This window comes from Caballeronia sp. INML2 (genome assembly GCF_023631365.1).
GTDB lineage: Bacteria > Pseudomonadota > Gammaproteobacteria > Burkholderiales > Burkholderiaceae > Caballeronia > Caballeronia turbans.
Map to the genome: position 1 here is coordinate 1 of NZ_JALQDH010000060.1, position 56,877 is coordinate 56,877.

At 62.3% G+C, this 56,877-nt stretch carries 53 protein-coding genes and 2 pseudogenes (1 of these 55 only partly in view); 34 read left to right on the plus strand and 21 right to left on the minus strand.

Annotated elements, in window-relative coordinates; translation table 11 throughout:
- Nucleotides 1–75: 75 nt before the first annotated feature.
- From NCT32_RS21360 to NCT32_RS21370, 3 genes and pseudogenes are all read left to right on the plus strand, one after another.
- Nucleotides 76–585: pseudogene (locus NCT32_RS21360) on the plus strand (LysR family substrate-binding domain-containing protein); the annotation flags it as partial.
- A gap of 10 nt (nt 586–595) precedes the next feature.
- On the plus strand, nt 596–1,774 hold the full coding sequence (locus tag NCT32_RS21365; protein ID WP_061117105.1) for an alpha/beta fold hydrolase: 1,179 nt from the start codon (nt 596–598) through the stop codon (nt 1,772–1,774).
- A 155-nt stretch (nt 1,775–1,929) separates the two neighbouring features.
- On the plus strand, nt 1,930–3,126 hold the full coding sequence (locus NCT32_RS21370) for an acyltransferase (RefSeq protein ID WP_250490513.1): 1,197 nt from the start codon (nt 1,930–1,932) through the stop codon (nt 3,124–3,126).
- Here NCT32_RS21370 and NCT32_RS21375 read toward each other — a convergent pair.
- Together NCT32_RS21375 and NCT32_RS21380 are read right to left on the minus strand one after the other, a co-directional pair.
- Entirely contained in the window at nt 3,123–4,505 is a 1,383-nt protein-coding gene (locus NCT32_RS21375) for an MATE family efflux transporter (RefSeq protein ID WP_250490514.1), read from the minus strand. The two genes, NCT32_RS21370 and NCT32_RS21375, sit on opposite strands and share 4 nt — an antisense overlap.
- A gap of 353 nt (nt 4,506–4,858) precedes the next feature.
- Nucleotides 4,859–6,232, minus strand: coding sequence for a sigma-54 dependent transcriptional regulator (locus NCT32_RS21380; protein ID WP_061117102.1), 1,374 nt, complete (start codon nt 6,230–6,232; stop codon nt 4,859–4,861).
- A gap of 449 nt (nt 6,233–6,681) precedes the next feature.
- On the opposite strand from NCT32_RS21380, the gene NCT32_RS21385 reads away from it, so the two are divergent.
- Nucleotides 6,682–7,536, plus strand: a complete 855-nt coding sequence (locus NCT32_RS21385) for a response regulator (RefSeq protein WP_250490515.1) — start codon at nt 6,682–6,684, stop codon at nt 7,534–7,536.
- A 20-nt stretch (nt 7,537–7,556) separates the two neighbouring features.
- On the opposite strand, the gene NCT32_RS21390 is transcribed toward NCT32_RS21385, so the two are convergent.
- Entirely contained in the window at nt 7,557–11,501 is a 3,945-nt protein-coding gene (locus NCT32_RS21390; protein ID WP_250490516.1) for a response regulator, read from the minus strand.
- A gap of 472 nt (nt 11,502–11,973) precedes the next feature.
- On the opposite strand from NCT32_RS21390, the gene NCT32_RS21395 reads away from it, so the two are divergent.
- Both NCT32_RS21395 and NCT32_RS21400 read left to right on the plus strand, forming a co-directional pair.
- The gene (locus tag NCT32_RS21395) at nt 11,974–12,147 is read left to right on the plus strand and encodes a hypothetical protein (RefSeq protein WP_250477678.1); all 174 of its coding nucleotides are present in this window, start codon (nt 11,974–11,976) and stop codon (nt 12,145–12,147) included.
- Nucleotides 12,148–12,173: 26 nt separating this feature from the next.
- A pseudogene (locus NCT32_RS21400) lies at nt 12,174–12,995 on the plus strand (alpha/beta fold hydrolase).
- Here NCT32_RS21400 and NCT32_RS21405 read toward each other — a convergent pair.
- Together NCT32_RS21405 and NCT32_RS21410 are read right to left on the minus strand one after the other, a co-directional pair.
- The gene (locus tag NCT32_RS21405) at nt 12,992–13,639 is read right to left on the minus strand and encodes a VC0807 family protein (RefSeq protein ID WP_061117099.1); all 648 of its coding nucleotides are present in this window, start codon (nt 13,637–13,639) and stop codon (nt 12,992–12,994) included. The pseudogene NCT32_RS21400 and the gene NCT32_RS21405 sit on opposite strands and share 4 nt — an antisense overlap.
- Before the next feature lie 165 nt (nt 13,640–13,804).
- Nucleotides 13,805–14,125 carry a hypothetical protein gene (locus tag NCT32_RS21410; protein ID WP_061117098.1) on the minus strand — a complete coding sequence of 107 codons (321 nt, stop codon included), beginning with the start codon at nt 14,123–14,125 and terminating at the stop codon, nt 13,805–13,807.
- Nucleotides 14,126–14,348: 223 nt separating this feature from the next.
- Here NCT32_RS21410 and NCT32_RS21415 point away from each other — a divergent pair, with 223 nt between their 5' ends.
- Nucleotides 14,349–14,570 (plus strand): YdcH family protein, encoded by a 222-nt coding sequence (locus tag NCT32_RS21415; protein WP_061117270.1) that lies wholly within the window; start codon nt 14,349–14,351, stop codon nt 14,568–14,570.
- 50 nt (nt 14,571–14,620) lie between these two features.
- Nucleotides 14,621–15,697: a polyphosphate kinase 2 gene (ppk2, locus tag NCT32_RS21420; protein ID WP_061117097.1), complete on the plus strand. Its 1,077-nt coding sequence runs from the start codon at nt 14,621–14,623 to the stop codon at nt 15,695–15,697.
- On the opposite strand, the gene NCT32_RS21425 is transcribed toward ppk2, so the two are convergent.
- On the minus strand, nt 15,694–16,584 hold the full coding sequence (locus NCT32_RS21425; protein WP_061117096.1) for a LysR family transcriptional regulator: 891 nt from the start codon (nt 16,582–16,584) through the stop codon (nt 15,694–15,696). The genes ppk2 and NCT32_RS21425 overlap by 4 nt on opposite strands.
- Nucleotides 16,585–16,666: 82 nt before the next feature.
- Between NCT32_RS21425 and NCT32_RS21430 the strand changes: the two genes are divergently transcribed.
- A complete protein-coding gene (locus NCT32_RS21430) occupies nt 16,667–17,434 on the plus strand; it encodes a sulfite exporter TauE/SafE family protein (protein ID WP_061117095.1) in 768 nt (255 codons plus the stop codon).
- 230 nt (nt 17,435–17,664) lie between these two features.
- Here the strand turns inward: NCT32_RS21430 and NCT32_RS21435 are convergent, their stop codons facing one another.
- On the minus strand, nt 17,665–18,108 hold the full coding sequence (locus tag NCT32_RS21435) for a hypothetical protein (protein WP_061117093.1): 444 nt from the start codon (nt 18,106–18,108) through the stop codon (nt 17,665–17,667).
- A gap of 276 nt (nt 18,109–18,384) precedes the next feature.
- A complete protein-coding gene (locus NCT32_RS21440; RefSeq protein WP_008347993.1) occupies nt 18,385–18,588 on the minus strand; it encodes a cold-shock protein in 204 nt (67 codons plus the stop codon).
- Between the two features lie 250 nt (nt 18,589–18,838).
- Here NCT32_RS21440 and NCT32_RS21445 point away from each other — a divergent pair, with 250 nt between their 5' ends.
- Nucleotides 18,839–19,627: an aldolase gene (locus NCT32_RS21445; RefSeq protein WP_061117092.1), complete on the plus strand. Its 789-nt coding sequence runs from the start codon at nt 18,839–18,841 to the stop codon at nt 19,625–19,627.
- Here the strand turns inward: NCT32_RS21445 and NCT32_RS21450 are convergent, their stop codons facing one another.
- The 6 genes from NCT32_RS21450 to NCT32_RS21475 form a co-directional block, all read right to left on the minus strand.
- Nucleotides 19,628–19,789 carry a hypothetical protein gene (locus tag NCT32_RS21450; protein ID WP_250477676.1) on the minus strand — a complete coding sequence of 54 codons (162 nt, stop codon included), beginning with the start codon at nt 19,787–19,789 and terminating at the stop codon, nt 19,628–19,630.
- Nucleotides 19,783–20,280, minus strand: a complete 498-nt coding sequence (locus NCT32_RS21455; protein ID WP_061117091.1) for an ABC transporter permease subunit — start codon at nt 20,278–20,280, stop codon at nt 19,783–19,785. The genes NCT32_RS21450 and NCT32_RS21455 overlap by 7 nt, the downstream gene beginning before the upstream one ends.
- Nucleotides 20,264–20,785, minus strand: coding sequence for a DUF1349 domain-containing protein (locus tag NCT32_RS21460; protein ID WP_250490517.1), 522 nt, complete (start codon nt 20,783–20,785; stop codon nt 20,264–20,266). The genes NCT32_RS21455 and NCT32_RS21460 overlap by 17 nt, the downstream gene beginning before the upstream one ends.
- A 293-nt stretch (nt 20,786–21,078) precedes the next feature.
- Nucleotides 21,079–21,336, minus strand: a complete 258-nt coding sequence (locus tag NCT32_RS21465; protein WP_061117089.1) for a hypothetical protein — start codon at nt 21,334–21,336, stop codon at nt 21,079–21,081.
- Nucleotides 21,337–21,425: 89 nt separating this feature from the next.
- Nucleotides 21,426–22,508, minus strand: coding sequence for a glycosyltransferase family 2 protein (locus NCT32_RS21470; protein WP_061117088.1), 1,083 nt, complete (start codon nt 22,506–22,508; stop codon nt 21,426–21,428).
- A gap of 719 nt (nt 22,509–23,227) precedes the next feature.
- The gene (locus NCT32_RS21475) at nt 23,228–24,280 is read right to left on the minus strand and encodes a LacI family DNA-binding transcriptional regulator (RefSeq protein ID WP_061117087.1); all 1,053 of its coding nucleotides are present in this window, start codon (nt 24,278–24,280) and stop codon (nt 23,228–23,230) included.
- Nucleotides 24,281–24,426: 146 nt separating this feature from the next.
- Here NCT32_RS21475 and NCT32_RS21480 point away from each other — a divergent pair, with 146 nt between their 5' ends.
- Both NCT32_RS21480 and NCT32_RS21485 read left to right on the plus strand, forming a co-directional pair.
- Nucleotides 24,427–25,506, plus strand: coding sequence for a fatty acid desaturase family protein (locus NCT32_RS21480; protein WP_061117086.1), 1,080 nt, complete (start codon nt 24,427–24,429; stop codon nt 25,504–25,506).
- Between the two features lie 30 nt (nt 25,507–25,536).
- A complete protein-coding gene (locus NCT32_RS21485) occupies nt 25,537–25,845 on the plus strand; it encodes a non-heme iron oxygenase ferredoxin subunit (protein ID WP_061117085.1) in 309 nt (102 codons plus the stop codon).
- Between the two features lie 76 nt (nt 25,846–25,921).
- Here the strand turns inward: NCT32_RS21485 and NCT32_RS21490 are convergent, their stop codons facing one another.
- Both NCT32_RS21490 and NCT32_RS21495 read right to left on the minus strand, forming a co-directional pair.
- On the minus strand, nt 25,922–27,877 hold the full coding sequence (locus NCT32_RS21490) for a methyl-accepting chemotaxis protein (RefSeq protein ID WP_061117084.1): 1,956 nt from the start codon (nt 27,875–27,877) through the stop codon (nt 25,922–25,924).
- An 83-nt stretch (nt 27,878–27,960) separates the two neighbouring features.
- A complete protein-coding gene (locus tag NCT32_RS21495) occupies nt 27,961–28,104 on the minus strand; it encodes a hypothetical protein (protein WP_250477675.1) in 144 nt (47 codons plus the stop codon).
- A gap of 403 nt (nt 28,105–28,507) precedes the next feature.
- Here NCT32_RS21495 and NCT32_RS21500 point away from each other — a divergent pair, with 403 nt between their 5' ends.
- Nucleotides 28,508–29,797 carry an MFS transporter gene (locus tag NCT32_RS21500; protein ID WP_061117269.1) on the plus strand — a complete coding sequence of 430 codons (1,290 nt, stop codon included), beginning with the start codon at nt 28,508–28,510 and terminating at the stop codon, nt 29,795–29,797.
- Between the two features lie 74 nt (nt 29,798–29,871).
- On the opposite strand, the gene NCT32_RS21505 is transcribed toward NCT32_RS21500, so the two are convergent.
- On the minus strand, nt 29,872–30,870 hold the full coding sequence (locus tag NCT32_RS21505; protein WP_061117083.1) for a LacI family DNA-binding transcriptional regulator: 999 nt from the start codon (nt 30,868–30,870) through the stop codon (nt 29,872–29,874).
- Between the two features lie 197 nt (nt 30,871–31,067).
- On the opposite strand from NCT32_RS21505, the gene NCT32_RS21510 reads away from it, so the two are divergent.
- The 3 genes from NCT32_RS21510 (at nt 31,068) to NCT32_RS21520 (ending at nt 34,393) form a co-directional block, all read left to right on the plus strand.
- Entirely contained in the window at nt 31,068–31,898 is an 831-nt protein-coding gene (locus NCT32_RS21510) for an NAD(P)-dependent oxidoreductase (RefSeq protein ID WP_061117082.1), read from the plus strand.
- Nucleotides 31,895–32,812 (plus strand): SMP-30/gluconolactonase/LRE family protein, encoded by a 918-nt coding sequence (locus NCT32_RS21515; protein WP_061117081.1) that lies wholly within the window; start codon nt 31,895–31,897, stop codon nt 32,810–32,812. The genes NCT32_RS21510 and NCT32_RS21515 overlap by 4 nt, the downstream gene beginning before the upstream one ends.
- Nucleotides 32,813–33,043: 231 nt before the next feature.
- Nucleotides 33,044–34,393 (plus strand): MFS transporter, encoded by a 1,350-nt coding sequence (locus tag NCT32_RS21520; RefSeq protein WP_061117080.1) that lies wholly within the window; start codon nt 33,044–33,046, stop codon nt 34,391–34,393.
- A gap of 56 nt (nt 34,394–34,449) precedes the next feature.
- Here NCT32_RS21520 and NCT32_RS21525 read toward each other — a convergent pair whose 3' ends face one another.
- Nucleotides 34,450–35,226, minus strand: a complete 777-nt coding sequence (locus tag NCT32_RS21525; RefSeq protein ID WP_061117079.1) for a FadR/GntR family transcriptional regulator — start codon at nt 35,224–35,226, stop codon at nt 34,450–34,452.
- A 143-nt stretch (nt 35,227–35,369) separates the two neighbouring features.
- On the opposite strand from NCT32_RS21525, the gene NCT32_RS21530 reads away from it, so the two are divergent.
- The 7 genes from NCT32_RS21530 (at nt 35,370) to NCT32_RS21560 (ending at nt 42,205) form a co-directional block, all read left to right on the plus strand.
- A complete protein-coding gene (locus tag NCT32_RS21530; RefSeq protein WP_061117078.1) occupies nt 35,370–36,200 on the plus strand; it encodes an NAD(P)-dependent oxidoreductase in 831 nt (276 codons plus the stop codon).
- A 102-nt stretch (nt 36,201–36,302) separates the two neighbouring features.
- Entirely contained in the window at nt 36,303–37,049 is a 747-nt protein-coding gene (locus NCT32_RS21535; RefSeq protein WP_061117077.1) for an amino acid ABC transporter permease, read from the plus strand.
- Nucleotides 37,046–37,699, plus strand: coding sequence for an amino acid ABC transporter permease (locus NCT32_RS21540; protein ID WP_061117076.1), 654 nt, complete (start codon nt 37,046–37,048; stop codon nt 37,697–37,699). The genes NCT32_RS21535 and NCT32_RS21540 overlap by 4 nt, the downstream gene beginning before the upstream one ends.
- Nucleotides 37,683–38,411 carry an amino acid ABC transporter ATP-binding protein gene (locus NCT32_RS21545; RefSeq protein ID WP_061117075.1) on the plus strand — a complete coding sequence of 243 codons (729 nt, stop codon included), beginning with the start codon at nt 37,683–37,685 and terminating at the stop codon, nt 38,409–38,411. The genes NCT32_RS21540 and NCT32_RS21545 overlap by 17 nt, the downstream gene beginning before the upstream one ends.
- A 48-nt stretch (nt 38,412–38,459) precedes the next feature.
- On the plus strand, nt 38,460–39,254 hold the full coding sequence (locus NCT32_RS21550; protein ID WP_061117074.1) for a transporter substrate-binding domain-containing protein: 795 nt from the start codon (nt 38,460–38,462) through the stop codon (nt 39,252–39,254).
- A gap of 361 nt (nt 39,255–39,615) precedes the next feature.
- Entirely contained in the window at nt 39,616–41,337 is a 1,722-nt protein-coding gene (gene poxB / locus NCT32_RS21555) for a ubiquinone-dependent pyruvate dehydrogenase (protein ID WP_061117073.1), read from the plus strand.
- A gap of 13 nt (nt 41,338–41,350) precedes the next feature.
- Complete coding sequence (locus tag NCT32_RS21560; RefSeq protein WP_061117072.1) at nt 41,351–42,205, plus strand: alpha/beta fold hydrolase; 855 nt, start codon at nt 41,351–41,353, stop codon at nt 42,203–42,205.
- Nucleotides 42,206–42,211: 6 nt separating this feature from the next.
- Here the strand turns inward: NCT32_RS21560 and NCT32_RS21565 are convergent, their stop codons facing one another.
- Nucleotides 42,212–43,006, minus strand: a complete 795-nt coding sequence (locus tag NCT32_RS21565) for a DUF899 domain-containing protein (protein WP_061117071.1) — start codon at nt 43,004–43,006, stop codon at nt 42,212–42,214.
- A 156-nt stretch (nt 43,007–43,162) separates the two neighbouring features.
- Nucleotides 43,163–43,672 carry a DUF6622 family protein gene (locus NCT32_RS21570; RefSeq protein WP_061117268.1) on the minus strand — a complete coding sequence of 170 codons (510 nt, stop codon included), beginning with the start codon at nt 43,670–43,672 and terminating at the stop codon, nt 43,163–43,165.
- Between the two features lie 314 nt (nt 43,673–43,986).
- Between NCT32_RS21570 and NCT32_RS21575 the strand changes: the two genes are divergently transcribed.
- Nucleotides 43,987–44,946, plus strand: a complete 960-nt coding sequence (locus tag NCT32_RS21575; RefSeq protein WP_061117070.1) for a bile acid:sodium symporter family protein — start codon at nt 43,987–43,989, stop codon at nt 44,944–44,946.
- 51 nt (nt 44,947–44,997) lie between these two features.
- Here NCT32_RS21575 and NCT32_RS21580 read toward each other — a convergent pair whose 3' ends face one another.
- A complete protein-coding gene (locus NCT32_RS21580) occupies nt 44,998–45,561 on the minus strand; it encodes a thioredoxin family protein (protein ID WP_061117069.1) in 564 nt (187 codons plus the stop codon).
- A gap of 241 nt (nt 45,562–45,802) precedes the next feature.
- Here NCT32_RS21580 and NCT32_RS21585 point away from each other — a divergent pair, with 241 nt between their 5' ends.
- From NCT32_RS21585 to NCT32_RS21630, 10 genes are all read left to right on the plus strand, one after another.
- The gene (locus NCT32_RS21585) at nt 45,803–47,557 is read left to right on the plus strand and encodes a cytochrome c biogenesis protein DipZ (RefSeq protein ID WP_061117068.1); all 1,755 of its coding nucleotides are present in this window, start codon (nt 45,803–45,805) and stop codon (nt 47,555–47,557) included.
- 385 nt (nt 47,558–47,942) lie between these two features.
- Nucleotides 47,943–49,229: a glycine betaine/L-proline ABC transporter ATP-binding protein gene (locus NCT32_RS21590; protein ID WP_061117267.1), complete on the plus strand. Its 1,287-nt coding sequence runs from the start codon at nt 47,943–47,945 to the stop codon at nt 49,227–49,229.
- Nucleotides 49,226–50,116 carry a proline/glycine betaine ABC transporter permease gene (locus NCT32_RS21595; protein ID WP_061117067.1) on the plus strand — a complete coding sequence of 297 codons (891 nt, stop codon included), beginning with the start codon at nt 49,226–49,228 and terminating at the stop codon, nt 50,114–50,116. The genes NCT32_RS21590 and NCT32_RS21595 overlap by 4 nt, the downstream gene beginning before the upstream one ends.
- A 54-nt stretch (nt 50,117–50,170) precedes the next feature.
- Nucleotides 50,171–51,052: a glycine betaine ABC transporter substrate-binding protein gene (locus NCT32_RS21600; protein WP_061117066.1), complete on the plus strand. Its 882-nt coding sequence runs from the start codon at nt 50,171–50,173 to the stop codon at nt 51,050–51,052.
- A 54-nt stretch (nt 51,053–51,106) separates the two neighbouring features.
- Nucleotides 51,107–51,994, plus strand: coding sequence for a dihydrodipicolinate synthase family protein (locus tag NCT32_RS21605; protein WP_061117065.1), 888 nt, complete (start codon nt 51,107–51,109; stop codon nt 51,992–51,994).
- Nucleotides 51,995–51,999: 5 nt separating this feature from the next.
- Complete coding sequence (locus tag NCT32_RS21610) at nt 52,000–53,331, plus strand: FAD-binding oxidoreductase (protein ID WP_061117064.1); 1,332 nt, start codon at nt 52,000–52,002, stop codon at nt 53,329–53,331.
- 17 nt (nt 53,332–53,348) lie between these two features.
- Entirely contained in the window at nt 53,349–54,842 is a 1,494-nt protein-coding gene (locus tag NCT32_RS21615) for an aldehyde dehydrogenase (protein WP_061117063.1), read from the plus strand.
- A gap of 17 nt (nt 54,843–54,859) precedes the next feature.
- Nucleotides 54,860–55,630 carry a pyrroline-5-carboxylate reductase gene (locus tag NCT32_RS21620; RefSeq protein ID WP_061117062.1) on the plus strand — a complete coding sequence of 257 codons (771 nt, stop codon included), beginning with the start codon at nt 54,860–54,862 and terminating at the stop codon, nt 55,628–55,630.
- Between the two features lie 40 nt (nt 55,631–55,670).
- Nucleotides 55,671–56,672: a LysR family transcriptional regulator gene (locus tag NCT32_RS21625; RefSeq protein ID WP_061117061.1), complete on the plus strand. Its 1,002-nt coding sequence runs from the start codon at nt 55,671–55,673 to the stop codon at nt 56,670–56,672.
- A gap of 7 nt (nt 56,673–56,679) precedes the next feature.
- Nucleotides 56,680–56,877 carry the 5' end (the start) of a LysR substrate-binding domain-containing protein gene (locus tag NCT32_RS21630; protein ID WP_061117060.1) on the plus strand. 729 nt of this gene lie beyond the right edge of the window, so only the first 198 of its 927 coding nucleotides appear in the window; it begins with the start codon at nt 56,680–56,682; the stop codon falls past the right edge of the window.

Below are 56,877 nucleotides of genomic sequence, written 5' to 3' on the forward strand. Positions count from 1 at the left end.
TGTTCAGGCATCCAAGGTTAACCGTTTCGAAGGAAAGTAAACAGCCCTCCCGGGCTCTTTTTGAACTGGCCTTTTAGGGAAATGAGCAATGCGGAGCAGGCGAGGGCGCTGGAGAAAGGCACCATCGATATCGGTTTGCTGCATACGCCCGTCGCGGTGGGCGGACGCATGCGCGAGAAGCTGATCGTAAGAGAACGCTTGCTGGCCGTGCTGCCGCGCGCTTTTGCAGTCGGCGAAGATGGAAAAGTAGGCCTGAAGGACCTATCCGATGCGGGGCTGGTGTGGTTCCCCGGCGATCAGTTGCCGGTCGTGCGCGCGGGCATCCTGAGTGCTTTTCGTAAAGCGGGCTGCGAGGCGAATGTCGTGCAGGACGCGAATCGCTCGCTGACCGTGCTTGCCTGCGTTGCGGCGGGATGCGGCGCATCGCTTTTGCCGCAATCGGTAACCGCGCTGCAATTTGCCGGCGTGCGCTTTTGCGATGTGCGCGACGGGGATAACCTGCCGCAATTCGAACTCAGCGCAATATGGCCGACGCGCTCGCGTCCTACACTCGCGGATCGCTTCGCAGCCTTGCTCGAAGCATGAGGAGACATGCATGAACGAGATTCCGAACGATCTGCCGCTGCCGGATGGCATTCGCGCGCGCATGATCGAGAACGGCAATGGCCTTTCGATGCACGTGCTCGAAGCCGGGTTCGACGCGCCTGGGAGGCCATGCATCGTGCTACTGCACGGCTTTCCGGAACTCGCCTATAGCTGGCGAAAGGTCATGAAGCCGCTCGCGGATGCGGGGTTTTATGTCATCGCACCCGATCAGCGAGGTTATGGACGCACGATGGGCGGCGCTACCTTATTCGATGCCGATCTCGACGAGTTCAACTTTCCGAACCTCGTGCGCGATGTACTCGGTCTCGTATCGGCACTCGGTTATCGCAGGGTTGCATCGGTAATCGGTCATGATTTCGGCTCGCCCGTCGCCGCGTGGTGTGCATTGATTCGCCCGGATGTGTTCGCGTCCGTCGTCATGATGAGCGCGCCCTTCGCGGGGCCGCCCGCATTCGCGTTCAATACCGCGAAGAACGACGCGAGGCTCGCGCGCGTCGAAACGGCTCCATCGGTGATGGCGGAGGCCGTGGCCGGGCTCGCATCGCTCGATCCGCCGCGCAAGCACTATCAATGGTATTACTCGGGCGCGCAGGCCAATGACGATATGCGGCACGCGCCGCAAGGGCTCGCCGCATTCTTGCGCGCGTATTACCACGTCAAGAGCGCGGACTGGCCGGGCAATCATCCTCATCCGCTTGGGTCGGTGACACCGGATCAACTCGCGATGCTGCCGACGTATTACGTCATGCATGCGGATGCAACGATGCCGCAGACCGTCGCGGAACATATGCCCGCTGCGGATCATATCGCGACCTGCGCGTGGCTGCCCGATCGGGATTTGAACGTCTATGCAAGCGAATATGCGCGCACCGGATTTCAGGGCGGATTGAACTGGTATCGCTGCGGCACCGACCCGCGCTATGCGGCCGATTTACGGACCTGGTCGGGACGCACGATCGACGTGCCCTCATGCTTCATCGCGGGCGCTAGCGATTGGGGCTGCTACCAGCGTCCGGGCGACTTCGAAGCGATGCGCGTCCTGGCGTGCACCGATTTTCGCGCGACGCATCTGATTGAAGGCGCGGGGCATTGGGTGCAACAGGAACAACCGAGTACAGTCGCCAGTCGCATTCTGCGCTTTCTGCGGCAGGATGCGCCCGCCATCTAGCGTGTGTGCCTGAAAGTTGTATCGAGACGTGTATGACGTTTCTTGATGTAAGAGCTGCCGATGCGTCGGCGATTTTCAGGAACTTCATCAAAAGCGCGATTGTCCACGAGCCTCGCGGCCTTTGAAGGTCGGCATCAACCGCGAGGAGAGTATCGATGGATAAAGGACGTGTTGCCGCGCTCGACGCAGGCCGGGCGCTCGCGATCGTCGGGGTAGTTGCAGTACACCTGTCGTTTCAGTTCCCCAATCTGCCCGGTGCAGTGACGCTCATTGCGCGCATGGGCCAATATGGCGTGCAGTTATTTTTCGTGATCAGCGCGATCACGATCTTCATGACGCTCGAAATGGATCACGCGCGCTGCGCGGATGCGCGTCATGTCACGCTGCGCTTCTATATCAAGCGCTTCTTTCGCATAGCACCGCTGTATTACGCGGCGATTGCGGTATATGGCCTCATCAGCTATGGCGCGACGCGCTCGGGCATCGAGCGTGCATGGGTTCTCGGTGCGCATGGCCCGATGGACGTGTTGCTCAACATGCTCTTTCTGCATGCGCTTTCGCCGACCGCAATCAATAACGTCGTGCCTGGAGGATGGTCGATCGGTGTCGAAATGCTGTTCTACATGATTGCGCCGCTGCTGTTTTTCCTCGCGATGAATCGCGCGCGCCTGTTGGTCGCTACGGTCTTGCTGCTGTGTCTCTCGTATGCGGCGATGTCGATGAGCGATTGCAACGGCGGCCTCGACTGCAATGTCGCCAATAACACCTTCAGCTACTTTTGGCCGCCCGTGCAAGGACCGTGCTTCATCGTCGGCATGTGGGGCTGGTATGCATTCCGCCCGCATTTGCTCGGCGCATCCGATGTCACGCGGCGCGTATCGTGGCTTTATTTTTCGCTTGCACTGGGTTTCGCACTCGCGACCGCTGCGCTCGGCGTATGGCTCGACAAGGCGCATGCGCTCGCGCCCGTATTCGCCGCATGCAGTGCCGTGGCGTTTCTGCTGTTCGTGTGTTCACATCACGCCCGCAAACGTCGCGATAGCGCGCCGGCAGCGCCGCGCGCCCGGTTCGTCCGACACTGCGCCGCCGCGCTCGGACGCGAAAGTTATGGTATTTATCTCTGGCACTTCATATGCGTCTACATGACGTTTCATTTCTTCGACCGCACGTTCGGAGAGAAGAATGGCGAGACTTCACTCGCCCTATTCGGCGCGACGCTGATCGCTGTGCTCGTCGTCTCCTATGTACTGTCACGCGTGTCGGATCGACTGATTCAAGGGCGTGCAACACGCTTGTCGAGACGCCTGCTCGCATGGGTCGATCGACGTTTTCACCTGACGCATGACGCCTAGCCGTGAGGATGCGATGCGCCGCGAACGGTGTGCGGGCTTCGCATCGAATGTAGTGATTTCACGCCGTGTCCACGCGTGCGATACAACACCATGCTCGCGGCGAGCGTCGCGAGTTCTGTGACGGCGACGGTCATCCAGATGCCATTAGGCCCGAACCATTGAGTGAGTAGCCACAGCATCGTCAACAGCAACACCCAGCTACGCAGCAGCGCGACGATCATCGAAGCGAGCGGCGCCTCGATGGCAGTCAGATAGCCGCTGATCGCGACATTGATTGCGGCCGGCAGGAACGCGAGTGCACACCACGGCAAGGCGTCGCGCAGAAGCGCTTGCGCCGCCGCACTATCGGGCACGAAGAGCGCGCCCAGCGGTTGTGCAAGCGTGAGAAACGCGAAGGCGGCGGCGAGCGCGAAACCGGCGGTAACCAGGATGCCGATCGAAAATGCGCGCGATACGGCGTGCGCGTTGCCCGCGCCGCGCTGAAAGCTCACGATCGGTTGCATGCTCTGCACGAGCGCGACCATCGTGACCGACGCGATCATCGTCATGTATTCGACGACTGCGAACGCGACGAGACCCGTTTCGCCCAGCCAGCGCAACACCGCGTGATTGAATGCGAAGAGCGTGACGCTCGGCGCGATCTCGCCGAGAAACTCTGATCCGCCGTTATAGGCCATGCGCCACGCATGGTCGAGGCGTGCGAATGCACGGGCGACGGGACGAACGTGTTGCGCCCTCACGAAGTGATAGGCCAGCATGGGGATGCAAGCAAGCGCCTGACTGATGCCCGAAGCAAGCGCCGCGCCGCGCATGCCCCATTGCATGTGACTCACCATCCACCATGTCAACGCGACGTCGGCGATGCCGCCCGCGATCAGGCAGACGAGCCCGAAACTCGCCGCACCCTCGATGCGCAAGAAGAGTTCGAGTGCATAACATGCTGTCGGAAAGAGAACGAAAGGCGCATAGGCATGCAGGAAATCGTTTGCGAGTCGCGCGAGTTCGCCGCGAGCGCCTGTCCATTGCACGAAGGTATCGGCATAAGAATGAGTCGCGAGTGCGAACGCCACGCCGGAGAACCCCAACAGCCAGAGCGCCTGCGTGAACGCTTCCGCGGCCTCGCGTTCGCGCTGCTCGCCGAGCAATCGCGAGACGAGCGTCGATCCGCCGACACCGATCATCACGCTGAACGCGTAGGGCAGATAAAGCAAAGGGACGAGCAGATTCAACGCGGCAAGCGCATCGGCGCCGACATGACGTCCGATGAAGATGCCGCTGATGACCGAATGCATGCAGTACACCCATGCGGCAAGCACGGTGGGTACGGCGAAGTTCGAATATTGACGAACGAGCGAAATGTTGTTGTTGAGCGAAACCATGACTGACTACCCGAGATAACTCGCAGACACGCCAATACGAGCGCGACGCATTCGACGTGCGAGGCAAAAGCTTATGGCATGGCGCATGAGCGCTGTATGAGCGCGCCGATGAAGCTCAGGCGGGCCGCATATGAATGAAACGAGACTGCGTAGCGCGCGGTCTGGCGGCGCGAGAAAACGCCAGCGGGCTAGAGAGGAAAGACGTGACGGGCCTGACGGCGCATGATGCGCGTATGCCGCTTCAGGTTTTCACCATGCATCGAATGCGATGCGGTGATTGGAGTGGCGAGCGCGAATGAAGGTTCCTTCGCGTGCTCTTAAGCGAATCATGATTCGCACAGGATCGTTAAAAGCTAGGTTCCGGATGCCTCCAGGGGCCGATCCGTTTTCGCGCGCAAGCCATAGGCGGTGAGCATGCGATACAGCGTGACACGAGAAATCCCCAATTCATCCGCGGCTTCACCGAGACGTCCGCGGTGACGCAACAGCGCCACTTCGATGGCTTGCCGCTCTGCCGCCTCGCGTGCTTGCGCGAGCGTCATAGGCGCGGCCTCCGCATATTCGCCCAGTTCGAGATCGCTCGCGAGAATCTGCCGTCCTTCGGACATGACGATTGCGCGCCGCACGCGATTGATCAACTCGCGCACATTGCCGGGCCAGCCATAGTTATGAAGCGCCGCGATTGCGCACGGTGCAAAGCCGCGCAGCCGCCGGCTCGCATCCTTTCTGAAGCGATCGAGCATGTGATTCGCGAGCAGTTCGATGTCTTTTCCGCGCACGCGCAGCGGCGGCTCGTCGATCTGCAACACGCACAGGCGATGGTACAAGTCCGCGCGGAAGCGTCCTTCCAGCATCGCCGTTTGCATATCGACGTGCGTCGCGGAGATGATGCGCACATCGACGTCCGTCGTGCCTTGCCCGCCCAGACGCTCGATCTTGCGCTCCTGCAGGAAGCGCAACAGGCTCGCCTGGCTTTCGAGCGGCAAATCGCCGATTTCATCGAGAAAGAGCGTGCCGCCGTCAGCTGCTTCTACACGTCCGATCTTGCGTTGATTCGCGCCGGTGAACGCGCCGCGCTCGTAGCCGAAAAGTTCCGATTGCAGAAGATGCGCCGGTATCGCGCCGCAGTTGATCGCGACGAACGGCTGCTCGCGCCGCACTGAGCGCTCGTGAATCGCAACTGCCGTGAGTTCCTTGCCGGTCCCCGATTCGCCGGAGATGAAAACGGGCGCATCGGTCATTGCGACTTTGCGAATCGAGCGATAGAGCGCCTGCATCGCATCGCAAGAGCCGACCATGCTGCCTTCCCTGCAATCGTCCTTGCGTGGATCATTGCTGGCAGTGTCGTGCAGTGAAACCATCCCGTATGCATGCCCGACTGCGTCGACGATACGGTCCGCGGAAGAGGGCACCGTCACATAGTCGAAGCAGAAATCGCGAATCAGCCTGCAAATCTCGGGGTTGTCGACATGCTCGGCGTCGACGGTCGCGACCCAGCCGATCTGATAACTTGCAAGCAGTGCGGTGAGCGCGGCGGCTTCCGCGGAAAAGCCGCGCGTCGTCAGATCGACGATGCCGGCGGCGGCACGTTTGCCGTGTTTGGCGGATTTGGGCGGCTTCGCCGGATCGATGCGCTCGATGGTCCAGCCGCGATCATGCAAGCGCCCGGACAAATCCTCCGATACGGCGCGACCCACGAAGTAGAGTGTTCTGGCTTCCCCGTGCATGGCTTTTCCCGGCTTTTTTAGGTGTAGCGGCCAGTATGCTCCCGGTTGCCGCAATGTAGAACGCCTCGCAAACGATAACCCGATTTTGAATGTTTACATTGATCGGTGGAATCGATTGAAATTGTCAGAGCATTTTTTGCATTACGGCCGTGCTGAAATTTATTGTACGTGCGTGCTTTATCGACTGGGTCATATGCGGTATGGCTTCCATCGCATGCGGCGGCCGGAACGAATTACTTATTCGCTTATGAATATGTTTAGCTATGAAAGTATTTGTGCAGTCGAAACTGGCCCGCGCTGAAATATCAGATAATTATTTCCTTCATGCATTTTTTGAATTTGCGGCGCACACATTGCGGGCGTAGAGTTCGTGAGCGCGTCATCGTCTGATGAATACTCGTTCGAATATGGAAAAAGCAGAGAACCGCACTTCAACACATCAGCCGCGTTTGCTTCTGGTCGACGACGATCCGGCGATGATCCGCATCATCGGCGAAATGCTCGCGGAATTTCCCAACCAGCGCTTCGCCACGACCGGCGAGGCCGCGCTGGCCCTGGCGCGCGAATCGACGCCGGACCTGATTCTTCTCGACGCGAATCTGCCCACCATGACGGGCTTCGATGTCTGCGAGATATTGAAGAGCGACACGAACCTCGCGCGCGTGCCAGTCATATTCATCACGAGTCACGACGCGCCTGCGCTCGAAGTCGATGCGTTTCGCATGGGCGCCGCCGATTACGTGATCAAGCCGCTTGTCGCGCCACGCCTGCGCGCGCGCGTGCGCGCGCAGCTTCGCTTGAGGCATCGCGTGATGGAGGCGCAGGCAGCGAAGCCCGCCATGACGAAACCCACGGGCGTGCGCGTGCTCGGCATCCTCGAGGACGACATGCTCGAGGCGCATCGCCACGCGCTCGAAGCCATCGGCGCACTCGATCGGGTGAAGGATTGCGAAGCCGCGCTGCGTCTTGCACAAAGCAAGGAGCCGGACGCGATCGTGCTTGATGCGCGTTGCTGCCATAACCCTTGCGAAGCCGTGCGTACATTGCTTGCGGAACTGGCTCACGTGCCCATCGTCGTGCTGGCCGATGCGCGCGATGTCGAAACGGAGCAATGTACGCTCGATGCCGGCGCGGCGGATGTCATCGCAAGGTCCGTCAAATCTGCCGTGCTGCAGGCGCGCGTGCAAGGCGCGCTGACCTCGGCGCGCCAAGCGCGGGAAGAATTGCGCGCGCAACTGGAATCGGCCGGTGGCGCAAGCGTGCACGCGTTCCCTGTATTCGCTCGCGACACGCGCGGGGGCTAGGTTATAGCGTCGTCTTTATCTCACACCTGTTCCAGCATATCGCGCGCGATCTCCGAGGCGCGCGCGAAATCGAGCGCACGCACGCGCGCGAGGAATTGCTCGAAGTCTGCGCGGTACACGCCCGGCGCATGCGGCGACAGCTTCTCGGATAGTGCGATCGCTTGCAGATTCGATGCATCGAGCAATTCGATGATCGTGGTGAGACGAGCGCGCCAGTTTTCATCATCGATCGGCGACGTGTTGGTCTCCGGCTTCACGGACGACGACGGCTGACCGAATTCATCGACGAGTTGCGTGACGCTCGATGCAAGCAAAGCCTGCATATGCGGCAGTTTCACGCGCGCTGCGTCGAGCAAATGCGCATCGGTTTCGAGCGTGCCTGCGAGTTTCGCGAGCGCCGCCGCGCCGATCGTGCCTGCGCTGCCCTTGATCGCATGCAGCATCGATGCGGCGCTTTGCGCGTCGTGTGCCGCGAGCGCCTTCGCAAGCTGCGCCAGTTGCTTGTCCGTCTGCGCGCTGAAGCGGCCGAGCGCATTGCGGATCAAATCAATATTTCCGCCGAAGCGCGCGATGATCGAATCGCGCGGCTCGATGATCGACTCGGCACTAGCCTCGTGCGTATCCGCCTCCATGTGCGCTCGTCCCGTGTGCGCGCGCAGCACCGCTACGAGCCGTTCGACATCGATCGGCTTGCCGACGTGATCGTTCATGCCGGCCTGCAAGCAGGCGTCGCGATCCGCGCCCGATGCATTCGCCGTCATCGCAATGATCGGCAGCGTGGCGAAACGGCCATCTACGCGAATCAGGCGCGTCGCTTCGAGGCCGTCGAGATCGGGCATCTGCACGTCCATCAGCACGGCATCGAAGCGGCCATTCGCCGTCACGATCCGATCGACGCCTTCGCGCCCGCCATCCGTGAGCGTCACGGACGCGCCTTCCGCAAGCAGCAGGCCTTCGGCGACCTGACGGTTGAGCGCGTTGTCCTCGACCACGAGTAACGAAAGTCCCGCGAGGCGGCGCGTTTTCTTCGCAGGCGGCCGGGTGTCGCGCGGGATCGCTTCGTTATTGCGAGGCAGCGCGGCGCGGATTGCGGCGGCGAGCTGTCGCGGTGTCACGGGCTTCGTGAGAAAACCGGCGAAGGGAGCGGCGCCGCCGTCCTGCGATTCTTTCAACACCTCTCGTCCGAAAGCAGTGACGAGCAGCACGAGCGGCGGCGTCGCGCGGCCCTTCATCGTGCTGATCTGCCTTGCGGTGTTCAGGCCGTCGAGTCCCGGCATACGCCAGTCGAGCAGGGCGATGTCATAGGGCGCATCGCCGAGCGCAGCATTGCCGACGCGCTCGACCGCCTCGGAGCCGCTCGTCACGATGTCCGCCTGCCAGCCAAGCGCGCGCACCGTGCGCGACATGATCTCGCCCGCAACCGCGTTGTCGTCGGCGATGAGAATACGCGCGCCATGTTCGGGGATAGCGACGATGTCATGCGTCGCCGCACCGGACGTGTCCACGCCGAGCGTGATGTCGAACCAGAAGCGGCTGCCTTCGCCGACGCGGCTTTCGACTTCGAGCTGGCTGCCCATCATGGCGACGAGCCGCTTGCTGATGACGAGTCCGAGGCCGGAGCCGCCGTAACGCCGCGACGTCGATGCTTCCGCCTGCGTAAAGCCCTCGAAGATACGCTCCAGTTGTTCCTCGCTGATGCCGATGCCGCTGTCGCTCACGGCGATGCGCACGCGCACCGCATCGCCCGCTGTCTCGTTCGGGTCTTCGCATCGATGCACGCTCACGACGATCTGTCCCGTCGACGTGAACTTGAGCGCGTTGCCCGCAAGGTTGATGAGCACCTGCTGAAGCCGGAAGCTGTCGCCGACGAGCACCGTGGGCAAGGATGGATCGAGGTCGAATAGCACTTCGACATCTTTCGCGCCCTGATTGCCGGCGAGCACGATGCCGAGCTCCTGCATCAGCTTCTCGGGCTCGAATGGATGGCTGTCGAGTTGCAGCTTGCCCGCCTCGATCTTCGAATAGTCGAGGATGTCGTTGAGCAGGTTCAGCAGTGATTTCGCCGCGGTTTCGGCCTTGCTCACATACTCCTGCTGGCGCGCATTGAGCGCCGTCAGTTGCACGAGATGCAGCATGCCGAGCACCGCGTTCATCGGGGTGCGGATTTCGTGGCTCATGTTCGCGAGAAACGACGACTTCGCCGCGCTCGCCGCATCTGCCTGTTCCTTCGCATTGCGCAGATGGAATTCCAGCTCGTATTGATCGGTGACGTCGTAGTTCACGCCGGTCATCACGACAGGCGTGCCGCTCGCGTTGCGCTGCGTGCGCAGGCCGCTCTGGATACGACGCGTCGTGCCATCCGGCAGCACGATGCGAAACGGCGGCAAGGTCTCGGTTTCACCCGCGGCGGCGGCGCGCAGGCCCGCCATGATCGCGTCGTGATCGTCGGCATGAATGCGCAGACGCCAGTGCTCGAAGTGCAGGCCGTTGTCGAGCAGTTCCGGCGGGTATTGGTACAGCTCGAACATGCGGGCGTTCCAGTGCAGCTTGCCCGTTGCCAGATTCCAGGACCAGATGCCCAGCTCGGCGATGTCCGCAGCGAGCAGCAACTGGTCGCGCGCGTGAGCCAGTTCGGTCCGCTCCTTTCTCTGCCGGGAAATATCCGTGATGACGGATACAAAATGCAAAGCGCCATCGAGCCGCATCGCGCCCGTGGACACGTGCGCGGGAAACGATGTGCCGTCCTTGCGCTGGCCCGCCAGCTCGCAATCGGCGGTCGCGACACCGTTTTCGCCCTTGAATTGCATAATGTATTCGTTATACGCATCCAGATGTGGCGGCGGCACCAGCATCCGGATGTTCTGCCCGATGACCTCGTCCGCCTTGTAGCCGAACACCTTTTCGCCGGCCGAGTTGAACGAGCGCACGGCGCCGCGCTCGTCCACGGTGATGATCGGACTGATCGCGGTGTCGAGCACGGTTTGCGTCGTCGCGAGGCTGCGGGCGAGTTCCTGCTCGATGCGCGTGCGTGCGGTGACCTGGCGCACGAGGCGCGCACCGAACATCGCCAGCACGAGCGCGAGGACGGTCGTAACCGAAGCGTGCCAGAGTGTGTCGCGCCACCACGGCGCGAGGATCTCATCCTCCGAGAGCGCCGCCGCGACGAAGAGCGGATAGTCCTGCAATTCGCGCAGGCTGTTCAGGCGCGTGATGTGATCCTGCGAAGAGCGCGTCGTGAACACCCCGGAGCGGCCCAGCTCCAGATGCGCGCGATAAAGCGCCGTGTCGGTCACGTTCTTGCCGACGAAGCGGTCCTCGAACGGACGGCGCACGACCATCACGCCTGAGTTCAGGACGAGCGCCGCCGCGCCCGATTGTCCGAGATCGAGGCTGTCGTAGAAGCGCGAGAAGAAGTCGATGTCGATGGTCGCGAGGGCGACGCCCGCAAAGCTGCCGTCGGGCGCATCGATGCGACGCGATATCGGCACGATCCACTTGCCGGTCGAGCGGCTCCTGACCGGCGGGCCGATATGCGAGCCTTGATCGGTATGTGTGCGGTGATATTCGAAGTACTCGCGGTCCGAGTTGTTGAAGCGCGAGTCGAGTTGTGGCTGTGAGTTGACGAGCCAGGCGCCGGTCTTGTCGTAGATGAAGAGGCCGTTCAGTTGCGGCAGTTGTTGGACGCGCGCGACGAGCGAGCGATGCAGGCGCGCGAGCGCTTGCGGCGACGTGCCGTCTTCCTCGACGCGTTCCACCATGCCGATGAGCGTCGTGTCGGCTTCCTTGAAGGTGTCGTTCGCGTGCTGCGCCATTGCGCGCGCGAGATTGGATGTCGCCGTCGTCATTTCCTCGAGCTGCACGCGGCGGGCGGCGGCGCTGCGCCCGATATCGGTGCCGATCAAAAGCATGCAGACGATGACGATGAACACCGTCATCCGGAACGTGAGCGAATGGCGACTGAGCACGCCGTGTCTCCAATGAGCGATTGCCGGGCGCCGCACCGGGCGCGAAGATCGAACGCTGCCGTATCTTATCGCGTCGTTCGGCGGCGACCGTTCGACGGGCGGGCAAGGCGAATTGCCGCGTTTGCCCGGGCATCAAACATGTCTACGGCGCGACGGCGCACAAACTTGACCCCGCGCGACGGGAATATTTTGGCGGCTTTTTCCGTATCTCAAGCAGGGATTCGGCTCGGCAGACGTGTTCGAAGTTTGCCATCTTTCAAGACTGAAAGCGTTGGCTCGCGCCCGACACTCGTGTCGGACGGCGCGTGGCCGCACTCGCGCCGAGCCTTGTGGCACAAGGGATTCGCATCGCTGGCACGGTGGCTGCATTACATCCGCACCCGCCGCCCCAGCGACTCTTTCGAATCATCGTTTTTAGTCGATCGCTCAGCGGCATTTCATCAAGGAAATATCGGTGCAAGTGGAGCGAATCATGTTGGGATACCTAATCAATGTTGGAAAGGACATCATGCTGCCGCATCTGATCTGCTGGACAGGGATGCTGCTCGACCGTGCGGAGCATTGCCGCCGCGATAACTATCTCGAATCGTGCGCGGATATCGGTGAACTCGAGCGCCGCATGCGCGCATGCGACAGCGAAAGCTGATCATTCACGACGCGAGAAAGAACGATATGGCTTTCAACGACGAACACATCGGTGCGCCGGTCATCGCGCTGCATTGCTCGGGCGCTGGCGCGAATCAATAGCGTCAGTTGGGCGAAACCCTCGACACGCTCAATACGGACAACACCCGCTATTCGCTGATCGCGCCCGAGCACTACGGCTGCGACAGCGTCGGCCCGTGGAGCGGCGAGCGAGCCTTCACGCTCGCGGATGAAGCTGCGCGCACGGTCGGCATCATCGATCGCCAGCGCGGCAAGGTGCATCTCGTCGGGCATTCATATGGCGGCGGCGTCGCGCTGCGCGCGGCGCTCGAGCGGCCGCACGATGTCGCGAGCATCACGCTGTACGAGCCATCCGCGTTTCATCTGCTGAAGAGCATGGGCGCGCACGGCGCGGCGGCGTTCGCGGAGATTCTCGCGATCGCGGCGCGCACGGCGGAGGGCGTCGTCGCAGGCGATCTGCGCGGCGCGGCGCGCGCGTTCGTCGATTATTGGGGAGGACACGGTGCGTGGACCGCGCTGCGGCCGTCCGTGCAGGCGATGCTCACGCGTTGGGTGCCGAAAGCGCCGCTCGATTTTCGCGCGCTGATTCATGAGCCCACGCCGGCGAGCGCGTATGCGAAGCTGCGCATTCCCACGCTCGTGATGCGCGGCGAGCATGCGCCCGTGCCGACCCGACTGATCGCGGAGACGCTGCCCGATCTGATGCCGGCGGCGAAGCTGATCGTCGTGCCCGATGCGGGCCACATGGGGCCGCTCACGCATGCGCCGGCGGTGAATGAGGCGATCGCGCGTCACATCGCCGCCTGCGATGCGCGGCCCGTCAGCTAGCCGAGGAGCCCGTCGCGCGAGGGGGCGCTTTCGCCTTGACGCTCGATGAGCCGCGCGCGAAACCAGAACGTCCACGCGAGCAATCCGCCGTAGATGACGTAACTGACCACCGGCGATACGACGAGATAGCGCTCGACGGGCCACGTCCACGCGAACCAGAAGCGCAGCACGGTTTCGACCGACAACCCGACGCCCCACACGAACGTCATGAGCCGCAACGACGCGCGCAATGACGCGCTTTCGCGCCAGTAGGCCTCGAAGCGCTCGGCGCCGTCTTCCTGCTCGCGCGTGACGGTCGCGCGGGCGAGATAGAAGATGAGCGGACGCTGGAAAAGAAGCGAGATCAAAAAGACGAGGCCTGTCGCGCCCGCCGCGAGCGATTCGCGCACGAGCAGGATGCGGGCGCTACCGCCCATCGCGAGCAATACGATCGACAGCGCAATGCCGAACAGCACGAGCGCGGAGAGCGCATCGACACGGCGCGAACGGGCGAACTCGCCGATGCTCCAGGCGAGCGGCGGCGCGGCCGACGCGTAAAGCGCGCCGACATCGCCCCAATAGGGCAGCGCAAGGCGATACGCGAGCCACGGCAGCAGCAGATTGGCGGCGAGTTCGAGCACGAGACCGGGCTTGATCTTTTTCATGGACTCAGGAGTGTGCGCCTGGGACGCTGGACCGTGAGCCAAGTATAAAAGATCGAATGCGCGCGAATGTACGCATGCGCGCGTGCTGATTCGTCGGGGAAGGGCGCGTGAACGCGACGCCGCTGCCCGGTATCGGGCAGGCGGCATCGGCACGCCGTGCGGAAATTACTTCTTTTGTCCCCCGCCCGCAGCCGCGGCGGCCCCGGGGTTCACGGCATTCGCATTGTTGGCCGTGTTGGGCTTATAGGTCGAATTTGCGTTGTAATTCGGGTTGGTAGTGGGGGCGTTCGGTGCGGGCGCGTTCGCGGTGGGCGGCGGCCTGACGGGCTTGGGCTGAAGCGTCTGATTGATGACGCCCATCTGCCCCAACTTCTTCGCGGCCTGACTGTCCGCGCTGGCTGCCGTGGCGAAGCACATGCCGGCAACGCCGGCGATCAACGCCATATGCAGTGCGCGATGTTGCGCGCGATTGCGGCTCTTCTTCATGACGGCCTCCCTGGTTCACGCTCGCCACGCGGATGCGCAGCGGCATCTCATTGTGTGCAAGGACGATGCCCGGCCATAGGAGGGTTTTGCCTAGGTAAGTGTCGACGCACGCGCTGCGACGTTACGGCGCAGTGGCGTTTGATAAATGTCTAACTAATAGCGGTGCCCGGTCGGTACTATGTACTTCGAAGTACTCAATATGAACGCACCGGAGGATCACCGCATGTTTCCCGAATATCGCGATCTCATCTCACGCTTGAAAACCGAAGACGCTCATTTCTCGCGGCTCTTCGAGCGTCACAACGAACTCGATCATCGGATTGACAACATGGAGACGGGCGTCACGCCTGCCGACTCGTTCACGATCGAATCGCTGAAAAAGGAAAAGCTGCTGCTGAAGGACAAGCTCTATGCCGTCTTGAGAAAGGCGCACGAAGCCGCCTGATGAGACGCCGCCAGAGACAGAGACACGAGAGCAACAACGAAGGGGAAGGAATGAAGTTGATATCGCCAGAAAAGGCTGTCGAATCGAATGATGGCGACATCGCGGTACGAACGATGCCGGACCGCATCGAGCAGGAAGCGACGGGCGGCGCGGTCGAAGCGGCGCACGCGCTGCTGACGAACAGTGTCGGCGACATACTCCAGAGCCGCGAGGAGACGGAATCGCTGGTCGATACGGTGAGAACGCTGATCGGCGGCATGTCGCCGGATGAAGTATCCATGCTGCGGGCTCATCTTTTCGATGGGGATGCCGTGCTGCGATCGGCCGGCGCGTCGGCCGATCCCGACGACGAACTGTCGCCGTCGTGGCGCGAAGGCGGCTATCCGTATCGCAACCTCATGTCGCGGCGCGCGTACGAGAAGCAGAAGTATCGCCTTCAGGTCGAACTGCTGAAGTTGCAGGCATGGGTGCGAGAGACCGGCCAGCGCCTCGTGATTCTCTTCGAAGGGCGCGATGCGGCAGGCAAGGGCGGCACCATCAAACGCTTCATGGAACATCTCAATCCGCGCGGCGCGCGCGTGGTCGCGCTGGAAAAGCCGTCCGAGCGCGAGCGGGGGCAATGGTACTTCCAGCGCTATGTCGAGCACTTGCCGACGGCCGGCGAGATCGTTCTCTTCGACCGCTCGTGGTACAACCGCGCGGGCGTGGAACGCGTGATGGGCTTCTGCTCGCAGCGTGAGTACGACGAATTCATGCAGCAGGTGCCCGCGTTCGAACGGCATTTGTCTCAGGGCGGCACGCACGTCATCAAGCTGTGGTTTTCCGTGAGCCGCGCCGAGCAGCGCCGCCGCTTCAAGGAGCGCGAGATTCATCCGCTCAAGCAGTGGAAGCTGAGTCCTGTCGATCTCGCATCGCTCGACAAATGGGACGCCTATACCGAGGCCAAGGAAGCGATGTTCGCGCACACCGATAGCGCTGACACGCCCTGGACCGTCGTGCGCTCCGATTGCAAGAAACGCGCGCGGCTCAACGCGATGCGCTACGTGCTGCACAGGCTGCCGTACGCGAATCGCGACCTGAAGGCGATCGGCGCGGTCGATCCGTTCATCGTCGGGCGGCCGTTCTAGCTGGCGCTCGCGCCGTCCATCAACGTCTCTGCGAGCAGGCGCGCGTGGGGCGTGAGCGCGTCGAAGTCGCGGGCGCACAGATGCAGACGGCGCGTCGCCCATGGCTCCGAGAGCGGCACGATGGCGAGTTCCGGCCGCTCCAGCATGCGTGCCGACGCCTCCGACAAAATCACGAGCCCGATGCCCGCCGCGGCCAGCATCCCGACGTTGTCGATACTGCGCATGCGAATTCGATAGCTCATCTGCCGGCCAAGCCGCGACGCGCGCTCGGCCAGATGCAATTCGAGCGCGGCATCCGACAGGCCGACGAACGCCTCCCCGACGATCTCCGCGAACGCCACCGCGCTTTCCCCCGCGATGCGATGCGCGCGGTTCGCCACGACCACCAGTTGATCCTGTGCGAGCAGATGCGTCTCGAGCTGTCCGAGGTCCGCCGTATCTGAAACGACGCCCAGATCGGCGCGGCTTTCCGCGATCGCCAGCACGATATCGACGCTCGGGCGCTCGTCGAGATCGATCGAAAGATCGGGATGAGCGGCGAGAAAATGCGAGAGCCTCGGCGGCAGGAAGGCGGCCAGCGCGGCCGTGTTCGACATCATCCGGATTCGGCCTTTGAGGCCGGTCGCAAACGAGCGCAGTTCGCCGCGCATCTGCTCGACCTGACCGAGGATCGCGCGTGCGTGGCGCACGAAGGCGTCGCCGGCGGCGGTCGTCTGCACGCCACGCCGGTTGCGTTCGAGGAGCGGCGCGCCGAGCGCGGCTTCCATCCCGGCGATGCGCTCACTCGCCGATGCGAGCGCGAGATGCATCGCCTGCGCGCCCGCCGTGATGCTGCCGCGTTCGACCACAGTCAGGAAAAGCCGCATGTCGGTCAGGTCGAATCGCATGCTGCATCCTTCGGTTTAGCCGAAGCCTCGCATTGGAAATGCCAGATTGTAAGCGGCGCGCGGCGTCGTTAGCATCTGTCGCATGGAACCCTTCATTCTCGTCATCGGCGCCGGTTTTATCGCGGGCGCGATGAACGCGCTCGCGGGCGGCGGCTCGTTCGTGAGCCTGCCGGCGATGATCGCAGCCGGTTTGCCACCGGTTCAGGCGAACGCTTCGAGCACCGTCGCGCTGTTTCCCGGCGGCGTGGTGAGCGCGTGGGCCTATCGCGACGGGCTCGGACCCGTCGGTTCGGTGTCGATCCGCAAGATGCTGGTGACGACGCTCATAGGCGGCTTCGTCGGCGCGGCGCTTTTGCTGTCTACGTCGTCCAAGACATTTTCTTTCGTGCTGCCCTGGCTTCTCCTGTGCGCGAGCTTCACGCTTGCGTTCGGCCGCAAGCTCGGCGAAGCGCTGCGGCGGCGCTGGCATATCGGCGTGGCATCGGTGCTGTCGATCCAGTTGCTGCTCGGCGTGTATGGCGGCTACTTCGGCGGCGCGGTTGGCATCATGATGATGGCCGTCTGGGGCCTGCTCGATTCGCGCGACTTGAAGAGCCTGAACGCACCGCGCACGCTGCTCGTGAGCGCGGCCAACTCGGTCGCCGTTCTCACCTTCGCGGCGGCGCAGGCCGTGCGCTGGCCGGAAACGATCGCGATGCTGCTCGCAGCGATCGCCGGCGGTTATAGCGGCGCGCAACTCGGCCGGCGCGCGCCGCCGCACTGGATTCGTGCGGGCACGCTGGTTGTCAGCGCCGGCATCACGATTGCATTCTTCGTCAAGACCTACGGGCCGATGCTGTTGCATCGATGATGCGCGCGCACGTCGGCGCTTAGGGAGACCTTCATGATTCCCGCCTTGCTCGAAACAATCGGCGCGCTTTCGCTGCTCGTGAGCGTCGCGGCGAAGATCGCGTTATTGCGCCGGGCATGTGACGAGGACGTGCCAACCCGAGACGCCGGAAGCCACGTCGATCGCACCTGCGCGAGCCGTGTGTTGCCGGTGCAGGGAGCGGCGAGAAGCGCGACGCCAACGCCTTACGCTCAATGCGCGTTGCGTTCGAGTGGCGGCAGGCCGAGCGGCTTTTTCGCGGCCTCGTAGGCCCGGATGAAGCGCGGATCGTCGTCGAGTTCGCGCGCCATCCACTTCGACAGATCCGCGCCGCAGCCGGGATCGGCGATGTCGCGGAAACACGGCGAATTCGCCGGCATCATGGTCGCGGCCCAGTAGAAGCCGAAGAGCGCCTGCTTTTCGGCGGGCTCCATGACGATCGCGTGCGGGTCGTCACCGGAGAACCAGTGGTCGAGCCTGTCTGCGAGGGACGCTTCCGTTTCGTGGCTATCGTAAGAGAAGACATAACCGCCGCCTGCCTGCGCCGTATGAAAGTCGTTCATCACGACTTCCGTGACGAAGCGCGCCGCGTTCCGGTTCACCGCGAACGATTGCGCGTGCGCATCGCAAGTCAGGAACCATATGGAGACGAGCAATGCCTTTGTTTTATGTCGTACGAGCGTACGGCATTTTTTCCGATTGCTTGTCGAGTTCACACGAATCAGTGGAAATAATTTCGCGTCGCCGCGAATGGATGCCGCTTGAATAATGCAGCGATTCTACTGATTTTATTTATATTAAGCGGCTGCTGCGTCCAACATGACGCGGTGCGCGAACTCGGTCATTGGAGAGAGTGATGAATGCCCGGGCGCGCCAATACAAAACGGCCCGGATGGGCCGTTTCGTGCCTGAGGCGACAGCGCTGAAGTTACTTACAGCGGCTGGATCGTCGAAGCTTGCTTGCCCTTCGGGCCTTGCTTGACTTCGAAGCTCACCTTCTGGTTCTCCTGGAGCGATTTGAAACCCTTTGACTGGATTTCGGAGAAATGTGCAAACAGGTCTTCACCACCGTCGTCCGGCGTGATGAAACCGAAACCCTTCGCATCGTTGAACCACTTCACAGTACCTGTTGCCATTTTTCCAAACCCTATTGAGACGAATTACGTTGAAGTTTGCGCTTCGAATTTTCGAGCGGCATTGAGTTTTACCATGCCAGAATGCGGAGTTCAAATAAGCGTTTCTGCTAAGAGACACGACATAAGCGCGTCATACTTCGCGCCGCCAGCGCCGTTACCGCGGAAATTTTTTTGTTCGGACGTAATTCGCCCGCCTGTTCGATTATCCTCGACATTCCGATCGGGCAGACGACCCCAAGGCAGACTTCATATGGCTCACACGCTCTCCAGTGCCGCGCGGCGGTCCGCGTCGGTTTTAGCCGCGCTCGATGCGCCCGCGATTGCCGAGGCGCGCCGTCAGCTCGCGGCGTGTTTCCGGCTCGCTGCGCTGCACGGCTTCGAAGAAGGTGTCTGCAACCACTTCTCGGCGATGGTGCCGGGCCGCGACGATCTGTTCTTCGTGAACCCCTACGGCTACGCGTTCGGCGAGATCACGGCGTCGCGTCTGCTGATCTGCGATTTCGACGGCAATGTCGTCGACGGTGACGGCGAGCCCGAGGCGACCGCGTTCTACATTCACGCGCGCGTGCACAAGCTGCTGCCGCGCGTGAAGGCCGCTTTTCACACGCATATGCCGAACGCGACCGCGCTATGCCTGCTCGACGGCCCGCCGCTCCTTTGGCTGGGGCAGACCTCGCTGAAGTTCTACGGACGCACTGCGGTCGACGAGCATTACAACGGTCTTGCGCTCGACGATGCCGAAGGCGATCGCATCGCCGGCGCGATGGGCGAGGCCGATATCCTCTTCCTCAAGAATCACGGCGTGATGGTTGCAGGCGCAACTATCGCGCAGGCGTGGGACGATCTCTACTATCTGGAGCGCGCGGCGCAAGTGCAATTGCGGGCGATGAGCGCGAACCGTCCGCTCAAGCCGGTGCCGCACGACATCGCGCAGCGCACGTACGAGCAGATGCGCGCGGGCGACGCCGAGAGCGCGCGGGCGCATCTCGCAAGCGGCATGCGGCAGTTGCGCGCGCGAGGGATCGATTTCGAGTCGTGATTACTTCCGCGCACCGAAGCGCTTGAGCCATGCGCGCTTGGCCATGTCGGTCTGCTGCAGGAGTACGGCAATAACGATGATCAATCCCTTCAGCACGAGCTGCGTATTACTGTCGATATCGTTGAGCAGCAGGATATTGCTCAGAAAGCCGAAGATCAGCACGCCGGCCACCGTGCCCGACACGCGTCCGACGCCACCCGAAAGATATATCCACAAGCCAACGGCGCGAAGAGCAACGCAACGACCGCACGTATCGCAAACGATGAACGGTCCGCGACGCGCACGGTCTGCGTGTCGCGGGCACGCATGATGCCGCGCATGACGCCGAGCGCGGCGAACACGATCGCGAACACGGCGACCGCATCGAGCACGAGCGATGCGTATGTCGCGCGATTGAAGCCATCGGTCGTGAGCAGCATTGCGGTGAGCACGCTGCCGAGACCCATGATCGCGCCGACCGACAGATCGATGCCCCCCGTGATGATCACGAGCGTCATGCCGATGGAAATCACGCCGACGTTCGCCACCTGACGAAACACGTCGAAGATATTGGCACTCGACAGAAAGATGTTGCCGCCGTTCGCCGCGTGCGGCGAGCTCCAGCGCGCCGACCACGAGCAGCACGATGAGCCCCAGCTAATAAGAGAGCCCACGCGAACGGAGCAAGTGAGTGTTTTTACCGAGCCACTGCGCGTTCGCACCGCTCGGCGCGAAAGGCGCGAGGCGCATGAGGGTCCAGCTGCGTTCATCGGCGCTGCATTGCACTTTCAGCACGCCTTGCGCGATCGTCATGCGCAGCCGGAAGCGGTTCGTATCGGCGCGTGAGCTGAGCGACCAGTCGGAGAGATCGTTCGTGAGAACGGTGCTAAAAGTGAGCGCACCGTCGTTGTATTCGGCGCCGGCCTTGATCCAGCGCTCGGCGCTTTCACGCACCATCAGGCCCGCCTGGTCGTATAGCGCGGAGAAATCGCCATCGACGGCGACTTCGGCCGAGAAGTCGCCGTTTACGGTCGCCGCGAAAACGTGGCCGTTGTCGCGGACGAAACCGTAGTGGGTTTTGCGCCAGAAGTCCGTGTTCGTGTCAGTGGTGACGATGAGCGTGTCGTGCTCGATGCGCCATTGCGCAGGCTCGTTGATCCATCGGCATTGCTCGAACATGGCGTCTCCGTCGCTTGAGGGATGGGCAGTGCAAAGTATGTCCCGCGCGGCGATCTTGATGCGGTGCAAGCGCGCGGTGACCATGGCCTGGACGCTTGGCCTCACGCTCGACTATGCACGCGCGCGCTCAGCAGGGTCGCCGATCCCCGTTCTTATGGGTGGCTCAAGGTCGCCCGCATGGCGCTCGCGAAGATGCGCGAATCGCGGCGTGCATGGAACGAGGAAGGGTCGCTTGCGCAGAGCGGCGGATCGAACGTAGATCCTCCGGCGCGCGCTCGATGAGTGGAGTGCCGCTAGAGATCGAGGTCGTCGGCTTCCTTGCGCGCGCGGCGTTCCTCGTTCGCGCGGCGCGCGCGCAAGCGCTGGCGCGACAACTGGGCGATCACTTCGCCCGTCGACGCGCCCGGCGGAATTTCATTGCGGATGACCTTCGGTACCATCGGCAAACCCATGCGCTGTCTGCGCAGCGCGCGGGCGATGGCGGTGCGGCACTCCTGACCGTGACAATCCCATTCGTCACGGATTCGCTCACAGTAGGGACATTTTTCCATCCTCAAAGTCTACCGCGAAACAATGCCGGGTTTTGCGTGCCTCCGTTCACCTCACGCGCGTCAGACGTCCTTGCCGCGGTCCGTACTGTTCAGCCGCTCATTTGATTTGAAGTGCTCGGTCGCCGCTCGCGCTGATGATGATCGAGACTGCGCCGCAATACTTTCTTCACAAGACCTTTGAGGAAGTGAATCGAGCGATCCGCGCGCACGTTCAGATCGAAAGGCGCAAGCTCGACGACCTTACGCCCGCCGTCCTCGGTGCGTTTCTCGCGCATCTTGCGATGATCGACGGCCATGGCCGTGAGCGTCTCCGATGCCTGCCTGAACGATGCGCGATCGACGCGCGCGCAAACATGACGTGCGCGATGAAATAGCTTGTCGAACACGGTGAGCCAGTAATCGTCGATCTCGCTGCCGTCGCAACGCGCGAGCGCTTCCTGACCGGAGACGCGAAGATCGTGCATGTCGCTCAGCTTGGCGGTTTGCGTGATGCTGCCGAAGCGCCGGCGATAGCCGATCAGCGGCCTCGCAATACGGTAGATGCTGTTTGCGCGAAGATAGGTCGCGGGCACGAGCGCCATGTCCTCGTAATTTCGTCCCACGGGAAACGGCGCTTCGTCGAAGAGGTCGGTGCGATAGATACGCGCCCACGCGAACGTGTGGAATCGATCGGCGAATTGCTGCAACGCTGCGCGGTCCATCGGGTGGCCGCCGCTCGTCGCTTCGTCGGCGATTTCGATTTCATCGAGCTCTCGCCCGTTATCGTCGATGATCTTGACGTTGTATTCGACCACATCCCACTTGCGCTCGGCGAGGACCGGAATGACCGCGTCGGTGAAACCCTTCAGATAAATATCGTCGCCGTCCAGGAAGCCGACATAAGGCGTGCGCACTGCCGCCAGGCCCGTATTGCGCGCGGCGCTCAGGCCGCGATTTTCCTGGTGCAGCAGTTCGACGTGTACGCCTCGATCGCGCTCCACGATGGCGCGCGCTGCCGCATAGGTCTCGTCGCGAGAACCGTCATCGACGACGATGATTTTCATCGCATCGATATGAGGTTGGGACAGGAGGGAATCGAGCGCTTCCTCGATATATCCCTCGATGTTATACGCCGCCACGACGATGCTGAGCAGCGGACCGGTGTCTCGCAATGAGTCACTCTCAAACGGCATGGATGACGCTCTCCATCGGATGATTGGGCTGTGTCTCTCCGCACGCTCGATGCGAAGAGCCTTGGTCGATGTCTGGATGTGCCACACGCGATGGTGCGCAATCACGAGAATCGCGGCACAGCAAGACACGCAGTTGGTCTGATGGATGCGGTTGGCTCGACGACCGTACAAGACGGGGAACGGCCATTCGAATACCGCGTGACGTTATTGTTGTTGGAGCATGCCACATCATATGGCGGGCCCCGGATGCCCCAGCCTGACGTGCATGTCGATGGAACAAACTTCAATAGAGCAGCTTCGCAGGGTGTCGTTCCCCGGCGGCCTGCATGTTAGCCGATAAAAACAACGGAACAATGACGCCGCATCTGCGCGTGATATGCGATTGGAACGGCGAAGCCGACTCCTCCGCGACATACTAATAGAAAAACAAAGATGCGAGCTCCCGATTTGAAGTGATCATTGGCGCTCGCCACATCGGTGACAGACGAAGTCTCACAACGTTATCGTCCAGGCTTGTGACAGTAATTTCGGTGCGCTCGGCCACATGCAAGGTTCATGGAGAGCTATGAAGCGTGACAACCGCTTCGTGCCGGGGTGATATCAGCAAATTTTTCTTCCCCTTTGCGCATAAGAACGGGCCGAGACGAAAAAAGTTCGCATCGGCGTACACCGCGGTGCCACGCTTCGTGCTGGGTCCATCGTGAGTGCGTCGGCCGCGCTCAGACATTCTCCGGCGTATAGAGCTGCGCCGGCAGCGGATACTGGCTCGCTTGCGCGGCTTCCCCCGGCAGCGCCTGCAAACTGCGCAGCATCGTCTGAACGGCGGTCTGAGCGATGCGCTGAAGCGGTGTATCGATCACGAGATCGATGACACCTTCGACGAGCGCTTCGTACCGGTCGGGCATCAGGTCGCTGCATACCGTCACGATGCGCCGTCCTGCGGCTTCTTCGCGCAGCGCGCGAATCACGCCACCTACACCCCCGCCGGGAATATAGAGGCCGGCGAGATCGGCATGGCGCGCGAGCATCGCGAGTGTCGCTTCATAGGCGAGTTGCTTGTCTTCGAGATTGATTTGCGTGTCGAGCACGCGCAATCCGGGCGCGTGCTCACGCAGATACGAGCGAAAGCTGATCTCGCAGCTTTCCTGACCCAGATAACGCGGTGTGCCGACGAATACACCGACCGTGCCTTCGTCGCGACGCGTGAGACGACTCACCGCCCACGCTGCCGTGCGTCCGCTCTTGCGCGGATCGACGCCGATATAGCCCGCTCGCAAGGGCGCGCTCAGGTCCGACAACAACGTGACCGTGGGTTTTCCCTGTTCGTGGAGCGTTTCGATGGCGGCTGTCACATGCGGATGATCCACCGCTACCACGCCGAGCGCGTGTGCCTGCTCGCCGAGCGAAAGCAGCGTGCGCGCGATGGAAGCCGGGTCCAGTTCATCCATGTACTCGATGATGGCGGTGCAATGCTCGGGTTCGTGACGCGCGGCCGCATCGTTGAGAATGCGCGCGAACGTCTGATAGAACGGATCGGCACGTTTTTGCAGGCAAAAACCTAACGTGTAGCGTTCATGACGCTCGCCGCGCTTCGCGCGCAGGCGCTCGCGCATCAATCCCGCGCCGTGATAGCCGATGCGCTCGGCCGCTTCGATCACACGTAACGCAGTACCCTCGCGCACGCTGATGCGGCCATTGAACACGCGATCGACCGTTGCGGGGCTCACGCCCGCAGCGTCGGCCACGGACTGAAGAGTGGGACGCTTGCTCATCTTTGATGGAAATGATGGATTTCAAAATCGCGCGATGATGCGTAAAGATAGCAAATGCGCCTGAACGTTGCACAATGAACGCGTCCGCTCCTATCATCGACTCGAAAATAATGAATGATGTAGTTTCAATCATCGGATGAGGTGACATGATGGAAACCGGGCAATCGGATTGCGCAGGCGCGCGGAACGACTATCGCGATTACCGGTTGATCGGCGGCGCTGGCGAGCGTGCTAGAGCGGCGGGTCTCGTCAATGCGGAGTGGTACAAGTGCGCGGTGCCTCGATCCGTGATGAAAAGCCTCATGCAGCGCGGTGACGCGCGCGCTATCCGCGATACGTTGCTCTGGTATGCCGCGATCATCGCGAGCGGCGTCCTTGCATGGTTCGCGTGGCGCGCGCATTCGCTCTGGGCGATTCCGGCGTTTTTGCTCTACGGCACGCTGTACTGCAGTCCCGCGGATTCGCGCTGGCACGAAAGCGGTCACGGCACCGCATTCAAGACATCGTGGATGAACAAGATTCTTTATCAGGTCGCGTCGTTTCAGGTGTTTCGCCGCCCGACGATCTGGCGGTGGAGCCACGCGCGGCATCACACGGATACGCTCGTCGTCGGGCGCGATCGAGAGATTGCAGTGCCGCTACCCACGGACTGGCTAAGTCTCGCGTTGAATGTGTTTGCGCTGAAGCATGCTGCGTCCGAAGTGCCGAAGATCATCTCGTCCGCGTTCGGCAATATCGGTGAAGAAGAAAAGACCTACGTGCCGAAGTCGGAATGGGCGAAGGCGATTCTGGAGGCGCGTATCACGCTCGCAATCTATGCCGTGGTAACAGGTGCTTGCCTCGTGTTCCATTCCATCTTGCCGCTGCTCTATATCGGCTTGCCGAGCCTCTACGGCGCATGGCTTTATCTCTTCTTCGGTCTCACGCAGCATGCGGGCATGCCCGAGAACGTGCTCGATCATCGCAAGAACTGTCGCACAGTGATGATGAATCCCGTGTTCCGGTTCCTATATCTGAACATGAACTATCACGTCGAACATCACATGTTTCCGATGGTGCCTTATCACGCGCTGCCGCGACTGCACGAGACGGTGAAGCACGACATGCCGCCACCCTATACGAGCACGATCGCGGCCTACGCGGAGATCATTCCGGCGCTCGCGCGCCAGCGGCGCGACCCGTCGTATCACGTCGAGCGGCCCGTGCCCGCCGCGACGCAGACATAAGCGACTTCAAGAGAAAGGAGACGACTCGCCATGCCCCAATGGATCGATGCAGCCGCGATGGACGATATCGAAGATGAAGACGTGATGCGCTTCGATCACGATGGCCGCACCTTCGCAATCTATCGCGTGAACGATGCCGTGTACGCCAGCGACGGCCTATGCACGCACGAGCACGTCCATCTGAGCGAAGGTTTCGTGATGGACCACGTCATCGAATGTCCGAAGCACAACGGACGCTTCGATATCCGCGATGGCCGGCCGCTGTGCGCGCCCGTTTGCGAAAAATTGCAGACGTATCCCGCGAAAGTCGAGGGCGGGCGCATTTTCATCGAGATCTGACGCCGCGATTGCGGTAAGCATGCGAGTGCGGGACGACGCGCCACATCCTCATAAGCCGCTTTCAATCGTCGATGACTCAGACACGAAACATGCTGACGGCGTGCGCGAGGCGCTCGGCCTGATCGCGCAGTTCGGCCGTGGAGTGTTCCGCTTCGCCCACGAGCGCGGCGTTCTGCTGCGTCGCTTCGCCGATCAGCATGACCGCGCTGTTCACCTGCTCGATGCCCGACGCCTGTTCGCGCGACGCCACGCCGATTTCATCGACGATCGCGTTCACGCGCGAGACGCGCTCGACGATGCCGCCCATCGTGCTGCTGGCTTCCTCGGCGATCTTGTAACCGCGCGAGACCTTCTCGGCCGATTCGGCGATCAGCACTTCGATCTCCTTCACGGCGCCCGCACTGCGTTGAGCGAGCGCGCGCACTTCCGATGCGACGACCGCAAAGCCCTTTCCATGCTCGCCCGCGCGCGCCGCTTCGACGGCGGCGTTCAAAGCCAGGATGTTCGTCTGGAACGCGATGCCTTCAATGGTCGCGGTGATATCGGCGATGCGTCGTGCCGATGCATCGATCTCGCCCATCGTTTCCACGACGCGTCCTACCGCATGACCGCCGGCGCGCGCCGCATCGGAAGCCGATGCGACGAGCGCGCCCGCCTGCGCCGTGTTTGCCGCATTCTGCTGCACGGTGCTCGTGATTTCTTCCATGCTCGCGGCGGTTTCTTCGACACTCGCCGCTTGTGTGGCGATGCGCGTCGCGATATCGCTGCTGCCCGACGCGATGCGCGCCGTGCCTTCGTTCATGTCCGCCGATGCGCTGCGCACTTGCGCGACGATCCCCGCGAGGCCGCGCGCAATGCCATCGATCGCACGCATCAGGCGGCCGATATCGTCCTCGCGTGTGCTGTCGATGCGCACGGTGAGATCACCCGCGGCGATGCGCTCAGAGGCGCGCGTCACGTCGTCGATGGGCCTGCCCACGAGCTTGGCGACCGCATGGAGCAGCACGCCGACGAGCAGCGCCACCACGACGAGACCGAGCATCAGGAAGTGGTTGCGGCTAGCGTGTACATCCGCGAGCAGTTCGTCGCGATATGCGATGCCGCCGATCATCCATTGCCACTGCGGCACCGTCATGTAGACGATTTCCTTCGTGCCGGCGTGCACGCGCGCATCCGCGCCCGCGATGTCGGCGCCGTCGAATATGAGCCTGCCTTCGTGCGAATCGAGCATCTGCCTGAAGGGTGCGAGGCGCTCATCGGCCAGTTCGCCTTTCGCGCCGGGATGCACGAGCAGCTTGCCGCGAGTCGCTCCATTCGAGGCATCCACGACGAAGTGATAGCCGCTCGTGCCGATCACGAGCTTCGCGATCGTGTCCTGCAACGCGGCGAATTCGGATGTCACGTCCACACCCACGAAGAGCGCGCCGATCACGCTGCCCGATGCATCGGTGACGGGCTTGTACTCGGTGATGTACTGCTTGCCGAAGAGCGTCGCCACGCCGATATACGGTTTGCCCGCGATCATCGGTGCGTACGCGGGGCCCTTGCGGTCGAGCAGCGTGCCGATCGCGCGGGTGCCGTCCTGCTTCTTGAGCGACGTCGTCACGCGCACGAAATCGTCGCCGGTGCGGGCGAAGATCGTCGCGATCGCGCCGCTTTCCTCGAGGAAAGCGTCGGGGATCGCGAAGTCGTTGTTCAGCGGCTTGTCGCCCGCGAGGAAGACCGGCGTCGCGACACCGCCGATGTCCACGGTACGCGTTTCATCGAGCGTGAACGTTGCGGGCAGGCGGTGCGCGAAGATCGTCATGAAGCGCGTGACTTCGGCGCTCACGGCTTTGTCGAACAGTCCGATCATCGTCGCGATCGAGCGATTCTCGCTTTCGACGCGTGCGAGCGCGTGCGCGTCGACTTGCTCGCCCGCGCTTCGGGTGACGGCGACAGTAAAAAAGGCAACGACGACTGCCGTGAGCGCGCAGGCGAGCACGGCGAATTTGGTCCCGACGTTCATGCGGGCCAGCGTTTTGCGAAGCATGGGGAATGACAGAACGATAAGAGTTGTAATAACCCTTATCGGCACATTCTTGCCAATTCTTTAATTGTCGATTGCGCCGTGCGCTAGCGGCGTTGCCTCATGGCGAGCGCGACACCCGACAGCGCGAGCGCCATCGCGATAGCTTCGCGCGCGCCGAGCGGTTCGCCGAGCAGATCGCCGAGCAGATCGCCGAGCGGGCGCGCTGCCGCGACGATCGCCGATGCCATCAGCAGTATCGGTACAAGTGCAGGAGCCGGCGGCGGCATTTTGAATGCATGAGGCGACATGCAAAACGCAGAGGTGCATTCAGAACGCTGCATGCCGCTCGCACGAAACGCGGGCCGCGGGAGGTTAGGACGACGCCGCAGAAAACGATTAACTGCTGGTTGGTTATGAATTCATGCGCCGGAATGGTCCACTGAGCGGCGGAATAACGGCGTTTCAGAGCGAACTAGGGCAAATACCAGGATAGCCAGACGCGCACCAAACCACTATCCTTCGAAAAACGTTTTCCCAATCCAAGGCTAGCGTACTGCTCGACCACCGATGCAGGCCATCGCCCCGGCGCTCGTCGCCGCTCATCCAACAAAGAACGCGGCACGACGAGCGCCGCCGCGTCCGGAGACATTCATGAACACTGTCGTTGCCGGCGTCGTGCGTACCGCCAGCCGCTATCGCTGGACCGTGTGCGCGCTGCTCTTCTTTGCCACGGTCATCAACTACATGGACCGGCAGATCCTCGGTCTGCTTGCCCCGATGCTGCAGCACGACATCGGCTGGACGCAGGTGCAGTACGGCCGCATCGTGATCGCGTTCTCGGCGTTCTACGCGGTCGGTCTGCTTTGCTTCGGGCGCATCGTCGACTGGCTCGGCACGCGCATCTCCTACGCGCTCGCGATGTTCGTATGGAGCATCGCCGCGATGCTGCATGCGGCCGTCGGCTCCGTGATGGGCTTCGCGATGGTCCGTGCGCTGCTCGGCATCGGCGAGGGCGGCAACTTCCCGGCCGCCATCAAGACGACCGCCGAGTGGTTCCCGCGCCGTGAACGCGCGCTCGCAACGGGCATTTTTAATTCAGGCGCGAATATCGGTGCGGTGTTCGCACCGGCGCTCATTCCGGCCATCGCGGTGGCCTTCGGCTGGCGCGCGGCATTCGTGATCGTCGGCGCAATTGGTCTTGTGTGGCTCGTCGTGTGGTTCTTCATGTACCGCCAGCCGGACGGCAGCGCGCATGAGGACGATCTCGCGAACGAAGGCGATGAAACCCGTGCCGCCGATGCCGCCCACGCGAAGGCAGGCGCGCCCGGCTTCAAGGTGCTCATCAAGAAGCGCGAGACGTGGGCGTTCATCGTCGGCAAGTTCCTGACGGACCCGGTATGGTGGTTCTATCTGTTCTGGCTGCCGAAGTGGCTCAACGAGTCGCGCGGCATGGATATGCAGCACATCGGCTTGCCGCTCGTCGTGATCTACGCGATCACCACGGTCGGCAGTATCGGCGGCGGGTGGATTTCATCGGCGCTGCTGCGTGCGGGCTGGACCGTGAATGCGGCGCGCAAGACCGCGATGCTGATCTGCGCATGCGCCGTGCTGCCGATCGCGTTCGTATCGCAGGCCGATAATTTGTGGGTCGCAGTGGCGATCGTCGGTCTCGCGGCGGCCGCGCATCAGGGCTGGTCGGCGAACCTCTTCACGACGGCATCGGACCTGTTCCCGCGTCGTGCGGTGGGCGCGGTGGTCGGTATCGGCGGCATGGCCGGTTCGATCGGCGGCGTGCTGTTCTCGGAAGTGATCGGCCAGGTTCTGCAACGCACGGGTCACTACTGGGTGCTGTTCGCGATCGGCGCATCGGCGTATCTGATCGCCTTCGCGATCATGCACATGCTCACGCCGAAGATGACGCCGGCGAAGCTCGAAGCGTAATACGCGTCGACCGCAAACGCATCACCATGCGCCGCGCCGCCAGCGCTCACGACCTGCAGGCGGCGCGGCGCGCTTTACGCAACTGCGGCAACCGCGGCGGTCGATTCACGCACGATGAGCCGCGGCTCGAACATGGAGTTGCCGGGATCGGGATGACCGGCGAGGGCGTCGATGAGCTTCTGCATCGCGAGTTCGCCCATCTTTTCGCTTTGAATGTCGACAGTGGTGAGACCCGGAGCGGCGTACGCGCCGTAAGGCACGTTGTCGATGCCGGTCACGGACACGTCCTGCGGCACGCGAATGCCGAGCGACGCGGCTTCCTTCATGAAGCCGAGCGCGATCAGGTCGTTGTAGCAGATCACCGCCTGCGGCCGCTTCGGTCCGAGCATCACGCGCGAGCAGGCCTGTTCGCCCGCGAGCGAAGTCGGCGCGTGCGCCTCGTAGATGTCGAGTTCGAGGCCCGCTTCGGCGAGACATTCGCGTGCGCCGCGAATCCGCTCATCGTTGATGCGCGCATGCTCGAAACCGAGATACGCGATACGCCGATGCCCGAGATCGAGCAGATGGCGCGCGAGCATATAGGTTGCGAGGCGGCTGTTGATGCCGACGCTCGGAATCGGCAGCTCGGCATTGCGCAGCAGTACGACGGGCTTGTCGAGATCGAGCATCCATTGCGCGTTTTCATCGGCGAGACGCGAGCTCACGAGCAGCCCGTCGACGCGCTGCGCGAGGGCTTCGATGAGCGGACGCTCGCGCGCCTGGTTCTCGTCGATATCGACGAGCAGCAGCGTGTAGTCGTGCCGGAGCGCGATCCGGTTCGCGCCCTTAACGACGTTGGTGAAGTGCGGGTTGCTGATGTCGAGGATCGTGATGCCGATGGTGCGTGTCTTGCCCGTGATCATCGAGCGCGCGAGCGGGTTCGACCGGTAGCCGAGCGTATCGATCGCTTCCTTGAGCCGGGCTTCGACCGGCGCGGAAAAGCGTTGTGCGCCGTTGATGTACTTGGACACCGTCGCGACGGATACGCCGGCTGCGGCGGCGACGTCGCGAATGGTCGGGGAAATTTTTTTCATTCGGAAGGTAACGTTTTCGCAATGTTTACGGATTGTCGCAGAAATTTGGGAAACAATGACGTTGCTTCTGCATTTTGCATGCGGAGTTTTGAATGCCAAGCGTCAATTGACGCCCGCTCCATGCCGCCGCTATAGTCCAGAAAACGTTTTCTCAAATATTTCCTTCGACGCATTAAACGTATCAAACAGGAGTCTCGATGAATCAGCCAAACGCAGCGGGCAAACCGTTCAAGCGCCTGCTTTTGACCGGCGCCGCCGGCAATCTGGGTCGTCAGTTGCGCGCAGCGCTTGCGCAATGGGCCGACATCGTGCGGCTCTCCGACATCGCGCCGCTCGACGACGCGGCGAGCCATGAAGAAATCAGCGCCGTCGATCTCGCGGATCGCGAGAAGGTGATGCAACTCGTCGAAGGCGTGGATGCGGTCGTGCATCTCGGCGGCATTTCGATCGACGCACCGTTCGATGATCTGATCGAGGCGAATATCCGCGGCACGTACAACATCTATGAAGCGGCGCGCCGTCATGGCGTGAAGCGCATCGTGTTCGCGAGCTCGAACCATGCAATCGGCTTTCATCCGGTCACCGAAGTGCTCGACGCGGATGCGCCGCATCGTCCGGACAGCCTCTACGGCGTGACGAAGTGCTTCGGCGAATCGCTGTCGCGCTATTACTTCGACCGCTTCGGCATCGAGACGGTGAACCTGCGCATCGGTTCGTCGTTCGAGGAGCCGAAGAATCCGCGCATGCTCGTCACTTATTTGAGCTACCGCGATTTCATCGAGCTCGTGCGCTGCTCGCTGTTCACGAACCGCGTCGGACATGCCGTGGTGTATGGCGCGTCCGACAATCCGGTGAAGTGGTGGGACAACTCGAAGGCCGGTTTCCTCGGCTTCAATCCGAAGGACAGCTCCGCGAAGTTCGACGGGCTCTTTCCGGTGACCCGACCGACCGCCGAGCGCGACGACCCCGCGCAGCGCTTCCAGGGCGGCGCGTTCGTCCTGGGCGAGCCGATGGAGCGCAAGCGATGAGCGCCGTCGTGCGTGCCGAACGGTTGGATGCGGGCGGCCGCGCGGCTGTCGGCGAATGTCCGGTATGGCGCGCGCAAGAGGGCGCGCTTTACTGGGTCGATATTCCGGCGCGCCGCATCGTTCGCCTCGAGATCGAAAGCGCGCGTCGTACGGAATGGGCGTTTGGCGAACAGGTCGCATGCTTTGCGTTCGATGCGGCGGGGCGTGTCGTCGCGGGCATGGAGAGCGGCATCTTCGGCGTGACGCTCTCCGGTGCGAGCGAAGTGAATGAAGGACGCGTCGTGAAGCTCGCCGCGCCGGCGTTTCCCGCGCCGGGCATGCGCTTCAACGATGGCCGCTGCGACAGGCAAGGGCGGTTTTGGGCGGGGACGATGGTGCAGGACATGTCACTCGCGAGTACTGCCGGCGCGCTGTATCGCTATGACGAGCACGGCACGCTCTCGGCCCCCGTTGTCGATGGTCTGATCACCCAGAACGGTCTCGCGTGGTCGCCGGATGGCAGAACGATGTATCTGTCCGACTCGCATCCGCAGCGCCGCCTCGTGTGGGCGTTCGACTTCGACCCCGACACGGGCACGCCCCGTGCGCAGCGCGTATTCGCCGATCTGCACCACTACGCGGGACGCCCGGATGGCGCCGCGGTCGACGCGGACGGCTGCTACTGGACCTGCGCGAACGACGGGGGGCGCTTGTTGCGCTTCACGCCCCAGGGGAAGCTGGATCGGGAGATTGCATTGCCCGCGAGCAAGCCGTCGATGTGCGCGTTCGGCGGGGGCGATCTGAGAACGCTCTATGTCACGACGATTCGTCCGGCAAAGAATGCCACTGACGACGACGGTTACGTGTTCGCAGTGGTTCCCGGTGTGCAAGGCTTACCGGAACCGGATTATGCCGGTCTGTTACCGGTCGCATAACAGTGACCAAACGGGGCGGATTGCACGCCCCGTTCGCATTTTTTTTCGCATTCTTCGGGACGCAAACGATTCGGTGCACCGCATTGGCGCGATCAAATCAACAACACGTCCCGCTCCGGAACCGATACCAAGAACAAACACCAATGCTGTTGTTCCTCCGTAAAGAGTAGTCTCCGCAGGTATCTCAAGTACTCAGCGATCTACCGATTCTCTAATCCGGAGGAGACCTTGATGGACCTTGAAGCTCGTACCATGAAACGCGTGATGGTTCGCCTCGTGCCGTTCCTGATCTTGTGTTACTTCATCGCGTATCTGGACCGCGTCAACGTCGGCTTCGCCGCGTTGCAGATGAACAAGGCGCTCGGCTTTACCGCCAGCATGTTCGGCTTCGGTGCCGGCATTTTCTTTATCGCGTATTTCTTTTTCGAGGTTCCGTCCAACCTGCTGCTCGAACGATTCGGCGCGCGCCGCTGGATCGCGCGGATCATGTTCACGTGGGGCATCCTCGCAGCGGCGATGGCCTACATTCCGCACATCGCGCAAGCGACGGGCTTGTCGAACGCTTATGTGTTCTATGGCTTGCGCATTCTGCTCGGCATCGCGGAAGCAGGGTTCTTTCCCGGCATCATCTTTTTGCTGACATTGTGGTTTCCCGCGAAGTATCGGGGCCGTGTCGTCGGGTACTTCATGGCGGCGATTCCGCTGTCCACCGTAATCGGCGGACCCATTTCCGGCGCGCTGCTGCAGATGGACGGCATCGGCGGCATGCAAGGCTGGCAATGGCTCTATCTGATCGAGGCATTGCCCGCGCTGTTGCTCGCGTTCGTCGTGTTCTTCTATCTGACGGACAAGCCCGCCGATGCGCACTGGCTCGCGAAGGACGAACGCGACTGGCTCGTCAATCGTCAGGCGCAGGAGCGGGCGCATCGTGAATCGGTGCATGCGTTCAGCGTGAAGGAGGCCATTTTCAATCCGCGCGTGCTGGCCATTGCGTTGATCTACTTCGGCGCGAATGCGACCAACTATGGCCTGAGCTTCTTTCTGCCACAGATCGTCAAGGCGTTCGGCCTGACCAACCTGCAGACGGGCTTCGTGACGTCGTTGCCTTATGCCGTGGGCGCGATCAGTATGGTGTTGTGGAGTCGGCATTCGGATCGCAAGCTCGAACGCCGCTGGCACGTTGCGATTGCCTTGATGGTGGCGGCGGGCGGCATCGCGGCTTCGGCGGGGCTCGATAACCCGGTGATGAAGATGATCGCGCTCTCGATCGCGGGCTTCGGCATCTTCGGTTGCCTGCCCGTGATCTGGACGCTGCCGGCTTCGTTCCTGTCGGGCGCGGCCGCTGCCGGCGGTATCGCTGCGATCAACTCGCTCGGCAACCTCGCGGGCTTCTTCGGTCCCTATGCGATGGGCTGGATCAAGGACAGCACCGGCGGCTTCGGCGCGGGCTTGCTGTGTCTTGCAGGGGCGGGCATGGTCGGTGTGGCTGCCGTGTTGCTGCTGCATCACGATGCGGCGCTGGAGACGATTTCCGGCGAGCACGATATCGAGGACGGCGAGCCGAACATGGCGGCTCGCTAACGCCAGCCGTCGTATCGGCGGCAAGGATCGCGTGATATGCGGTCCTTGCCGCGCATTCACGCCGAAGCAGCCTGCGCGCGCCGCAATCTCTCGCGGCTATTGATCAAATGCAGGCGCATGGCGGTGCGCGCGGAATCCGCATCGCCGCGTTCGATGGCATCCGCGATCTGTTCATGCTCTCGGTTCACGCGCATCAGATACTCCGCGTATTGTTCGCGCGGAATGGGCGTGGCCGTGATACGCGTGCGCGGAATCATCCGCGTGCCGAGATGCTCCATGATCTCGACGAAATATCGATTGCCCGTCGCGTGCGCTATCTCCATGTGAAAACGCAAATCGGGCGAGACCGTATCCGATGCCGCGCCGACGCTTCGTGAAAAATCGGCGAGCGCCGAGCGCATCGTCGCGAGGCGGGCGGCATCGCATCGCATGGCCGCGAGTCCCGCGCTCTCCGTTTCGAGGCTGATGCGCAATTCGAGGATCGCGAGCGCGTCGATGGAGCCCGCGACATCGGCTGGATCGAGCTGCAACAACGGCGACATACCCGCTTCGCACACGAAGGTGCCGATGCCATGCCGCGTCTCCACGAGCCCCGCAGCCTGCAGACGCGATAGCGCCTCACGCACGACAGTACGGCTCACGCCGAAACGCTGCACCATCTCCGCTTCGGTCGCGAGGCGGGCGCCGGCCTTCAATGTCCTCGCATCGATTTGCGCGCGCAACGCATCGACCAGTTGCGCGGTGAGGCTGCGTCGCGCGGCAGGCAGCGCAATGGATGGATCTGTCGAAGAAGCATGGAGCGACTCGGCATGCGGATCGGGCGATAGCGTCACGGCGTTCTCGTTGGCGTGGGTTTTACACACATTGACAAATCGGTCGGCAAATGATGATATGCGTCATGTAGTGATATGACAACGTACAAGAAGACGCGTGCAGGGTAATTCCTAGCCACGACAGCCTTCAGGAGACAAGGTTGATGGAACAACAAACCAACGACGTCGCGCGATTCGATCGGCTGCTGCTGACGGGTGCCGCAGGCGGTATCGGACGGGCGATCCGTCATCGCGTCGCGGAATTCGCGCAACATGTGCGCATTTCCGACTTGCCCGGTGTGCTGCCGGGCGATTCGGCGCCTCACGAGGAACTCGTTCCTTGTGATCTGGCCGACCGCCAGGCCGTCGATGCGCTCGCGGCCGACTGCGATGCGATCATCCACCTCGGCGGCGTGTCGGTGGAGCGACCCTTCGAGGAGATTCTCGAAGCCAACATCAAGGGCGTGTTCAACCTCTATGAAGCGGCTCGCCGTCAGGGTGTCAGGCGCATCGTGTTCGCGAGCTCGAATCACGTCACGGGTTTCTATCGGCAGGACGAACGAATCGACGCCACCGCGCGCAAGCGTCCTGACGGCTACTACGGGTTGTCGAAATCGTTCGGCGAAGACATGGCGCAGATGTATTTCGATCGCTACGGCATCGAAACCGTCAGCATCCGCATCGGCTCCGTGTTTCCGGAGCCGAAGGATCGCCGCATGATGGCGAGCTGGATGAGCTACGACGACTTCCATGAATTGCTGCGCCGCAGCCTGTTCACGGAGGACGTCGGCCATACGATCGTGTTCGGCATGTCCGCGAACGCGCACACATGGTGGGACAACCGCTGCGCTGCGCATCTGCGCTTCGAGCCGCGCGACTCGTCCGAGCAGTTCCGCCAAAAGATCGAAGCGACGCCGCCGCCCGCGCCCACCGATCCCGTGGCCGTACTGCAAGGCGGCACGTTCACCACGACGGGCCCGTTCGACCCGGTTTAATGCATGCAGCATGCGGTATCACGACATTCGTAGTATGTCGTCATACATCCAGCACGGGCGTCATGGAGCAGGCACCCGGGCATCACAGGAACATTTGCCGCCATGTTTTCTCTCGATTTCACCCCGCTGTTGCCGTACTGGCCGACGTTCCTGCTGGGCGCCTGGCTCACGCTCAAGATGACGTGCGTGGCCGTGTTCTTCGGCCTGATCCTCGGCATGCTCGTCGCGTTCGCCAAGCGCGCGAAGGTGCCGGTGCTCACGCGCGTCTGCATCCTCTATATCGAGGCCGTGCGCAACACGCCGTTTCTGGTGCAGATCTTTCTTCTGTACTTCGGTCTTGCGAGCATCGGCTTGCGCATGCCGACCTTCGCGGCCGCCGCGCTCGCCATGACGATCAACATCGGCGCCTATGCAGCCGAGATCATTCGCGCCGGTCTGGAATCGGTGCCGCGCGGACAGATCGAAGCGGCCGAATGCCTTGGGCTTTCGAAGTGGCGCATCGGCTGGCACGTGATGCTGCAGCCGTCGATCGAAAAGGTCTATCCCGCCCTGACGAGCCAGTTCCTGCTGATGATGCAGGCCTCGGCGATAGCGTCGCAGATTTCCGCTGAAGAACTCACGGCGGTCGCCAATACCGTGCAGTCCGATACATTCCGCTCACTCGAAACGTACATCGTGGTGGCGGGGCTGTATCTCGTGTTGTCGCTGATCATCAAGCTGATTGCGTGGGCAGTGGGCGAGCATCTCTTCAAGCGCCGCCGGGCGATCCGTCTCGCCGCGAAGCGCGCGGGCACGACCCCGCCCGACTCGCAACGCATCGATACCGTCATTCCCGGAGGTGCGGCATGAGCGGCGGATTCACGTCATCGCACCTCGTCTATCTGGTGCAATCGATCGGCTGGACGCTCGTGCTCTCCGTGCTCGCGTTCGTGCTCGGCGGCATCGGCGGCTTCTGCGTGATGCTCGCGCGCATTTCGCCGCGCGCGTGGCTTTCGCGTGCTGCGCTCGTCTATATCGAAGCGATTCAGGGCATTCCGCTGCTGATCCTGCTTTTCATCGTGTACTTCGGCTTGTCGGTTTATGGCTATCAGGTGCCCGCGCTCGTCGCGGCCGGCCTTGCGCTGATGGTCTATTCGAGTGCATATCTCGGCGACATCTGGCGCGGCTGCATCGAAGCCATGCCGAAGCCGCAATGGGAAGCGTCGGAGTGTCTGTCGCTCACGCGCTGGCAGACGCTGCGCCTCGTGATCATCCCGCAGGCGATGCGTCTCGCGCTGCCACCGACGGTCGGCTTTCTCGTACAGCTCATCAAGATGACGTCGCTTGCTTCGGTGATCGGCTTCGTCGAGCTGACGCGCGCGGGGCAGATCATCAACAACTCGATCTTCCAGCCGTTCCTCATCTTCGGGCTGGTCGGCGCCTTCTATTTCGTCCTGTGCTATCCGCTTTCGCGCTGGAGCCAATCGATGGAGAACAAGCTCAATGTCAGCAATCGTTAAGGTCGGCGATATTCACAAGAGCTTCGGCTCCAATCATGTTCTCAAGGGCGTGTCGTTCGAAGTCAACAAGGGCGAGATGATCGCCGTGATCGGCGCGAGCGGCTCGGGCAAGAGCACGGCGCTGCGCTGCATCGACAGGCTCGAGACGATCGACCAGGGGCAGATCGAAGTGTGCGGCATTCGCGTCGACGATCCGAAAGTCGATCTGCATCTGTTGCGCCGCGAAGTGGGCATCGTGTTTCAAAGCTATAACCTCTTTCCGCATCTGACGGTGGAAGAGAACATCATGCTCGCACTGCGTCACGTGAAGAAGATGTCGAGCGACGAAGCACGTCGTATCGCGATGAATGTGCTGGAGCAGGTCGGTCTGGCACAGAAGGCCGACGCGTACCCCGAACAATTGTCAGGCGGACAGCAGCAGCGCGTGGCGATTGCGCGCTCGCTCGCGATGTCGCCGAAGGTAATGCTCTTCGACGAAGTGACGTCGGCGCTCGATCCGCAACTGACGGGCGAAGTACTGCGCGTGATGGAAGACCTCGCGGCGGACGGCATGACGATGCTACTCGTCACGCACGAGATGGCGTTCGCCAAGCGCGTCGCGGATCGCATCATCTACATGCATCAGGGCAAGGTGTGGGAAGTGGGCGACGGCAGCATGCTCGATGCGCCGCGCACGCCCGAATTGCGCGCATTTCTCGATAACGGACTTTGATATCCGCAGCATCCCATCCAGCAACATCAATAACGACGGAGACTCGACTTGAAAGCAAAGACAATCATTGCACGCGCGGCCGTGGCAACCCTGATGATGGCGGCCGCCGTGCACAGCGCGATGGCCGATCAGCTTGACGACATCAAGAAAGCGGGCGTCGTGCGCGTCGCGATCGCGATCGGCACGCCGCTCTTCAGCTACGCGGATCAGAACCTGAAGCCCGCGGGATCGGACGTCGATACCGCCACCGCACTCGCAAAAGATCTCGGCGTAAAGCTCGAACTCGTGCAGATCACCAATGCCGCACGCATTCCGACGCTGCAGGCGAAGCGCGCGGACCTCGTCATCTCGTCGCTGTCGGTCACGCCGGAGCGCGCCAAAGTGGTCGATTTCTCGAACCCGTATGCGGTGATCTCGATCATCGTCGGCGGCGTAAAGACGATCAAGGTGAAGGATTACGCGGACCTCGACGGCAAGACCATCGGTCTCACGCGTGCCACCGTGAACGACACGCTCACGACGCAACAGGCGAAGGGCGCGCAGATCCAGCGCTATGAGGACGACGCGACGCTCATTACGTCGATGGTCACGGGTCAGGTCGAGCTCTTTTCGAGCACGCCTTCGAACCTGAAGGAAATGCAGGACCGCGCGCCGCAACGCAACATCGAGATGAAGTTCGAGCAGAAGACCTTCGATCTCGGCATTGCGATGAACAAAGACCAGCCGCGACTGAAGGAATGGGTGAACAACTGGGTCGGCACGAACATGAAGAACGGGAACCTGAATACGATCTATAAGAAGTACCACGGGCGCGATTTGCCGGAGACCGTGCGCAAGGGCTGAGCTATGGCCGGCGTCGGTCTCCTTCGATGACGCCGGCCCTGCTTCAATGCTGCGCCTCGTAAGCAACAGATTCGACGTAGATCGCGACTGGGCCCCGTTTCTATTTGCATTCCGCATACGAAATTCACCGGCGAATAATGCATTCGAAATGCCGGTATTGCCGTACCGGAAAGCCTGGGTAAGCCATGTCACAGCCGCGCCATGCGGCCTCGCCCCCCGTTCAAGACAATCCACAGTAACCCGGCGTACACTCGCTTTGCGTTTTGAATCCAGCATGCATTGAGCCATAGCGGATGCGCGGCGCCGCTCTGCCCGCGATCCGCCACTCATTGGACTCCCTCTCTTCGTCACAGGAACCATCATGGCCAGGAACACGGTAGCGGACTATCTCGCGAAGACGCTTGCGGCAGCGGGCGTGGAACGCATCTGGGGCGTCACGGGCGACAGCCTGAACGGACTTGCATTCAGCCTCGATCGCGTGGGCTCGATCCGCTGGATGCATACGCGTCATGAAGAAGCGGCCGCTTTCGCAGCGGGCGCGGATGCAGCCGCTACGGGCAAGCTCGCCGTATGCGCCGGGAGTTGCGGACCGGGCAATCTGCATCTCATCAACGGGCTCTACGACTGCCATCGCAATCATCAACCCGTGCTCGCCATCGCCGCGCATATTCCGTCGACCGAAATCGGCCTGAACTACTTTCAGGAAACGCATCCGCAGGACTTGTTCAAGGAATGCAGTCACTTCGTGGAACTGGTGTCCAATGCATCGCAGTTTCCACGCGTGCTCGAACGCGCGATGCGCGCGGCGCTCGATCAGCGCGGCGTCGCGGTCATCGTGCTGCCGGGCGATGTTGCATTGAGCGACGGCCCGGGTGTCGAGCCGCGCTGGACCGCGAGCGCCCCGGGCGCGATCGTGCCGGCCGATGCGGACCTCGGCAGACTCGCCGACCTTCTGAACGGCTGCGAAGCGGTGACGATCATGTGCGGCAGCGGCGTCGCCGGCTCGCATGACGAAGTCATCGCGCTTGCCGACACGCTCGGCGCGCCCATTGTGCATGCGCTGCGCGGCAAGCAGTTCATCGAGTACGACAATCCATTCGATGTCGGCATGACCGGGCTCATCGGCTTCAGCTCGGGCTATCACGCGATGATGTCCTGCGACACGCTGCTCCTGCTCGGTTGCGATTTTCCGTATCGCCCGTTCTATCCCCCGCAGGCGAAGATCGTGCAGATCGACTGGCGCGGCTCGCAACTGGGACGCCGCGCGCCGCTGGAAATGGGGCTCGTCGGCACCATCAAGGAAACGCTCGCGGCACTTTTGCCCAAGCTTAAGCGCAAGGACGAGCGGCGTTTTCTTGAGAACGCGCTCAGGCACTATGCCACCGCGCGCAAGGACCTCGACGATCTCGCGACGCCGTCCGCGCCGGGACGTCCGATCCATCCGCAATACCTCACGAAGCTCGTCGATGAAATCGCCGCCGAGGATGCGATCTTCACCGTCGATGTCGGCACGCCGACGCTATGGGCCGCGCGCTATCTGACGATGAACGGCAAGCGCCAGTTGCACGGCTCGTTCAATCACGGCTCGATGGCCAACGCGATGCCGCAGGCGCTCGGCGCGCAGGCCGCGCAACCGCAACGGCAAGTCGTGTCGCTATCGGGCGACGGCGGCTTGTCGATGTTGCTGGGCGATCTGCTCTCCGCCGTGCAGCTCGAGTTGCCGATCAAGGTCGTCGTGTTCAACAACAGTCTGCTCGGCTTCGTGTCGATGGAGTTGAAGGCGGGCGGCTATCTCGACACCAACGTCGATCTGAGCAAGACCGATTTCTCGCAGATCGCGAAGGGCGCGGGCATCTGGTCGGTACGCGTGGAAGAGTCGGAGCAACTCGAAAACGCGTTGCGGGAAGCGTTCGCGCACAAGGGACCGGCGGTCGTCGATGTCGTCACGTCGAAGCACGAACTCGCAATGCCGCCGACCATCGAGTTGTCGCAGGCAAAAGGCTTCAGCCTCTACATGTTGCGAGCGATTCTGAGCGGGCGCGGCGATGAAATCGTCGAACTCGCGCGCACGAACCTGCGTTGAGCGAGACAGCGTCATGAGCGAAACGAAAGATCGCCTGCCGGTCGATCATGTGTTCGACTTCGAAGGGCAGGCTGTGCACTACGGCGTGATCGGCGAGGGTGCGCCGCTCGTGCTCGTGCATGGGACGCCGTTTTCATCCCAGGTATGGCGGCGTATCGCGCCGATTGCGGCCCGTTCGCGCCGCGTGCATTACTTCGATCTGCTCGGTTACGGCGCTTCGGAAATGCGCGATGGACAGGACGTTTCGCTCGGCGTGCAGAATCGCGTGCTCGCGGCGCTCATCGGGTACTGGAGCGCCGACTGGAATGGCGCATTACCCGATGTGCTCGCGCACGACTTTGGCGGTGCGACATCGCTCAGGGCAGCGTTGCTGAACGGTTGCGCGTATCGCTCGTTGATGCTCGTCGATCCCGTTGCCGTCGCGCCCTGGGGATCGCCTTTCGTGGCTCATGTGCGGCAACATGAAGCCGCGTTCGCAGGCGTGCCGCCGTACATGCATCAAGCGATGCTCGATGCGTATCTGCAAGGCGCGGCGCATCGAAAGTTATCCGAAGAGACGTTGTGCGTTTATACGCAGCCGTGGACGGGCGAGAAGGGGCAGGCCGCGTTCTATCGGCAGATCGCGCAGATGGATCAGCGTTACACGGATGAAGTGCAATCGCGCTACCGTGAATTGACGTGTCCCGTGTCGATTCTTTGGGGCGAAGAAGACGCATGGATACCGGTCGAGCGCGGTATCGAACTCGCATCGCTGATTCCAAAGGCGCGCTTCACGCGTGTGCCCGGATCAGGACATCTGATGCAGGAAGACGCGCCCGAGGCGATCGTCGGCGAATGGCTGACGTTCGTGGGCGCGATCGAACCGTGACTGATTTCACCCCTTGTTTTTAGCGCTCTCGGCGCGAAATGCCGCTTCGCCCGCGTCGGATACCTCGACCCATTTCTTGTCGGGCGGCGCATCGTCGATATAGCTATCGTGCCAGTTCCACCACTTGTAGGTCGGTGTCTGCGGATAGCCTTCAGGCGAGTCTTCCCACAGCTCCTGACGTCCAAGCGGCGTGATGTCGAGATAGTTCCACGTATTGCCCATCTGCTCGTCGCCGCGATTGTTGAGGAAATACGTGCGGAATACGTTATCTCCATCACGGAAAAACACGTTCGTGCCGTGCCATTCGTCGACCCCGAAATCGGCATCGAAACGATCCGTCAGCGTGAACCACGGAATGTTCCAGCCCATGCGTTGCTTCAGCCGAGCGATGTCCTCTTGCGGCGCACGCGATACGAATACCAATGTCGTATCGCGTGCATTCAGATGCGCAAGATGAGCGACCTGATCGGCGACGAGCGAGCAGCCACGGCACGCATGCTCGGGCCAGCCGAACACGCCGGGCTCATAAAACGCGCGATACACAATCAACTGACGCCGTCCGTCGAACAGATCGACAAAGCCGATTTTGCCGTCGGGGCCCTCGAACATATAGTCCGTTTTCACGGCCATCCACGGCATGCGGCGCCGCTCGGCAGCGAGCGCATCGCGGGCGCGCGTGTGAGCTTTTTCCTTCACGAGCAACTGCTGTCGCGCCGCTTCCCACGCTTGCTCCGACACGACGGGTGGCGTACGCATTTCAGTGCGTGCGCCCGCTGTTCCTTTTTCGTCTGATGTAGTCATGGCTTGTGCAACCTCTTGAGTTGTTGTCCGTGAAATCAGTCTGAACTCGAAAGCGAATGGCCGGGAGTAACAAGTGTGACGGCATTTCCTTGGAGGCTGCATTTGACGCTCATGCTGCGGACCTCGTGCGTTCCACGTTCGGCGAGCCAGCATCGATCAGGCCCACGACGCGCCCAGAGCGTGCATCGTTTTCCAGTACGTGAAGAAGCGTCCGGCGAACATGCCCGCGACGACACCCGACACGGCGGCATCGATGACCCCATACGTCGCGAGCGCGGAGAGATTCGTCGCGGTCGCCATCTCGAAGCCGAGCCAGAACTTCGCGATAAACGTAGTGGCGATCAGCAGCAAGGGCACGATCGACCCCGGCAGCATCACGGTGCGAGCGATCGGATCGACAATGAAGCGGCTCCGGCTCGCGTTGAACACGCCAGCGATGACGCCCGCGGCAAGCGCGAGGATCCACGCGGCGACGGCGGCCACGCCCGTGAGCGGCGACGAAATCAGATGCGCGATACCCATGCCCGCAAAAACCAGCGGGATGATCGCGAGCTTCGAAAGCGGCGTAGTGCTGGCCTGCATTGCCTTGATGCCGCGATACAGCAGAAACGCGAGCAGCACCCAGACCCATGTCGGCGTGCCTTGAATGATGGCGATCGGTGTCATGTTCATCTCCTTCAGACCAGTTGTTTGATGCGCATGATGCCGCCGAAGAATTAGATGCGAATGAGTCGAAAGAGCCGGGCGATTGCATCGCGTGAGTTAAGCGGTCCCTGAAACACGGCCGCACGCCGGGTAAAATGCGGCGCCTGCCCGCCGTTCGGCCGCAATCGCATGTGACCCGTGCGTGTGCGGTGTCGCGGGCCGCGTCCGCCCCACGAAGGCAAACATTCGTCCGTCTGCGCCCGTCCGGTCATCCCGCGAACCGCCGCTTTCGCTGAACCACACACGATACGCAACGACCTTCGAGGATTGTTTTCATGCTTGCCCGCATCACCCGCCTTTTTCCGCTCTGGGCCGTGCTCGTTTCCATCGCCGCCTACAGCGCGCCTTCGTCAGTGACGGGCATCGCGCCGCACGTCACGATGCTTCTGACGATCATCATGCTGTCGATGGGCGTCACGCTCTCCATCGACGATTTCAGGCGCGTATTCACGCGGCCCGCGCCGGTCATCGCGGGCATCGTCCTGCATTATCTCGTGATGCCGCTCGCCGCGTGGGCGATTGCGAAGGCGCTGCGCATGCCGCCCGATCTGACGGCGGGCATGGTGCTCGTCGGCAGCGTCGCGAGCGGTACGGCTTCGAACGTGATGATCTATCTCGCGCGTGGCGATGTGGCGCTGTCTGTCACGATCAGCGCGCTGTCGACCCTCGTCGGCGTGTTCGCGACCCCGCTGCTCACGCGTTTTTATGTCGATGCATCGATTTCCGTCGACGTGTACGGGATGCTGATGAGCATCGTGCAGATCGTCGCGTTGCCGATCGTCATCGGCCTCGTCGTGAATCATCTGTTCGGCAAGCTCGTGCGCAAGATCGAATGGGCGCTGCCGCTCGTGTCGATGGTGTCGATTCTGCTGATCATCGCGGCGGTCGTCGGCGGCACGCAGAAGAGCATCGCGTCGGTGGGCATGGTCGTCGCGGTGGGCGTGGTGCTGCACAACGGCATCGGCTTACTGGGCGGCTACTGGGGCGGCCGCCTGCTCGGCTTCGACGAAGCCGTCTGCCGCACGCTTGCAATCGAAGTCGGCATGCAGAACTCGGGGCTCGCGGCGACGCTCGGCAAGCTGTATTTCACGCCGATTGCAGCGTTGCCCGGCGCGCTGTTCTCGGTGTGGCACAACCTGTCGGGATCGATGCTCGCGGGCTATTGGGCAGGGCGCCCGGCGAAAGGCTCGACGCGCGATACCGATGCAGAGGGCGTCGTTGCGCGACAGGGTTGAGCGTTCGCGCGCAATCGAATGAAAAAACGCGCCTTTGCTGGCGCGTTTTTTTTAGCTCAAGCCGAGCAGCTTGCGAATCGTTTCTTCGGTCTGCGCATAGCGCCCTTCCCCGAAGTGCGTGTACACGATCTTGCCGTTCTGATCGATCAGATAGAGCGCGGGCCAGTACTGGTTGTCATACGCATTCCAGGTTGCGTATCGATTGTCCTGCGCGACGGGATATTCGATTCCATATTTGGCGATCGCTTTCCTGAGGTTGCCGGCATCGCGCTCGAAGGAATACTCGGGCGTATGCACGCCGACCACGACGAGTCCTTTGTCCCGATAGCGCGCGTACCAGTCCTTCACGTGCGGCAGCGTATGTGCGCAGTTGATGCAATCGAAAGTCCAGAAATCGACGAGCACGACTTTGCCGCGCAACTGCGCGAGATCGAGCGGCGCGCTGTTGAACCAGTTATCGATGCCGGTGAAGTCGGGCGCCTGCGCGCCGGTCTGCTGCGTCGTTTTCATGCCGGCCGCGGAGCCGGTCGATGAGAAAGCGGCGAGCGCCGCGACGGCGCCGAGCGCTGCGACCATCGCGGTGGCGACGGCGGCGATCTTGAGTCGAGCGAACATGACGGTTCTCCTTTTCGGTGATGCGTTAAAGCGTATTGAAGCGCGCCGATGTATCGGGCGCGTGTCCCGTTTGTATCGCCATGTATCCGGCGGCGCGGCCGATACACGGCGTTGCACGGCGCGCCGTTTCTGACATTCCCGCGATACATGAAGGCGCTGGAATACGACACATGCTTGTTGTGCCGTATTCCCGGCGTTCGATGCCGGTCCGTCCAACCGCTTTTCACGGAACACCGATCTCATGTCACTCATCGTCATCGCATTGCTCGGCGGCGTGTTCACCGTATTGAGCCCATGCATTCTGCCGGTCGTTCCGTTCGTATTCGCGCGTTCGGACAGGCCCTTCATCACCGACCGCCTGCCGCTTCTCATCGGACTCGCGGGCACGTTCGCGCTCGTGACCGGCCTCGGCGTCGCGGGTCTCGCGGGCGCCGCGCAACTGAATCAGTACGGCCGCTGGATCGCGCTCGCGACGCTCGCGCTGTTCGGCGCAGCGCTCCTGTTTCCGTCGATTGCCGCGCGGCTCACGCGTCCGTTGTCGGCGCTTGCGGATCGCCTCGTCGCGCGTTCGCAAACCCAGGGGACGACGCGCCGTGTCGCGTCGTCCATGCTGCTCGGCGCGGCGACCGGGCTGCTGTGGGCGCCGTGCGCAGGGCCGATTCTCGGCGTGATCCTCACGGGCGCCGCCTTGCATGGCGCGAGCTGGCACACGGCTGCGGCACTCGTTGCCTATGGCGTCGGCGCGGCCAGTTCGCTTGCGATCGCGTCGAGCCTCGGCAAGCGCGCGCTGGATGTCGTCAAGCGCTCGCTCGGCGTGGGCGAGCATCTGCGGCGTGCAATGGGCGCGCTCGTCGTATTGACCGTGGCCGCGATAGCAACGGGCTTCGACACGCGCTTGCTCGCGCATATCCCCGGCGCGCCGACGACCGGCATCGAGAGCAAGCTCGTCGGCATGCTGAAGGCGAAGCAGACTTCGCGCGATGCACAGCAAGGTGCGCGCGTCATGCGCGTATCGATGCCGGCCGCGCTGCCGGTTCAGGGCAGACTGCCATCGCTCGACGGCGCGACGACCTGGCTCAACGCCAAGCCGCTTTCCACCGACGCATTGCGCGGCAAGGTCGTCGTGGTCAACTTCTGGACGTACTCGTGCATCAACTGCCTGCGCACCTTGCCGTATCTCAAGACGTGGGCGCAACGTTATGGCGATGACGGGCTCGTCGTCGTCGGCGTGCATACGCCCGAGTTCGGCTTCGAGCGCGACACCGGCAACGTGAAGCGCGCGCTCGCGAACCTGAACATCACGTACCCGGTTGCTATCGACAACGATTACGCCATCTGGCGCGCGTTCGGCAATCAGTACTGGCCGGCGTTCTATATCGTCGATGCGCAAGGGCGCGTGCGCTTTCATCATTTCGGCGAAGGCGGATACCGCGAGGCCGAGAACGCGATTCGCGAGTTGCTCGCCGATAGCGGCGCGACGATGAACGTGCGCGATGTACACACCGTGCAGGCCAACGGGGCGCAGGCCGCGGCCGATCCGGCGAACATCGGCTCAGGCGAGACCTATGTGGGCTACAAACAGGCGCAAGGCTTCGCATCGCCGCAACGCGTGATGCCCGATGGCATCGAGACCTACACGCTGCCCGCGCGACTATCGCTTAACGACTGGGCGCTCGAAGGACAGTGGAACGTGGGAGAAGAGGCTGCGGCGCCGGCCGCGCCGCACGCGCGCATCGCGTATCGCTTTCATGCGCGCGATCTGCATCTCGTGCTCGGACCGTCGCCGGATGGCAAGCCAGTCCGATTTCGCGTGACGATCGATGGTGCGGCGCCGGGCGCATCGCATGGCGCGGACATCGCCGCCGATGGCAGCGGCGTCGTGACGAGCGCGCGTCTTTATCAGCTCGTGCGTCAGACGGGTCCGATCGTTGATCGCACTTTCGAAATCGAGTTTCTCGACCCGGGTGCGCAGGCGTATAGCTTTACCTTCGGGTAATTCGCTTGCTGACTTTCTCCTTCGACGCCGCGCCCGATGCGCGGCGTTATCGCCTTTACCAGCAGAAAAAGTTATCCAGACGACCCAGGCTAGGGACATTCCCTAGCGTCTTTTGCGAACGGCCGCGTGGCGCTCATCGTCCACGCGTAGGGCTTTCGCCCGCAAAGCCGCGTCCGCCATGGCGCTGCGATATTCGCGCAACGCTGCACCATTCTCGGGCACCTTGTGCGATGCGCCGATGCATTACCAGAAGTATCGGAAAGTGCTCACAAAATGTCGGTGGGTGATCGAAATTGGCCATGTACGCTTCATTCAACGCAAAGAACGCCGGGAAGTTCCGGCAGCGACATATCCCTTTTTCGAACTTGCTAGGTGGAATGACCCGATGATTCCCAACCTGACGCTCGCACCGAACGACGTCACGAATCCGATTTCCTCGCAGCCGGGAATCGCTTCGCCGGCCCGAACGGTTGCGGCATCCCAGACCGAGATCCTCACGGTCAAGAATCTTTCGAAGATCTTCGGCGCGAAGCCGGAGCGCGCTCAGGCGCTGTTGAAGCAAGGCCTCGGCCGCAACGAAATCTTCGCGCAAACAGGCAACATGGTCGCCGTCGATGATGTCAGCCTCGCCGTCAACGCGGGCGAGATCTTTGTCATCATGGGCTTGTCGGGCTCGGGCAAGTCGACGCTCGTGCGTCTGCTCAACCGCCTGATCGAGCCGACGTCGGGACAAGTGATCCTCGAAGGCCGCGACATCGCGCCGATGAGCACGCCCGAACTGCGCGCCGTGCGCCGCGAAAAAATGGCGATGGTGTTCCAGTCTTTCGCGCTGCTGCCGAATCGCTCCGTCATCGACAACATTGCCTACGGCCTCGAAGTCGCGGGCAGGAAGAAGGCGGATCGTTATGACATCGCACGCGCGGCACTGACGCGCGTCGGCCTCGCTTCCTACGAAAAGCTGTTGCCGAGCGAACTGTCCGGCGGCATGCAGCAGCGCGTCGGCCTTGCTCGCGCGCTCGCGGTGAACCCTTCGGTACTGTTGATGGACGAGGCATTCTCTGCGCTCGATCCGCTCATCCGCTTCGAAATGCAGAACGAACTGCTGCGCTTGCAAAAGGAAGAACAGCGCACGATTGTCTTCATCTCGCACGATATCGAAGAAGCGGTGAAGATCGGCGGGCGCATCGGCATCATGAAGGACGGGCGCCTGATTCAGGTTGGCACGCCGGCCGAGCTCATCCAGTCGCCCGCCGACGATTACGTGCGCGACTTCTTCCGCAATGTCGATGTATCGCGCTTCCTCGAAGCATCGAGTCTGATGACGAAGGTCGAACGCGGTCTCATCGCGTGCAGCACGAGCGCGCCGTCGGAGCGCTATCTGAACAGCCTGATCGACAGCGGCGCCGAGTGCGGATACGTCTGCGACGAGGCGGGGCGCTATCAGGGCTGCGTGACGCCTGCATCGCTGCACAAGAGCGGCAAACGGCCCATCGCCGACGCCTTGCTCCGCGACGTCGCGGCGGTCCCGCTGACAGCCGATTTGCATCAACTCGCGACCATCGCGCTCGGTCAGGAGCACGACGTGCCGGTCACCGATGAACAGGGCAGACTCGCGGGCGTGGTGTCGTGCCGCACGATTCTCAAGCAGGTCATGGAGCGGAGGGCAGCATGAATTCCTCGATCTTTGGAAAGTTCGCCGACGACGCAGTCAACTTTCTCTTCTCGCACTTTCGCGGCGGCTTCGACGCGTTCTCGGCCGCGCTCGGCGCGGTCATCAAGCTGCTCGAAGATGGCCTGGGCGCGGTGCCGTTCATCGCGATGCTCGTGATTCTCATGGGACTTGCGCTGTGGAGAAGGGGTGTCGTATTCGCGGTGTTCGTCGGCGCGGCGCTCTACGTGATCAATTACATGGGCCTCTGGGCGCAGACGGTTTCGACGCTCGCGCTCGTCATCGCGGCGACGTTCTTCAGCCTCGTGATCGGCGTGCCGCTCGGCATCTGGGGCGCACGCAACAGACGTGTGGAAGTCGTGCTGCGTTCCTTGCTCGATTTCATGCAGACGATGCCCGCGTTCGTCTATCTGATTCCCGCGGTCATTCTGTTCGGTCTCGGGCGCGTGCCCGCGGTGATCGCGACGATCGTGTTCGCAATGCCGCCGGTCGTGCGTCTGACCACGCTCGGCATTCGCCAGGTGCGGGAGGAACTGCTCGAAGCGGGCCGGTCCTTCGGCAGCACGGATGCGCAACTGCTTTGGAAGATCCAGTTGCCGAATGCATTGCCTTCGATCATGGCGGGCGTGAACCAGACGATCATGATGGCGTTGTCGATGGTGGTGGTCGCTTCGATGATCGGCGCGGGCGGCCTCGGCGAATACGTCCTGAGCGGGATTCAGCGGCTCGATATCGGCATCGGCTTCGAAGGCGGGCTCGGCGTAGTTCTGCTCGCAATCATTCTGGATCGTTTGACGGAGAGTTTCGGCGTGAAGTCGAAGAAGTCGAAGAAGAAAGTCATCTCCACGCCGGCCAAGCCCGCCGCGGCCGGAAGCACCGCTCAGACCTGAGCATCACAGCGTCGACTACACATTAATACTGCATTGTCAGTTACGGAGTCCGAAATGAAAAACAGCTTCATCAAATCCCTCATCGTCAAGATCGTGACGCCGGCCATCGTGGCGTTCGGGGCCGGCTCGAGCCCGGCGATCTCGGCCGAGCCGATCAAGATCGCCGTCACGAACTGGGCCGATGTGCTCGCGGTCGCGAATGTCGCGAAGTACGTGCTCGAAACGAAGCTCCAGCAGCCGGTGCAGTTCGTCCAGGCGGATATCGGCATCCAGTATCAGGGCGTGTCGCGCGGCGATCTCGACATCATGGTCGGCGGATGGCTGCCGGTGACGCACGGTCAGTATGTGGCGCGCTACAAGGACACGCTCGATGATGTCGGCATCATTTACACGGGCGGCAAGAACGGCTGGGCGGTGCCAGCGTATGTGCCCGAGTCGCAGCTTTCGTCGATCGAAGACCTGAAGAAGCCCGAGGTGCAGAAGCAACTCAACGGCGTGATCCAGGGCATCGAACCGGGCGGCGGTCTCATGCAGGCGTCGGAGCGGACAATCAAGGCTTATGACCTGTCCGGCTACAAGCTGCAATCGTCGAGCGAGGCGGGCATGCTCGCATCGGTGCAGCGTGCGTATGGATCGAAGCAATGGATCGTCGCGACCGTATGGAGCCCGCACTGGCTGTTTCAGAAGTGGCAGATGCGCTATCTGAAGGACCCGAAGGGCACGCTCGGCGGCGAGGAACAGATTCACGCCTTCGCATCGAAGCAGTTCGCGACCAAGTTTCCACGCGCGGATGTATTCTTCAAACACTACAAGCTGACGCTCGCGGATGTCGAGGCGATCGAGTTCGAAGGCAATTCGACCAACGATTACGCAACCGCCGCGAAGAAGTTCGTCGACGCGCATCCGGACAAGGTAAAGGCGTGGCTCGCGCAGTGACGCCTGACGCGCACCGCGCATGAGCACACACCCTCCATTCATCGAGAGACAAACATGAGCTTCGAAGGCGTACACACTCCGCTCGTCACCCCGTTCAAGGACGACGGCGAAATCGATCATGAAATGCTCGGTCAGCACGCCGCCAGTCTCGTGGGCCGCGTATCGGGCATGGGCGTCGGCGGCACTACCGGCGAGTACTACGCGCTCAGCTTCGACGAGCGCGTAAAGACGTTCGATACGGTGGCCTCCACCGTCGGCGGAAAGACGTATCTCACGGCGGGCATCAACGCGACCACGACGAAAGAAGTCCTGCGTATCGGACAGGAGGCGAAACGCGCGGGCTATGACGCGTTGCTCATCGCAGCGCCGTATTACGTGCAGCCGACGCAGGAAGAGTTGCTCGATCATCTGCTGAAGGTCGATGACGCGCTCGACATGCCGATCATGCTCTACAACTTCCCGGCACGCACCGGCACGGCTATCGGCGATGAAGTCCTCGACAAGCTGCTCGCGCGCCCCAACTTCGCGGCGATGAAGGAGAGCACGGGCGATATTGCGCATCTGCATCATCTCGCCACGCATCTGCCCGAGCGCTTCGTTCTCAGTTGCGGCATGGACGATCAGGCGCTCGAGTTCTTCGCATGGGGCGCGCGAAGCTGGGTCGCGGGGGCATCGAACTTTCTGCCTGAAGCGCATGGCGAGTTGCTCGAAGCATGCGTGAAGCGCGGTGATTTCAATGCTGGCCGCAAGCTGATGGCGCAATTGCTCCCCGTGCTCGAACTGCTCGAGCGCAGCGGGAAATTCATCCAGTATGTGCGTTACGGATGCGAACTCGCGGGCACGCGCGTCGGCAACGCACGTGCGCCGCTCGGCACGCTCAACGACGAAGAGCGCAGTGCCTTCGCCAAGATCGTTCAACCCTTGCTGCGCAACGCTCAGTAACGTGAATGGCCTCGAAACTGGACTTCATGCGGTTTCCCGCGCCTGACGGCGTGAACGGCTGGTGGGAGAGCCTGCCACCCGTCGCGCCCGCCAGAAGTGTGACGGGCGAAGCGCGCTTCGACTTCGTCGTGGTCGGCGGGGGTATCACCGGTTTGTGTGCGGCGCGCCGGCTTGCCGAACTTGCACCGGATGCCTCGATCGCGCTCGTGGAGGCTGATCGCATCGGGCGTTCGACAGCGGGGCGCAATTCCGGCTTTTTCGTCGATTTGCCGCATGACATCAGCAGCGAGAGTTATTCGCGCAGTGTCGAGGCCGACAAGGCGGACGTGCGCCTGCAACGGCATGGCATCGGCTATGTGCGCAGCACGGTCAAGGCGAACGGTATCGATTGCGACTGGCGCGACGACGGAAAGTATCACGCCTCGGTGAACAAGAAGGGCCATGCGGCGCTGACTCATTTCGCGGATGGGCTCGCGCGTATCGACGAGCCATGCGAGTGGCTCGACGAGGCCGCGATCGCCGGCGTGACGGGCACGCGCTTCTATCAGAGCGCGCTCTTCACGCCGGGATGCAGCACGGTTCAGCCGGCGGCGCTTATGCGCGGCCTCGCTGCGACGCAACCGTCGAACGTAACCGTGTTCGAAATGAGCGCGGTAAAGGGCATGGATACGCGCGGCCAGACGAAGCTGCTGAGCTTCGCGAACGGCAGTATCGAGGCGAAGCGCGTCGTGCTGTGCACCAATGCGTATGCAGCCACCTTTGGCGGCCATCCGAACGGCTTGCTGCCGGTCTATACGTTCGCGTCGATGTCGCGTGTCATGACCGACGACGAGATCGCAAAACTCGGCGGCACGAATTCCTGGGCGCTCATTCCGGCCGATCCGATGGGCACCACCGTGCGCCGTCTCGCCACGAACCGTATTTGCGTGCGCAACCATTTCGCGTTCCGGCCCAATCTTTCGGTGTCGGAAGGCGACCTCGCGAAAGCGAAACATCTGCATCAACGCTCGTTCGACCGGCGCTTTCCGATGCTCGCGGACGTCGAGCTGCAATACACATGGGGCGGCGCGTTGTGCCTTTCGGCAAATAACGGCGCGCTATTCGGGCAACGCGACGACGGCGTGTACGAGGCCGTCGGCTGCAACGGGCTCGGCCTGAGTCGCGGATCGGCGGCGGGCAAGCTCATCGCCGAACACGCGCTCGGGCAATCGAACGAACTGATCGATCAACTGCTGAAACAGCCGCATCCGCGTTCGCTGCCGATGCGGCCGATCGCGGACGTCGCGGTATCGGCGGCGATCTGGATGAAGGAATTCTCGGCGGGCGCCGAGCTTTGAATCTCTGAGGACATGACATGACGACGTATCAGGAATGGAAACGTCAGGCGGAACACCTGTCGCTCGACGGCCGCGCATTCATCGCGGGAGCACGCTGCAATGCCGCATCGAATGAAACGTTCGGCACGCTGAATCCTTCGACCGGCAAGGTGCTCGCGGAGGTCGCGAAGTGCGACGCCAAGGACATCGACCGCGCGGTCGTCGCGGCGCGTGAGGCGTTCGAATCGGGCGTGTGGTCGAAGGCCGCGCCATCGCAGAGAAAGGCGGTCCTGCGGCGCCTTGCGCAACTGATCGATGAAAACGCCGAAGAGCTCGCGCTCCTCGAAGCGCTCGAAGCCGGCAAGCCGATCAGCGAATGCATGGGGCTCGACATTCCCGAGTCGGCGGCGTGCATCCGCTGGCATGCCGAGGTGACGGACAAGCGTTACGACGCGCTGTCGCCGTCCGGTCCGAACGTCGTGAGCATGATCACGCGTGAGCCGATCGGTGTCGTCGGCGCAGTGCTGCCGTGGAATTTTCCGGCGCTGATGCTGGCGTGGAAGATCGGGCCGGCGCTGTCCGTGGGCAACAGCGTCATCGTGAAGCCTGCGGAGCAGACCTCGCTCTCGACGCTGCGCATCGCCGATCTCGCACTGGAAGCGGGCGTGCCGCCCGGCGTGTTCAGCGTCGTGACGGGCTTCGGCGAAAGCGCGGGTCAGGCGCTCGGCACGCACGCGGATGTCGATCTCATCGCCTTCACGGGCTCGACCGAAACGGGCAAGCGCTTCCTGCGCTATTCCGCCGATACGAACCTGAAGCGCGTCGTGCTCGAATGCGGCGGAAAGAATCCGCAAGTCGTATTGCCCGACGTCGCGAATCTCGATGCCGTCGCGGAGCAGGCTGTCGCCGCCGCGTTCTGGAACATGGGCGAGAACTGCAGCGCGGGCTCGCGCATTCTTGTTCACACGAGCCAGAAGGCCGAACTGCTGCAAAAGGTGCAGGCCGTGCTCGAAGGCTGGAAAACCGGCGATCCGCTCGATCCCGATGTCAAGCTCGGCTCGCTCATCGAGGAGGCGCATTATCGCAAGGTGCTTGGCCACATCGAGAAGGCGAAGGCCGAGGGTGCGCGTGTCGCGAGCGGCGGAAACGCGACGCTGATTGAAACGGGCGGCTGGTTCGTCGAGCCGACGATCTTCGACAACGTCACGCCGGAAATGAGCATCGCGCGCGACGAGGTCTTCGGCCCGGTCGTCTGCTTTATCGAATATGCTGACGTCGACGAGGCCGTGCGCATCGCGAACGATACGTGCTACGGACTCGCGGCATCGCTATGGACCGACAACGTGAACCAGGCGCATAAAGTCGCGGCGCGCATCCGCGCGGGCACCGTGACCGTGAACTGCTTCGGCGAGGGCGATCTCTCGACACCCTTCGGCGGCTTCAAGCAGTCCGGTTTCGGCGGACGCGACAAGTCGGTCTACGCGCACGACCAATATTGCGAGCTGAAGACGACCTGGCTGAAGCTCGACTGATCATCGGACGAGGCAACATGCGCATTGGCTTCATCGGCACCGGCACGATCACGGCGGCGGTCGTGACCGGCATGATCCGCTTCGGCGTTTCTTTCGAGCGCGTGGCGCTGTCGCCACGCAATGCGAAAACTGCGGCGCGCTTGGCCGCGCTCGACGCGCGTATCGAAGTCTGCGAAAGCAATCAGCGCGTGCTCGATACGTCGGACGTCGTCTGTCTTGCGGTCGTGCCGCAGATCGCACAGGACGTTTTGAGCGAGCTTACATTCGATGCGCGGCATCACGTCATCAGCTTTATCGCGGGGAAATCCCTCGATCAGATCCGGGCTTTGGTGCGCCGTTCGGCGAGAATCGTGCGCGCGGTGCCGCTGCCCGCCGTAGCGGCGGGCAAGGGCAGCACGGCGATCTGCCCGCACGACGACATCGCACGGACGCTGTTCGCGCCGCTCGGCGAAGCGGTCGAAGTCGACGACGAGCATCAGTTCGATGCCCTGTCCGCCGCGACCGCGACGATGGCCGCCTTCTTCGCGCTGCTCGAGGAACAGGCGTCGTGGCTCGTGGCGCAAGGCGTGCCGTATGCGTCGGCCCGTTCGTTTTTGTCGGGCTATCATGTGGGGCTTGCACATGAAGCGACCTCTGGCACCGAGCCTTTCTCCGCGATGATCGGGCACGCGAGCACGCCCGGCGGCCTCAACGAGCAGTTCAACCGTGAGTTGTCGGAGCGGGGCACGTACGCGCATTATGCGGAGGCGCTCGACAACATCATGCGCCGCGTGAAAGGGCGTGGATAACGAAGTCAGGCGATCATCGCGCCCCTCGAAGGTGATTCACATGCAGAAGAAACAGCAGTTCGCGGACCGGCTACTCGCCCAGATGCCGTCGCTGCGCGCGCTCCGGTGTTTCGTCACCGCGGCGCGCTACGAAAGCTTCACGCAAGCCGCGGAAGTGCTGTGCGTCACGCAGGCGGCGGTAAGCCGGCAGATCAAGGAACTCGAAGACACGCTCGAAGTGGCGCTTTTCGAGCGCACTGGCCGGCACATCGCGCTGACCGACGCGGGCCGCATTCTCTACAACGCGTCGTATCTCTCGATCATGAACATCGCGGAGGCGGCGCAGGCGGTGCGGCGCGTCGATCGCCACGCGTTGACGCTCTGCATCTCTCATACCTTTTCGGCGCTCTGGCTTTCGTTCAGGCTGCCCGCGTTTCGCCAGCGCTTTCCGGACATCCGCCTGCATGTGATGGTGACCGAGCACTTCATGGAGCTCGACGAGCTCATGCAGCCCGATGTCATCATCACGAAGAATCCGCCGCGCGAGGCGGAGTATGAAGTCGAACCGCTCTTTCACGACATCGTGTATCCGGTGTGCAGCGCGCCTTTTCATGAGCGCTATTTCCGTGGGCGCACGCTCAAGCCGCTCGATCTGCTCGCGCATCCCACGCTGAGCCTTTCGCTGCTCGGTCGCGCGCAAGTGTGCGAGCACGTCGACTGGCGCGTGTGGAAGAACTGGTATCAGCAAGGCGACGGTTCCGAACGCCTCGATCAGCACGACAATTTCGAAAGCAACGACTATCGGCTGCTCGTCGCGCAGGCCGAAGCAGGCGAAGGGACGTTGCTCGGCTGGCATCATCTCGTGCATCGTCAGGTCGAACAAAAGAAGCTGGTCCGTCCCGTCGACGACGCGCTCGTGTTCCATGACCGTCATCACTATCTGATCACGCATCGCAACGCGAAATCGCGCCCGGAATACATGCAGTTTCGCGAATGGCTCGACGAGGAAATCGGCACGATGATGCAGCAATGGCCCGCGGCCGAATCGAAGGCCGTTCTCTGAGCGACGCATGAAACCTGCAACCGAAAAAACGAAAGGGTATCGGCGGCTCATTCCGTCGGTGACTGCGCTGGTCGAGTTCGAAGCTGTCGCGCGGCTCGGCAGCTTCACACTCGCGGCGCACGAACTGGGCGTCACGCAGGCCGCCGTGAGCCGGCAGGTGCGGTTCCTCGAAGAAACCCTGGGCACGCGGCTGTTTCGCCGCCTG

Excerpts from the sequence above, each read along its gene's own strand:
- NCT32_RS21365 (WP_061117105.1), top strand. The coding sequence starts at position 596 with ATGAACGAGATTCCGAACGATCTGCCGCTGCCGGATGGCATTCGCGCG.
- NCT32_RS21370 (WP_250490513.1), top strand. The coding sequence starts at position 1,930 with ATGGATAAAGGACGTGTTGCCGCGCTCGACGCAGGCCGGGCGCTCGCG.
- NCT32_RS21375 (WP_250490514.1), bottom strand. The coding sequence starts at position 4,505 with ATGGTTTCGCTCAACAACAACATTTCGCTCGTTCGTCAATATTCGAAC.
- NCT32_RS21380 (WP_061117102.1), bottom strand. The coding sequence starts at position 6,232 with ATGCACGGGGAAGCCAGAACACTCTACTTCGTGGGTCGCGCCGTATCG.
- NCT32_RS21395 (WP_250477678.1), top strand. The coding sequence starts at position 11,974 with ATGTTGGGATACCTAATCAATGTTGGAAAGGACATCATGCTGCCGCAT.
- NCT32_RS21405 (WP_061117099.1), bottom strand. The coding sequence starts at position 13,639 with ATGAAAAAGATCAAGCCCGGTCTCGTGCTCGAACTCGCCGCCAATCTG.
- NCT32_RS21410 (WP_061117098.1), bottom strand. The coding sequence starts at position 14,125 with ATGAAGAAGAGCCGCAATCGCGCGCAACATCGCGCACTGCATATGGCG.
- NCT32_RS21415 (WP_061117270.1), top strand. The coding sequence starts at position 14,349 with ATGTTTCCCGAATATCGCGATCTCATCTCACGCTTGAAAACCGAAGAC.
- ppk2 (WP_061117097.1), top strand. The coding sequence starts at position 14,621 with ATGAAGTTGATATCGCCAGAAAAGGCTGTCGAATCGAATGATGGCGAC.
- NCT32_RS21425 (WP_061117096.1), bottom strand. The coding sequence starts at position 16,584 with ATGCGATTCGACCTGACCGACATGCGGCTTTTCCTGACTGTGGTCGAA.
- NCT32_RS21430 (WP_061117095.1), top strand. The coding sequence starts at position 16,667 with ATGGAACCCTTCATTCTCGTCATCGGCGCCGGTTTTATCGCGGGCGCG.
- NCT32_RS21440 (WP_008347993.1), bottom strand. The coding sequence starts at position 18,588 with ATGGCAACAGGTACTGTGAAGTGGTTCAACGATGCGAAGGGTTTCGGT.
- NCT32_RS21445 (WP_061117092.1), top strand. The coding sequence starts at position 18,839 with ATGGCTCACACGCTCTCCAGTGCCGCGCGGCGGTCCGCGTCGGTTTTA.
- NCT32_RS21460 (WP_250490517.1), bottom strand. The coding sequence starts at position 20,785 with ATGTTCGAGCAATGCCGATGGATCAACGAGCCTGCGCAATGGCGCATC.
- NCT32_RS21465 (WP_061117089.1), bottom strand. The coding sequence starts at position 21,336 with ATGGAAAAATGTCCCTACTGTGAGCGAATCCGTGACGAATGGGATTGT.
- NCT32_RS21470 (WP_061117088.1), bottom strand. The coding sequence starts at position 22,508 with ATGCCGTTTGAGAGTGACTCATTGCGAGACACCGGTCCGCTGCTCAGC.
- NCT32_RS21475 (WP_061117087.1), bottom strand. The coding sequence starts at position 24,280 with ATGAGCAAGCGTCCCACTCTTCAGTCCGTGGCCGACGCTGCGGGCGTG.
- NCT32_RS21480 (WP_061117086.1), top strand. The coding sequence starts at position 24,427 with ATGATGGAAACCGGGCAATCGGATTGCGCAGGCGCGCGGAACGACTAT.
- NCT32_RS21485 (WP_061117085.1), top strand. The coding sequence starts at position 25,537 with ATGCCCCAATGGATCGATGCAGCCGCGATGGACGATATCGAAGATGAA.
- NCT32_RS21490 (WP_061117084.1), bottom strand. The coding sequence starts at position 27,877 with ATGCTTCGCAAAACGCTGGCCCGCATGAACGTCGGGACCAAATTCGCC.
- NCT32_RS21495 (WP_250477675.1), bottom strand. The coding sequence starts at position 28,104 with ATGGCATCGGCGATCGTCGCGGCAGCGCGCCCGCTCGGCGATCTGCTC.
- NCT32_RS21500 (WP_061117269.1), top strand. The coding sequence starts at position 28,508 with ATGAACACTGTCGTTGCCGGCGTCGTGCGTACCGCCAGCCGCTATCGC.
- NCT32_RS21505 (WP_061117083.1), bottom strand. The coding sequence starts at position 30,870 with ATGAAAAAAATTTCCCCGACCATTCGCGACGTCGCCGCCGCAGCCGGC.
- NCT32_RS21510 (WP_061117082.1), top strand. The coding sequence starts at position 31,068 with ATGAATCAGCCAAACGCAGCGGGCAAACCGTTCAAGCGCCTGCTTTTG.
- NCT32_RS21515 (WP_061117081.1), top strand. The coding sequence starts at position 31,895 with ATGAGCGCCGTCGTGCGTGCCGAACGGTTGGATGCGGGCGGCCGCGCG.
- NCT32_RS21520 (WP_061117080.1), top strand. The coding sequence starts at position 33,044 with ATGGACCTTGAAGCTCGTACCATGAAACGCGTGATGGTTCGCCTCGTG.
- NCT32_RS21530 (WP_061117078.1), top strand. The coding sequence starts at position 35,370 with ATGGAACAACAAACCAACGACGTCGCGCGATTCGATCGGCTGCTGCTG.
- NCT32_RS21535 (WP_061117077.1), top strand. The coding sequence starts at position 36,303 with ATGTTTTCTCTCGATTTCACCCCGCTGTTGCCGTACTGGCCGACGTTC.
- NCT32_RS21540 (WP_061117076.1), top strand. The coding sequence starts at position 37,046 with ATGAGCGGCGGATTCACGTCATCGCACCTCGTCTATCTGGTGCAATCG.
- NCT32_RS21545 (WP_061117075.1), top strand. The coding sequence starts at position 37,683 with ATGTCAGCAATCGTTAAGGTCGGCGATATTCACAAGAGCTTCGGCTCC.
- poxB (WP_061117073.1), top strand. The coding sequence starts at position 39,616 with ATGGCCAGGAACACGGTAGCGGACTATCTCGCGAAGACGCTTGCGGCA.
- NCT32_RS21560 (WP_061117072.1), top strand. The coding sequence starts at position 41,351 with ATGAGCGAAACGAAAGATCGCCTGCCGGTCGATCATGTGTTCGACTTC.
- NCT32_RS21565 (WP_061117071.1), bottom strand. The coding sequence starts at position 43,006 with ATGACTACATCAGACGAAAAAGGAACAGCGGGCGCACGCACTGAAATG.
- NCT32_RS21570 (WP_061117268.1), bottom strand. The coding sequence starts at position 43,672 with ATGACACCGATCGCCATCATTCAAGGCACGCCGACATGGGTCTGGGTG.
- NCT32_RS21575 (WP_061117070.1), top strand. The coding sequence starts at position 43,987 with ATGCTTGCCCGCATCACCCGCCTTTTTCCGCTCTGGGCCGTGCTCGTT.
- NCT32_RS21580 (WP_061117069.1), bottom strand. The coding sequence starts at position 45,561 with ATGTTCGCTCGACTCAAGATCGCCGCCGTCGCCACCGCGATGGTCGCA.
- NCT32_RS21585 (WP_061117068.1), top strand. The coding sequence starts at position 45,803 with ATGTCACTCATCGTCATCGCATTGCTCGGCGGCGTGTTCACCGTATTG.
- NCT32_RS21590 (WP_061117267.1), top strand. The coding sequence starts at position 47,943 with ATGATTCCCAACCTGACGCTCGCACCGAACGACGTCACGAATCCGATT.
- NCT32_RS21595 (WP_061117067.1), top strand. The coding sequence starts at position 49,226 with ATGAATTCCTCGATCTTTGGAAAGTTCGCCGACGACGCAGTCAACTTT.
- NCT32_RS21600 (WP_061117066.1), top strand. The coding sequence starts at position 50,171 with ATGAAAAACAGCTTCATCAAATCCCTCATCGTCAAGATCGTGACGCCG.
- NCT32_RS21605 (WP_061117065.1), top strand. The coding sequence starts at position 51,107 with ATGAGCTTCGAAGGCGTACACACTCCGCTCGTCACCCCGTTCAAGGAC.
- NCT32_RS21610 (WP_061117064.1), top strand. The coding sequence starts at position 52,000 with ATGGCCTCGAAACTGGACTTCATGCGGTTTCCCGCGCCTGACGGCGTG.
- NCT32_RS21615 (WP_061117063.1), top strand. The coding sequence starts at position 53,349 with ATGACGACGTATCAGGAATGGAAACGTCAGGCGGAACACCTGTCGCTC.
- NCT32_RS21620 (WP_061117062.1), top strand. The coding sequence starts at position 54,860 with ATGCGCATTGGCTTCATCGGCACCGGCACGATCACGGCGGCGGTCGTG.
- NCT32_RS21625 (WP_061117061.1), top strand. The coding sequence starts at position 55,671 with ATGCAGAAGAAACAGCAGTTCGCGGACCGGCTACTCGCCCAGATGCCG.